The organism is Desulfoprunum benzoelyticum, assembly GCF_014201505.1.
Classification (GTDB): domain Bacteria; phylum Desulfobacterota; class Desulfobulbia; order Desulfobulbales; family Desulfocapsaceae; genus Desulfoprunum; species Desulfoprunum benzoelyticum.
This window is the reverse complement of the sequence record NZ_JACHEO010000017.1, coordinates 1-57,671: the sequence shown is the minus strand read 5'-3', so window position 1 is coordinate 57,671 and position 57,671 is coordinate 1. Positions and strand designations below refer to the sequence as shown.

The window sequence follows — 57,671 nt, the reverse complement described above, 5'->3', positions numbered from 1 at the left end:
ATCTCGATCGGTCATCAATGCACCAGGGCACCGGCAACGGATCGGCTGACACCCCGGCGCTGTTCCGGTCGTCACCCGGCCGCACTCTTTCAACCTGGTCATCACCAGGGCGGCCACGATCGCCGCTACCGGCAGGATGCCACCACGGCCATACCGAGGCCCGGCCTTCATTCCACCGACGACCAGGGCGGCCGGATCTCGATCGGTCATCAATGCACCAGGGCACCGGCAACGGATCGGCTGACACCCCGGCGCTGTTCCGGTCGTCACCCGGCCGCACTCTTTCAACCTGGTCATCACCAGGGCGGCCACGATCGCCGCCACCGGCAGGAAGCCACCACGGCCATACCGAGGCCCGGCCTTCACCCCGCCGACGACCGGGGCGGCCGGATCTCGGTCAAATATGGATGAAGCCAGCTCCGGCAACAGATCCACCGACACCGACCGGACCGACACCGACCGGAGCCACCGGCAGCGGATCGGATGACACCCCGGCGCTGTTCCGACAGGCACCGGCCGCACTCTTTCAACCAGGTCATGACCACGGCGGCCACGATCGCCGCCACCGGCAGGAAGCCACCACGGCCATACCGAGGCCCGGCCTTCACTCCACCGACGACCGGGGCGGCCGGATCTCGATCGGTCATCGATGCACCGGGACCACCGGCAAAGAGAAAAAACCGACAAGGGCGCAGTTGAAGCGCCTTGATTTTTACGATTGACGAACGAATTTCCAGCAGCCCAAGCCAGTGGCCGAACAGAAAGAACTGTTCGGCCTTTTCTTTGCGACGGCGACAACCGACGGCGACAACCGAAAACATTACTCGCGCTGCACACTCCGCTTATTTGCACACGGATACAATATTAAATTAACATTCAATGCCATCAAAAACGGCTTTATTGAAGATGCTGCGCCATGCAAGCACATAATGCACACATTGACAGAACGGGCTGAGGTATACCACCGCGACGGTAGGAAGGCACCACGGCAACACCGAGGCCCGATCTTCACCCCGCCGACGACCAGGGCGGCCGGATCTCGGTCAAAGATGGATGAAGCCAGCTCCGGCAACAGATCCGCCGACACCGACCGGAGCCACCGGCAGCGGATCGGATGACACCCCGGCGCTGTTCCGACAGGCACCGGCCGCACTCTTTCAACCAGGTCATCACCACGGCGGCCACGATCGCCGCCACCGGCAGGAAGCCACCACAGCCATACCGAGGCCCGGCCTTCACTCCACCGACGACCGGGGCGGCCGGATCTCGGTCAAAGATGGATGGAGCCAGCTCCGGCAACAGATCCGCCGACACCGACCGGAGCCACCGGCAGCGGATCGGCTCACACCCCGGCGCTGTTCCGGTCGGCACCCGGCCGCACTCTTTCAACCAGGTCATGACCACGGCGGCCACGATCGCCGCCACCGGCAGGAAGCCACCACGGCCATACCGAGGCCCGGCCTTCACTCCACCGACGACCGGGGCGGCCGGATCTCGGTCAAAGATGGATGGAGCCAGCTCCGGCAACAGATCCGCCGACACCGACCGGAGCCACCGGCAGTGGATCGGCTCACACCCTGGCGCTGTTCCGGTCGGCACCCGGCCGCACTCTTTCAACCAGGTCATCACCAGGGCGGCCACGATCGCCGCCACCGGCAGGAAGCCACCACGGCCATACCGAGGCCCGGCCTTCACCCCGCCGACGACCGGGGCGGCCGAATCTCGGTCAAAGATGGATGAAGCCAGCTCCGGCAACAGATCCGCCGACACCGACCGGACCGACACTGACCGGAGCCACCGGCAGCGGATCGGCTGACACCCTGGCGCTGTTCCGACCATCCGCCCACGGTCTTTTAATCAAGTCGATACACCACAAGGACAGCGAACGACATTGACAACACCCAACCGACCGGATAACCTAAAATTCCTAAACTTAGACGGTGCAGGACCGGCACCATAAAAACAGGTCTTTTTTATTCTACCAATCAAGTTTGCCGTGAGTGTCGGGGAATCCGCGAGGCCCCCGGAGCCGTCTAAGGCTTAGGAGCACTCACGGCATTTTTAATTGGAGGAAATACCATGTTAAAAGCCACTACTTCCACAAGGTCCATAGTCGAAACACCTATTGCCGAAAGGCCGCTCGCTTATTTGTTAGACTATGGCTCAGAACGTCAACATGCCGACCTGTTTGAATCGCTCAGAGGAATGACAAGTCTTTTGCGTGTTATGATTGCTGCAATTGAGGGAGACGAGAATAAATGTTTGTTTGATGATGATGATTTAAGCGAACTCCTTTTTATACTTTACAAGCATGCAGAGCAGGCGACGACAGCAGCCGATTCTTGGAAAGCCTATGAAGAACAAGTCAAAGTTGAGCTAAGTAGGCGAACTGATTAATTTGTCAAGAAAAAAGGATTGAAAGCCACGATCCATCATCAATGCACCAGGGCACCGGCAACGGATCGGCTGGCACCCCGGCGCTGTTCCGACAGGCACCGGCCGCACTCTTTCAACCTGGTCATCACCAGGGCGGCCACGATCGCCGCTACCGGCAGGATGCCACCACGGCCATACCGAGGCCCGGCCTTCATTCCACCGACGACCAGGGCGGCCGGATCTCGATCGGTCATCAATGCACCAGGGCACCGGCAACGGATCGGCTGACACCCCGGCGCTGTTCCGGTCGTCACCCGGCCGCACTCTTTTAACCTGGTCATCACCACGGCGGCCACGATCGCCGCCACCGGCAGGAAGCCACCACGGCCATACCGAGGCCCGGCCTTCACCCCGCCGACGACCAGGGCGGCCGGATCTCGGTCAAAGATGGATGAAGCCAGCTCCGGCAACAGATCCGCCGACACCGACCGGAGCCACCGGCAGCGGATCGGATGACACCCCGGCGCTGTTCCGACAGGCACCGGCCGCACTCTTTCAACCAGGTCATCACCACGGCGGCCACGATCGCCGCCACCGGCAGGAAGCCACCACGGCCATACCGAGGCCCGGCCTTCACTCCACCGACGACCGGGGCGGCCGGATCTCGGTCAAAGATGGATGGAGCCAGCTCCGGCAACAGATCCGCCGACACCGACCGGAGCCACCGGCAGCGGATCGGCTCACACCCCGGCGCTGTTCCGGTCGGCACCCGGCCGCACTCTTTCAACCAGGTCATGACCACGGCGGCCACGATCGCCGCCACCGGCAGGAAGCCACCACGGCCATACCGAGGCCCGGCCTTCACTCCACCGACGACCGGGGCGGCCGGATCTCGATCAAAGATGGATGAAGCCAGCTCGGGCAACAGATCAGCCGGCAGCGACCGGGCTAAAAAAAAATGGGATGATATACGAGAGGGAGACAGGGGAAATTCAACAGCTTGTAGCAGCCTTGAGGATACAGCAGCAGGAGGGACAGCAGCAACATAAAGCGGGTACAAATGCGGGTATTTTCGAATGGCGAATTTTTTTCGTATTACCCAATAATATGATTTTACATCATATATGAAAGTTTATTTGTGTCTTCTCTTCGCACCATTCTAAGTTCCAAAGTCTTCCCCTGAAGTCCATAAAGCCCGCAGCCGTAAAAGGTTTGCGGGCTTTTTCGTTCTCTGCTGTTCTATCACGAAAAAGCACTGTCCTTTGCCCGTTCCTGATTGTCCTAGAAATCGAGGTCCTGTAAACCGGATATCGATACCGGTTACGCCAACACCTCTTTGTTTTTACCGGTAGCAATCCAACCTGATATTACAAACAGCCTTCATGAACAAACGAATCGGTTCCGAACAGACAGCAAAATATTAAGAATACCCTGAATCCGTTGTCAAGTCAACAAACTCAACCACCCTGACGGTTGCGATGAAAAGAGCAACAACATCCTTCAATCTACCCAAAGCACACTGCCGTTTTTTCCTCGGAACCGGTAAAAGCCCAACAGGAGTAGCTAACAGATCTTATCTATGCCTTGACTGGTAAAATAAAAAAACCTATTATTGCTGGAGTCTGCAGACCGCCACTTCTCTCGACTGCCATCGATAGATCTCGCGCAAAGTATTTTATATTTTATTTCAAGGAGTTAAGCATGCTCGAACTCAGAAAGGGTGACGACATCCTGACCACTGTTGGTGCCATCGACTCGATTGACGCAGCCAGGATTTTACTCGACGCAAAACTGGACCAGGCGAACAAAAACAAATTGGCCGTAATCACCAATGAAGAAGCCCTTGTCAAGATTGCCAATGCGATCTCTATCTGCGGCCCCGACAAGGTTTTCATCAACACCGGCAGTGAAGCGGATGTCCAGTGGATTCGAAAGCATGCATTGGAAAAAGGAGAAGAGCGGCCGCTTGCCAAAAAAGGCCACACCATCCATTTCGACCTCCCCGAAGACCAGGCGCGACTGGTCAACCAGACATATTATATCATTAACGAAGGCGAGAAGATGAGTTCTCTTGCCAAATCGATCCTTCGGAATGAGGCCCTTTCCTACGTTCAGCAGTACATGCGGAACATCATGAACGGAATGGTGATGATGGTCGGGTTCTACAGTCGTGGGCCGGTAGGGGCGGCGGCAGCCCAGCCGGCGATTGAGATATCGTCGTCCGCCTATGTCCTGCATTCGGCAGAACTGCTGTACCGGAACTGTTATGCCGACTTTGATGCCGAGGCCGTCCGGGCCGGTCTGTTCTATACCAACCTCCATTCGGAAGGACCGAACAGATCCGAGGATGTACCCAATGCCAGGATCTTCATGGACCGAAGCTGGATGACCACCTATTCGACCTTCTGCACCTATGCCGGCAACACCTTGCTCCTGAAGAAGGGCAATCATCGATTTACCGTCGACTATGTCACCTACTATAAGGTTGAGGATCAGCTGGCTGAACACATGTTCATCACCGGCCTGACCGGTCCCGGCGGCCGCAAGACCTTCTTCGCCGGGGCTGCGCCCTCGGGTTGCGGCAAGACCACGACCGCCATGGTCGGAACCGATTTCATCGGTGACGATCTGGCCCAGTTCTGGATCGCTGATGACGGTACATTGCGGGCCATCAACCCGGAAAAAGGAATCTTCGGCATCGTCGAGGATGTCAATCGGGAAGGCGACCCCTACCTGATGGACTGTCTACGAGGAGATGGAACCGAGGTCATCTGGTCGAATGTACTGGTCGATGCCGATGGTGTCCCTCACTGGGTGGGGCACGGTGAAGAGGTTCCGAAAAACGGCTCCAACTTCATGGGGGAGTGGTACGAAGGAAAAGTCGATCACGAAGGCAACGTAGTGCCCCTGTCGCACAAGAACTCCCGCTGCACGCTTCTGGCCTCGGCTATCGCCAATCATGCCACCCAGGTCGCCGAAGACCCGCAGGGAGCTCCCGTCAAGGTCATCACCTATTCCGGCCGTGATTCCGACACGATGCCGCCGGTATGGGTAGCCAAAAACGCCGACGAAGGCGTCGTCATCGGCGCCTCGATCGTCTCCAAGGCCACGGCGACCGAGGTCGGCGCCACCGGCGTACGACGCCAACCCTGGGCCAATGCCCCGTTTATCCCCGGCGCCCTGGCCGACTATATGGCAGCCCAGTTTCAGTTCTTCAATTCTTCGAAATTCAGTGAAGCCGGAAAGCCGATCATGGCGGGGCTGAACTATTTCCTCACCCATGAAAACCGGCAAGGACCGGGCAAGGGACTGCTCGGGGAGAAAAAGGACGTCAAGGTCTGGCTGGGATGGCTCGAGAGGTTCGCCCACGGGGAAGTCACCGCCATTACCACCCCGATCGGCTATCTGCCACGCTACGATGATCTGAAACCGCTGTTCGCCGGGATCGGCAAAGAATACCCGCAAGAACTGTACAACATGCAGTTCTCCCTTTACCTTGACAAGATCATCGCCAGAATTGACCTGCAACGCGATGCCTACAGCAAGGAAGCGGATATTCCTGCCAAGCTCTTTGAAATATACGCCCGGCAAAAAGACGAATTGAACAAACTGAAAGAGAAGTACGGTTCAGTCGTGCCCATTGACGCCCTGGCATAACCTCTTCTTTTTCCTCTACCCGCCCCGAATGCCGGCTCATCAGGATACCGGCATTCGGGGTGATCTTTCTCGACCCGCCCAGCCGCTGGAATTCTAGCCACATCTTTCCCCTCTACTGGATATTCCGGGACCACCGAGGGTGAGCCGAACAGAGATTTTATTCGGCTATCAGGGAGACCAGAACTTTGTCGACCCGATTGTGATCCATATCAACGACCTCAAAACGACAACTTCCTTGTTCGACAAAATCGCCTTCCGAAGGGATTTTGCCAAGGAGGTAAATGATCAGGCCGCCGGTCGTGATGTAGGCGTTCTTTTTCTCCCCGGGGAAGGTATCATCAATTCTCAGTTGAAGTTTCAGACGCTCCACCGCCACACTGCCGTCGACCAGCCACGATCCGTCTTCCCGTTTCACAAAATCTTTTTCATCAGAAACATCTGACGCGGCCAGATCTCCGACAATGGAGGCTAATACGTCGGTTAACGTTGCTAAGCCCTGCACTTCCCCGTATTCATCAACGACAAGCGCGCACTCCGAGCTGGCCTTCCTCATATTTTCGATCAGTTGCGTTGTCGTCACCCCTTCCCACAGATATAACGGTGGCTGCAGCCAGCGTTCGACGACCAGTCGCTCATGCCCCAGCGCTGCCGTGAGAAGGTCACGGATCCGGAGGATGCCGAGAATCCGATCCAAACCTCCACGGCAAACCACGACCTGAGCGAAGGGGCAATCGGCAAGTTGTTTCAGGATTTCAGCTTCCGGGGTGTCGAGGTCAATCAGGTAGATCTCCTGGCGAGGCGTCATGACAGCTCTGACACTCTGCTCATCGAGGCGAAGGACGTTGGCGACCAGCATTTTTTCACTCTCATGGAATACCCCTGCTTCCGCACCCTGTTTCATCAACAGCCTGATCTCGGCGTTGGTGACCGGCGGTTCCTGTCCGCTATCCTGTCTGAAAATACGCAGCACCAGGTTCGATGATGCCGACAGAAGCCAGATCAAAGGTTGGGTCACGTAGGCCAGCACCTTCATCGGCAGGGCAATGATCATGGCTATCTTCTCCGGCGCCATGAGACCCAGCTGTTTGGGAACGAGTTCTCCAACCACGACGGAACAAAAGGTCAGAGTGACGATGACGACCGCAATTGCGATGCCTCTGGCGTACGGCTGTACCGAGGGGAATCCGCTGAGCCATGACGACAGGGGATCGACCAGGGCTGTTTCGCCGATGGTACCACTGAGAATGCCGACCATCGTTATCCCCACCTGAACCGTAGACAAAAAGGGAACAGGATCAGTCTTCAAGCTCAGCGCCGCCTGGGCCCGACGATTGCCCATATTGGAAAGCTTCTGCAGGCGGAACTTGCGACAGGATATAACGGCAATCTCCGACATCGAAAACAGCCCATTCAACAGGATGAGCATCAGCAGTACGAAAATATCCATAATGAACAATCTCCTCGGCCATCGACAGGGCTGGGCGCAGCTTGGTACACACATCATTTCGAATTTTTCGATTCTACAGCCCTTTTCCGACAAACGCCAACGAGATACCATTCCTCCCGGCAACGCAAACCACGTTTTATCGATGTCGATTTGATTTGCAATCCGGAGGAGGAATACTTATGTTCTATATTCTTTTGAAGATCCCCAGCAATTCCAACAAAAAAGAATAATCCGAGCAAAGGTGTCGTCAATGACGAGGCCTTTTCCGGTCCCAGTTTACCATCAGCCGCGAATTTCAAATCGGGAGAAACCGTTTATGTCCAATCAAGATCAACAGCCACCCTGGGGCAGAAGGAACCGACCGCAGAGCCCCGAGGAGATGGTCGCCCAACTCATCAAAAAACTGCAGGAATTCTTTTCAGACTCGAAAAAACCAACGCCTGAAGGCGGCAATGGCAGCTCTCCCGCCGGCAACCCCATCAACCCGTTCGCCAACATAGGTAAGATCTTCACCGTCATACTGGTGCTGATCCTGCTGCAGGGGGTCTATCTCTCGGTCTTCAAGATCGCCCCGGGAGAAATCGGCGTGGTGCTGCGGCTGGGTCAATACCTGCGAAGCGCGGCGCCAGGGTTGCATTTCAAGATTCCCTATGTCGATACCCTGTACAAGGTCGATACCGAGAGCATCCGGAAGGAGGAATTCGGGTTCCGCACCCGGACGGGAGGCCAGACATCGTTCGAAAGAACCGGGTATGAGGCGGAATCACTCATGCTGACCGCCGACAAAAACGTCATTAATGTGGCATGGATCGTCCAGTACAAGGTCAGCGATCCTTACTCTTTCCTCTTCCAGGTTCGAAATGTCCAGCAGGCGGTCCGCGACGCCTCGGAAAGCGTGACCAGACGAATCGTCGGCAATATGGACTTCGACTATGTTCTCAGCTACCGTGAACTGCTCGCGGCCGAAGTGAAGAAGGAACTGCAGGCCCTGCTCGACAAACTGGGATCCGGTGTCGGCGTAGTCACAGTCCAGTTCCAGGACATCAACCCCCCCGATCCGGTCAAACCAGCGTTCAACGAGGTCAACGAGGCCGATCAGGACATGAAACGGCTGGTCAACGAGGCCCAGGAGACCTATAACCGGGTCATCCCGAAGGCGAGCGGCGACGCCAAAAAGATCATCCAGGAATCGCACGGATATGCTGCAGCCAGAGTCAACAATGCCAAAGGTGAGACTGAGAGGTTCACCGACATTCTCAAGGAATACAAAAATTCCCCCGATGTCACCAGGCAGCGATTATATCTCGAGGCCATGCAGGAGATCCTGCCCAACGTCGACTCGGTCTATATCATCGACAAGGACCAGCAATCGCCACTCCCCCTCCTGAATCTCTCCGGCGCGAAAGGATTAGCCGCCCCGGAAGCGAAACAGCCGCTCAATTAAGAGGAATCCTGTATGAAACATATTCTACGCTTAGCCCTTGCCGGTATCGTTCTGTTCGCGATCATCGTCGTCTACGACGGTGTGTATGTACTCGAAGAAGGAAAACAGGTCGTTGTCACCCAGTTCGGGGCCCCGGTGGGCGACCCGGTCACCAAGGCCGGACTGCATTTCAAGATCCCCTTCATCCAGATCGCCAATTTCTTTGAGAAGAAAATACTGATCTGGGACGGTGAACCCAATCAGATCCCGACGAACGATAAAACCTACATCTTTCTCGATGTCACCGCCCGCTGGCGGATCACCGATGCCTTGAAGTTCATGCAGGCGGTGAAGACGGAGACCAAGGCCCAGTCGCTGCTCGATGATATCATCGGCGGCACAGTGCGTGACATGGTCAACAAGAACGATCTGATCGAGATCATCCGCAGTTCCGACTGGTCGCCGGAATCGATGTCACCGACCACCGACGTCATCGGCACCAAGCCGAAGCAGGGACGCGACAAGATCGCCATCACCGTCCTTGATCAAGCCGCAAAGCTGACCCCACAGTACGGCATTACCCTGATCGATGTCATGATCAAGCGGGTCAACTACATCGACTCCGTCCAGCTCACGGTCTTCAACCGTATGATCTCGGAACGGAAACGTATCGCCGCGGAAAAACGCTCGATGGGGGAGGGGCAGAAAGCCGAAATTCTCGGTCGGGTAGACAAGGAATTGAAGCAGATCATATCGGAGGCCAACCGGGAGGCAACCACCATCCGCGGCAAGGCCGATGCTGAAGCGACCAGAATCTACGGCCAGGCCTACGCCCAGGACCCCGAATTTTATGCCTTCCAGAAGACACTGGAAAGCTATCGGGATATTGTCGGCAAAAACACCTCTCTCGTGCTCTCTTCGGATACCGATCTGTATCAGTACCTGAAGAGCATCACCGGCCAACGGCAGTAATCGCTGCTTCAAGGGAAGAGACAGGGTCGACCGTCTCTTCCCACCCCATCTCTTTTTTTATTTTTGCAGTTGTTTAAAAAATCAGGGTTCCCCTTGATCGAGCCCTGCGCTCATTCCCGGATAAGCTGGGGCCTGGTCGCTGCTGTAACGGATGCGCCCTTTGGCGATCAACAGACGCTGGAACCTTGCGAGTTCCTCGTCGTCCAGAATCTGCTCTACCCCCAGCTGGTCAAAACGACAATTGCAATGATTGAGCTGCCCCATACACCAGGGGCAGACCTCCACCGGACAGCCTAACTGGTGATATTCCCCTTCGAGGGTAAAACAGACCGGGCACTTTTCCTTTCCCAGCGTCACGGCCGAACTGTAATCCGTCAGTTCTCTCAAGGAATTGCATGCCTGGTGAAAGTCCTCCTGCGCCGGGTAACCAAAAATTGCCAGATGTTCCTCGTCAAGATCCGGTCCATTTTCGCTGATAAATACCACCCGCTCTCCGTCCAGCGCATACAGATACTCAAAGCCGTGGGTAATGACGGCCAGCAGTTTCACACCCTGTTGGGAGGCCAACTCGACAATCTTTTCCACCGGTTCTTCCCTCACCTCGGGCAATGAACGGTAGAACTCTCGAAGGAGAAGGAGGGCCGGGATATCATCGCTGTATCGTGCAACCACCTGCATCGCCTCTCCGTAGCTCTCTTCCGCTACCGCATACCGCACGAAAATCTCGATTTCCTCCGCCAATTTCCGGGCTCGACCGCTGTGCTTGACTGCCGCCATACCAATTTATATCCCTTATGTTTTGTTGATACCACAACCAACCAGTCTGCCCCAGTCAGTGTCATTTTGCCAGATTCGGTCCAACCGTACAGTTCACCACCAACGGCACATCCATCTGCAGCGCCTGTTCCATCGCCGCCTTGATCGGCCCGGAACATGCATCCAGATCCGCCGGCGGCAGTTCGAACACCAGTTCGTCGTGAACCTGCAGCAGTAGTCGCGCCGGGAGCCCGTCCTTCCGGATGACCTGATCGACGGCAACCATCGCCAGTTTGATGATATCCGCTGCAGTGCCCTGGATCGGGGTATTGATGGCGGTCCGCTCGGCGAATTCCCGTGTCACCCGATTACTGCTGCCAATATCGGGCAGGTTGCGCCGTCGCCCCAACAGGGTGGTGACATACCCGTCCCGGCGGGCCTGGGCAACAACATCGCCCATGAAGCGTTTTACCCCTTCATAGAGACGAAAATACCGGTCGATAAAGGTCTGCGCCTCCTTGCGGCCGATGTTGAGCTGCTCGGACAGACCGAAACTGCTCATGCCATAAACGATGCCGAAGTTGATGCTCTTTGCCACCCGCCGCATCTCCGGCGTTATCAGCAACGGCGACACCCCGAAGATCTCGGCGGCGGTTCGGGCATGGATATCCTCTCCGGCCCGAAAGGCCCCGATCAGCGCCTTGTCCTGCGAGTAATGGGCCAGAACCCGAAGGTCGATCTGCGAATAATCGGCCGCCAGGAACACCATTCCCTCTGCCGGTACAAAGGCCTGGCGGATCCGGTTGCCGTCCTCGGAACGGATCGGAATGTTCTGCAGATTGGGATTGCTGCTCGACAGCCGCCCGGTGGCGGTAACCGCCTGGTTGAAGGAGGTATGGACCCTGCCGGTCACCGGGTCCTGCAACTGCGCCAATCGCTCGACATAGGTCGACTGGAGTTTGGCCAGGGTACGATAGTCGAGGATGCGGGCCGGTAGATCGTGACGGACCGCCAGTTTTTCGAGGACCTTGACATCAGTCGAGTACCCGGTCTTGGTCTTCCGCCCATAGGGAAGGTGCAGCTCGTCAAAGAGAATCTGCCCCAGTTGACGCGGCGAGTTGATGTTGAATTCCCGGCCGGCAATGGCATGGATCTCCCCCTCGAGGACCGCCAGCTTGGCCGAAAATTCGGCCGACAGCCTCGCCAGGGCATCGGGATTGATGGCGATTCCAATGATCTCCATCTGGGCCAGGATCGGCACCAGGGGCATCTCGACCTCGTAGAAAAGACGCCCCATGCCCATCTCCTGCAGGAGCGGCTCATACTGCCGCCACAGCACCAGGGCGGCATAGACATCCTCGCAACTGTAATCGCAGGCGGCCTGGATATCGACGTAGGCGAAACAATCCGGCCGCTTGTCGCCGCCGGTCACCTGCTCGAACGAGGTCATCCGGATCCCCCGTTCGCTCATCAGATCGTCAAGCTTGAAGGACCGTCCGGTCTCCTCGAGCAGATAGGCCGCGATCAAGGAGTCGTACAGAGGGCCTTTCAAGGTCAGGCCGCCAGACTGGAGCAGAACGGTATAATCGTATTTCAAGTTATGCCCGAGTTTGGGCAGCGTCGAAGACTCGAGAAAAGGTCGCAAGGCCTGAACAACCGTCTCCGGTTTCAGCTGGCGGCTGCACCGCCTGCCATCGGCATCCCGGTGTCCGATCGGGATGTACCAGCTTCGATCGATTTCGCAGCAGAGAGAAATTCCAACCAGCTGAGCGGTTCGGGCATCGAGCGAGGTGGTTTCGGTATCGACACAAAGGATGGTAGCGGCCATCAAGGCCTTCACCATTTTCTTCAAGTCGCTGTCATCGCGGACACAGATGAATCCTTGACGCGGCACCGCCGAGAAAGACTGGATCTCCTTCAGCAGGCTGGTGAATTCCAGTTCCGAATACAGATCCCGGATCTGATCCCCGTCCGGTGCCGCAAAGGCATAGGCGGAAAGCCGTTCAGGTACGGCGACATCGGATTTGAGACGGATGAGGTCACGGGCAAGAAACGCGGATTCCCGGCCTTCAACCAGTTTATCTCTTAGTTTCGGTTGTTTCAGCAGTCCAATGTCTTCGTAGATCTTTTCCAGCGTACCGAATTGGTTTATCAGTTTTTCGGCAGTTTTCGGGCCGATACCGGGAACGCCAGGGATATTGTCGGCACTGTCGCCAATCAGGGCAAAGCAGTCAAGGAGCTGTGCCGGAGTGACATTGTATTTTTTCTTCACCTCGTCGGAATCCATCACCTTGTCCTTCATCGGATCCCACATGGTCACCCGATCGTTGACCAGCTGCAGGAGATCCTTATCACCGGAAACGATGACCACCCTATGACCTTCCCGCTGCAGGCACCTGACGGCCGAGGCGATCAGGTCATCCGCCTCGACACCGACCTGTTCAAGGATAGGAAGATTTGCCGCCGCCACATATTTGCGAATATACGGTATCTGCTCGGCGAGATCGGCCGGCATCGGCGGACGGTTCGCCTTGTAGTCGCGGTAGATCTCATGCCGGAAAACCGGTCCGCGGCTATCAAAGGCGACGGCAACATAGCTGGGAGTCCTTTCCTTGAACAGTCGCCGGAGAATACTGATAAAACCGTAAACGGCATGGGTCGCCAGGCCCCTGCTGTTGGAGAGAGGGCTAAGGGCATGATAGGCGCGATAGATGTACGCGCTGCCATCGATGAGATAAATTTCTTCCTGCACAATAAAGGTCTCCGGTAGAAATAAACATGTGGAATCCGCGGCAAGGCTCTATCTATACTGCATCCACCCTGCTGGCGCACCGGATTTCATCCCTTTGGTGGTTACCCAGAAATCTCACGATGGAAAAAATTCGCAGCGGTGACATCTCACCATTCTGAGGTACTCCACAAAAGCAACGACCGCAGGCGAGACGCCTGCGGTCGCAGAATATACCTCTGTTTTTACATGCTTTTTATACGATCATCGGGTCTGACGCACCCATGAGGCCTGCGGCCCTTTGTCGCCGATAGTTTCACCAAAGACGACACTGTCACCCTCGGACAGTGCCTCCATTGCAATATTTTTCAAAGCGTTCTCATGGAAATATATCTCTCTTTCATCGCTTGCGGTGATAAATCCATATGATTCATGGGGGGAAATCTTCCTGATTATACCGACCTTCTCTCCTTCAAAATCGGCCTCACTCTGTTTGACTGTCTTTCGCTTTTTCCGCAGGATCTCCTTCAAATTGCCGGTCAGTACATCGAAGGCCTCAATCAGCAGGGGGCGTACGCTCTCCCCTCGCCGGACCACGACAACCGTATCATTTGGGACTGTTGCGATCAATTTGATCTCAAACCCTCCTTCCTTGTGATGCGTTGTAGCCTCAATGCTGGCGCGAAGATGAAGGACATAATTCGCATACAGACGGACAATCTTTTCTTTTTCTTCTTCAATCTTGTCCTGCCAGCTTTTTCGCAACTCCACATTCCGGGCCTCGATCTTCAGTTCCATAAAGTTCCTCCGTCAAAAGCTCCAACGATGGCGTTCACCACCGTCACATCCGTGCCTTCAGGCACCTTCCCGGCAGAACCACCTCCTCCCTCCTGGTGCAGCGAGAAGGTGGAGCATTCGCATGCTCACCATGACCTGCCTTTACATTCATTATATTCCCCCCCATCCGATAATCAAGAGAACCACAACTCTTTCTCCCAAACGATCATCCGATGCCGACAAATATTGAAAATACATCTATGGAACATGGATATTGCCCAAGACATCCGGTACAATTGCCCAGAGCAGGCGGGTAAATCATTAAACATGGCGAGAACGATGCAGAAAAAACGAATCGGAGTACTCCTACTCAATATGGGCGGGCCTGAAACACAGGCAGATGTGGCGCCATTCCTGTACAACCTCTTCTCCGACCGCGAGATCATCCGGTTGGGGCCGCCCTGGCTGCAAAAACCGCTGGCGTGGTATATCGCCCGAAAAAGGGCCGGCAAAAGCCGTCAGGCCTACGCCAGTATCGGCGGAGGATCGCCGCAGAAACGGTTGACCATGCACCAGGCCCAGTGTCTACAGGAGAGTTTGCAAACCGAAGGCGCCTATACAGTCGCGGTAGCGATGCGTTACTGGCAGCCGCGTGCCGCCGAAGCCGTCACGACACTGTTGAGCCAGGGTGTCGAGAGGATCATTGCCCTGACCCTGTATCCCCATTACTCCCGGGCGACCACCGGCTCCTCGATTTTAGATTTGAAAACAGAGATGGACCGTCTGTGTCCGGGCATGCCCTGCGATACCATCGAGTCCTGGCCTGACCATCCGCTGTATATCGAAGCCCTTGTGGACAGTATCAACCAGGGTCTGAGCCGTTTCAACGGCCAGGACGTTGAGATCGTCTACAGCGCCCACAGCCTCCCGGTCTCATTCATCAAGGAAGGAGACCCCTATGTTGACGACATTCTCAGGACTCTGGGGACAATCGAGAAACGGACTGGCCGGACGGGCCGCCTATGCTACCAGAGTCGAAGCGGCCCTGTCGAATGGCTGTCGCCATCAACTCCGGAGATGATCGAGACACTGGCCCGGGAAGGAGTAAAAAACATTCTCATGGTTCCGATCAGCTTCGTTTCCGACCATATCGAAACCCTCTATGAAATCGATATACTGTATAAGACCCAGGCAAAAAAACTCGGCGTGCGGCTGCAGTCGAGCCCTGCACTGAACTCACACCCATCTCTTATCGCCTGCCTCAAAGATCTCGTCCTGCAGAGAAGCCGGCAGTAATCGACGTGCCGAACAGGGAGACCGGCACCGATACTTCGTCAGATCTGGAATCGCCGCATGCGGATATTCATCAGGATAGCGAAACCTATCATCGTCGTCAGCAGGGAGGAACCCCCATAGGAAACAAGCGGCAGCGGAATGCCGACAACCGGCAGAAATCCCAGGATCATCAAGATGTTGATAACAGCCTGCCAAAATATCAATATGACAACGCCAAAGGCCAGCAAGACCCCGAAACGATCCCTCGCATTCATCGCGATGTACAATCCCCAGATCAGCAGGAAAAAGTAGACTCCGAGAAAAATCAGACTGCCGACGAAGCCCCACTCCTCACCCCAGACCGCAAAAGCAAAGTCGGTATGTCGTTCGGGGAGGAAGTGGAGATGTCCCTGCGTCCCCTCAAGATACCCCTTACCGAACTTGCCGCCACTGCCCACAGCAATCTTTGACTGCAGGATCTGGTAGCCATTTCCCATCGGATCGTCCTCCGGATGAAGAAATGTCTGTATCCTCTGTTTCTGATAGGGTTTGAGCACCTTTTCCCAGGCAAAGACGGCGAGGGTTACGGCAGCGGTACCGAGAATCATGTAGGTCGATAATTTGAGACGAACGAAGATCGTCATGGACACAAAGATAATGGCGATCATCATCGCCGTACCGAGGTCGGGCTGGAGCAGGATGAGGAGAAACGGGATGCCGGTCAGGACAAGCGGGACAACCAACTGCTTGAGAGAATATCCGTCAATCACTTCCTTTCGGGCGTAATAACTCGCCAGAGTGATGACCATTATCATTTTCGCCGGCTCCGATGGCTGAAGTTTGAAAAAGCCAAGGTTGATCCAACGCTGAGAGCCGTTGGCTTCGTAGCCGACGAAAAAGGCGAAGGCGAGAAGAAGAAGGACAAGAACATACATGGGATAATTCCAGAACAGCAATTCCTGGTAATCAATGCAGACAATCACCAGAAACATGGCAAAGCCAAAAAGCAGAAAAATGGCCTGCTTGATATACGGAGTCGTCGCCAAAGACTTTGGGGGATAGGAGGCGCTATAGAGATTGCTCAGTGCCGCAGCACAGACAACCAGAAGCAGGATCAGCAGGACAAAATCAAAATTTGCCAGCAATCTTCGATCGATACGGAGAATATCCTTCATTTTTTTCTGCATATGTGGGGTCCTCTGCAAACCTCAATCACCGCATTTCCTTGACGATCCCTTCATCCGGCACTGACAGACGATCCCTGAAAAATTCTTTCATGACAGCCGTAGCTATCGGCGCTGCCCCCGATCCCCCATGCAAGCCATGTTCGACGAGAACGGTGACCGCGATCTCGGGGTCCTCCGCCGGGGCAAAGCTGGTAAACCAGGCATGATCACGGAATTTATATGGAATGTCTGCCTCTTTCAAATGTCTATAGGCAGCGACTTTGACTACCTGGGCCGTGCCGGTTTTTCCGGCAACAGTTATCCCGTCGATCTTCGCACCGCGAGCGGTTCCGTGCGGACCATTGACGACTCCGATCAAACCGTCGCGGATAATGGCCAAGTAGGTATCCAGCCCCTTTACCTCTTCAAGAAGTTCGGGCTGGAAAGTCTGCACCACTTTGCCGTCAGGCTCGGTAACCTGTTCGACCAGTTGCGGGCGAAACAGTTTGCCGCCATTGGCCACGGTGGCTGTCATCTGACAGATCTGGAGCGGGCTGGTGAGATTGAAGCCCTGACCGATGGCGGTCGACAGCGTTTCTCCCTCCTGCCACTTTGTCTGGTATCGGGATATTTTCCATTTTTTGGTCGGAGTCAGGCCGCTTTTCTCATGCTCCAATTCAATACCAGTCTTACGCCCCAGCCCTAATTTGCCGGCGTATTCGGCCAAAGTATCAACCCCGACCCTTTGTCCGACCTGATAAAAATAAACGTCACAGGACTCCTCGATCGCCCGTTTCAAGTTAACGGTTCCATGCCCTCCTCTTTTCCAGCATCCATATCGACGATTGCCGAAAAAATAATGGCCGGGGCAATAGATTGGCGTATCCGGCGTGACTACACCGGTTGCAAGACCTGCCAAAGCAGTCACCATCTTGTAAGTCGAACCCGGGGGATAGGTCGCCTGCACCGCCTTGTTGATCAATGGGTGCTTCTCGTTGGTAAGCAAGTCCTGCCACTTCTCATGCGATATACCGCCGACAAAATCGTTGAGGCGGATATGCGGCGTCGAGGCGATAGCCAGAATCCTGCCGGTCTTGACCTCCATGGCCACAACTGCGCCGGCCTTTTCACCGATCTCCATCAGATTTTCAGCCGCCTGCTGCAGGTCCACATCGATTGTCAGCCGGATTTCACGTCCCGGCAACGGCTCATAACTCTTCAACAGTTTGCGCTCGAAACCTCTGGCATCGACCTCAGAATAGCTATTGCCTTTTTCTCCTCTCAGATCGGCCTCTCTGAGCTTTTCGAGGCCCATTTTACCGATGAGATCACCGCCGCGATAGACGGTCTGGTCGGCATTCTCCAACTCGGTCTTGCTGATAGCACCAAGATAACCGATCACATTGGCAGCCAGATCCTGGTAATGAAAAACCCGGACAGGCTGGACTTCAATCCGTATCCCTGAAAACTCCTTGTTGTGATTTTCCAGGTAGGCCAGGGTCTTCCAGTCAATATCCTCCTTCAATCGGATCGGGAGATAGCGAGGGGTCCCTTCGGCTTCCCTGACTCTGCTCCACAGGGTCGAGACTTCATCGTTCAGGATCGGGGCCAGGCGTTTGAGGACATCGTCGAGGTCATGGGAATCCTCCCTCATCAGCACCACATCGAACGATGGCCGGTTGGTGACGATTTCCCGGCCCTTACGATCAAGAATGTGACCACGGGGGGCAACAACCTGGCGAATACGAACTCTGTTGGAGTCGGCCCGGTTCTTGTATTCCTCACCATGGTTGATCTGCAGCGACCAGAGTCTGACGACGATCAGGGAAAAAAAGATCAGCACAACAACGATGGCGCCGCTTACCCGACGCCTCAGGTTATCGAGAGAAGCTGTGTCACGTTCCGTGATTTCATCCGCTTCCTTTGAAAAAAGCTCTTTGAATATCATTCCGGGCTCACGGGATAATCAGCGCTCACGTCCTCCGCTTAAGCGGTCGAGGTTGTGTCTTCCGCTTCTGCAGGAACTCCCCGAGGGCGTTGAGCAGGATAAAACATGGAATCGTCGCCACCAGGAGAATGCCGGTCTCGGCAAACAACTTCCCCCAGGACCATTCCGGCAGCAGTTCAGGCTTTGTGAACAGATACAGTATATACCGAACCAATTGAACAATGAAATAACTGAGTCCGACAAGCGGAATCTGATACGTCGACTCCCTCAGGGGATTGTTGGTGGTCATGGCCTTCAGGCTGATAAAAACGAGAAGAACTTCCAAGGGATAGATGCCAAGATCAATCCCGGTCAGCACGTCCATTATCCATCCAAGGGAGAACACCAGGAGGAGTCCGGGTATCCAGGCAAAACGATATGCCGTATACGCAACCAGGATGTAAATAAAATCAGGACGTCCCAACCATGAGGGCAATGAATGCAGCAGAGTGGTTTCCAGGACAATAAGCAGGATACCGAGAAGGAAAAAACAAAGAGTCAACACTTGCAATCCGTGTCACTCGACCGTCAAGTTCATTTCACGCAGAATTTTCTGCCTGTCGGTCGGGTCGATGAAGACATATTCCAGCTTCTGGAAATCGACGGCAGGCTGCACTTCGATCTCAAGAAACATCCCACGTTCCTTCTCCCGCACCGCCGAGACTGTTCCAAGGGGAATGCCGGCGGCGAATACCCCGCCAATGCCTGCGGTGACGATTTGATCTCCCTCTGCGACATCGGTTTTTTTCAGCACATAGTTGAGAACAAAACCTTTCTCTCCGGCTCCCTTCAATATACCACGAGCTCTGCTTTTCTGCACCATCGCGTCGATGGCACTGCTTGGGGCATTGGCAAGAAGCACCTTGGCGTAGTGCTCTGATACGTGGATAACCTGGCCGACGACACCCTGCGGGGTCAGAACAACCATTCCTTGCTCGATATCATCAGCTTTTCCCCGATCCACCAGGACTGTCTGGAACCAGTAGGCCGGATCCTTGCCGATAACCCTGGCGGAAAGCAATTTGAATTCCTGTTTTTCCTTGAACTCAAGGAGGTTCTGGAGATGCAGGTATGTCCTGTAGGCTTCACGGTAATCACCAAGCTCATTCATATATTTGTCAACGAGCAGACGCAGCCGTTTGTTTTCCGCCCTCACGCTCCATAAGTCAATATAATCACGTGAAAAATCTGAAAATCCGCCGAACGCTTTCGAAACCGCCTTCTGTAAAGGGCTGACAACATCGAGCGTCAACTGATGCACAACGCCGAACCTGCCACCGATCATGGATGCGAACACGAGGAGAGCTACCGTCAATACAGTCGCACCAAGAAGAAGAAGCCTGACGGTTGCTGTCCGGGGATTGCCTTTTTTGCCGTTAGCTCGCTTTCTCACAGATACCAACAAAGAAGGAGCAGCTAAGCCCCGTGAATATTACCCATTGAAGAAACAGCCGATTTTGAATCTCCCTCAGTCCAGCCATTCCGATCAATCAATGGTAACTTCGCGAAGAATATCGAGATTGTCAAGGGCCTTGCCGGTACCAAGCACAACTGACGACAAGGGATCGTCGGCAACAATGATCGGCATTCCTGTTGCTTCTTTCAGAAGTTTATCAAGATTCTTCATCAGGGCGCCACCGCCAGTAAGGACAATTCCCTGGTCAACGATATCAGCCGCCAGTTCAGGGGGAGTAACCTCGAGGGCAATGCGAACCGCTTCGACAATGACTTCGATCTGCTCGGAAATCGCCGACCGGATCTCTTCGGCGTTGATGGTCAAGGTCTTCGGGATACCGGAGACCAAATCGCGCCCTTTGATATCCATCGTCTCGTACGGTTCCTCCGGCATGACATTACCGATGGTGGTTTTGATCAGTTCGGCCGTTCGCTCGCCGATGGCGAGATTGTGTTTGCGTTTGATATATTGAAGAATTGCCTCGTCCATCTTGTCTCCTGCAACCCTGACCGATTTGGCATAAACTATGCCAGCCAGAGAGATCACGGCCACCTCAGTCGTCCCACCGCCGATATCGATGATCATGTTGGCTGTAGGTTCGGTGATCGGCAGATTGGCCCCGATCGCTGCAGCCATCGGTTCCTCGATGAGATAGACTTCTCGCGCACCCGCTGATTCGGCGGATTCACGGACTGCCCGCTTTTCAACCTGGGTTATGCCTGAAGGTACGGAAATCATGATCCGTGGATGGACAAGGGTGCGACGGTTGTGCACCTTGTTGATGAAATAGCGCAGCATCGCCTCGGTGACCTCGAAGTCGGCAATGACACCATCTTTCATTGGGCGGATGGCACTGATGTTTCCGGGAGTTTTGCCGAGCATCATCTTGGCTTCATGGCCGACAGCGAGGACCTTGTTAATCCTCCCGTCCTGTCTGACGGCAACGACGGAAGGCTCTCTGAGCACAATCCCCTTCCCTTTGACATACAAGACGGTATTTGCAGTGCCCAGATCGATTGCCAGATCATTGGACAACCAGCCAAACAAGAAATTAAACGGTGAAAACATATAATCTTCCTCGCTATGAAGAACGTTCTTCTGTGGTATATGGGCAACTGCCCGGCCAGAAAAGCAATACCGGGCTGCAAAAGAAATAGTCACTCGGAATAATTGAAAAATACACTAAATAAGGCTAGTGAGCATACCAAGATTCCTCTGCCTTAGCAACACATATGCATTTTCAGGTCATGAAAATTGGAAAATTAATTGACACATCGATGAAAGGCTGGTACTAATGCCAAACATTTTCGGAAACGAATAATGGGGTTATAGCTCAGCTGGGAGAGCGCTTGAATGGCATTCAAGAGGTCGTCGGTTCGATCCCGACTAGCTCCACCAATTAAAAAAGGGGATTACGCAATTTTTTGTGTAATCCCCTTTTTTTTCAGAGAACATAGAACCGTTACACTTTTTTACTGGCATACACCCTCGTTGGGCAAAAGCTCCTGAGTCATTTATCCTTTCAATACTCCTGTAAATTCAGGATGATAGAGAATTCCTGTCCATAGCTGCTGGAAAGCCAAACAGCGCCCTCCCTGTTCAGTTTTTTTTCAACTCTCAGACTGCTTGGGATTATTCGCCTTTGTCGTTGCAAACATACTCCAACAAAATGTTATCCGCGCTAAAACGATTCCCATGAAAACTCTTGACAATGGAAAAAGTCAGGGGCAGGCTAAAAAGTTGTACTGAAACGATCTGACAGCTATCCGGAATGAACCGTCATATCATTGATAATACAGGATATACTGCAGCTTTTGGGGTTCAAAAGTGATTGCAGAGCAGCAGATCCGGCAATATGTCTGTTCATCGTATCGCCCGGACGTACTTCCAGCCCATTTTACACAGAGGGAGTTATGGCTAAGACAACCACCTTCAGGGTTATAAACAATCGCTTGCTGTTCAAATGCAGCTTCTGCCAAGCCAAGAAAACGATATCCCTTCCCAAGGATATCCATCGAAAAAGCATCCGCTGCCATAAATGCGGGGAACTATCGCACTGTTTCCTAAACCACCGCCTGACACCAAGAGAATCCCAGACCGGCAAGGCCGTAATGGTTTTCAGTGATGGCCGTGAAGTGAATATCGACCTCACCGATGTCTCGCCGAGCGGAGTCGGCTTCGAGATCCCGAGCGGCAGCAGGGGCGTATCACTCGGTCAGGAGGTAAGACTGAAGTGCACCTGGAATTCACGCCTGCTTGATCAGGGGAGATACATTGTCAGAAACATAAAGGGCCGCCGGATAGGCGTAGAATTAGTCGAAAAGAAATATAGTTTTTAATAAATACGGTATTATATCGAAGACAGCACTGAAATATGAACAAGGATCCTGTCCATGAAAAGAGTAGCCATTCTCTGCATTATCGTTTCGATGTTGTCAACAGGATGCGCCAAAGATCCTTTCGGCAGTTTCCTCCAATCGAGACCACAGAAACAGCAGCAACTGACACGGACCGAACTGCATCGTGAAGCGGCAACCTTGAAAAAGGTCATTGCGGAAAATCCTGCCAACCCCTCCGCACATTACTCCTACGGGCGAGTCCTCCTTGCCCTGGATGAGCCCGACCAGGCCGTGGCCCATCTTAACAAAGCAAGTATCCTCACCAGAAACAACATCGATTATCTGCTGTGGCTCGGCGTCGCCTATGGGAAAGGCGGAAATCTGCCTGAGGAGCAGGTCAGCTATTCAAAGGTGCTGCAACTTCACCCGGACCACATCCAGGCCCTCGTCTATCTCGGCAACAGTTATCTCAAGTCGAAGAAATTTCAACCTTCGCTGAACTGCTACAGACGCGCCCTTGTGCTCCAACCCGACAACGAGCAGGCTCTCTACAACCGGGCCATCGTCTACCACCAGTTGCAACGCAGGACCGCGGAACGGCAGGCGTGGAGGCTCTATCTTCAATCACATTCCACAGGAATCCTCGCCGCCAACGCAGTCGAGCATCTCAATCGTCTCAAGAATTTTTCCTATCGCAACCATCGCCTCGGCCACCGCATCGTCACCCTTCCGGCCATAGCATACGCTCCCTCCAGCGCCGACCTGACCCGATCCGACCTGGCCACTCTCGACACGATCGGAGCCATTGCCGTCAATATGAAATCGGGCCCACTCGATATCATCGTTTACCGGAAAAACGACGAGACCCTCGCACGAGCCAGGGCCCTCGCAATCAAACGTTATCTCGAGAGGGAATTTCCACTCCTGGTCGTCGATGACCGTATACGGATCAGCTGGTTCAATGTCCCGGAAAAACGGACCTTCCTCGGCCTTCGCACCACGATCGATGATTCCACGGTGTTCCTTCTTTCTCAAGTACCGGCAAAACCGATCAAATTGAGAAACAGAGACAGGAAAAAGATGATGATTTGAGAACTTTTCCACCTCTCCGATGTGACTTTCCACCCTCACCAATCGTATTTCGGTTAACAGCGTACTCCAACCATCCACCTCAACAGTCTATCCTGGCAGGATGCATCGCACAGACGAAGAGATTGTCGCAGAAGTCCTGACCGGGAGAACACAGCAATACGCAGAGATCGTATCCAGGTATCAAAAGCCTGTGTATAATCTCATGTTCCGGTACACCCGTCATGAACTTGATGCTGCCGATCTCACCCAGGATGTGTTTTTCAAAGCCTTCAACCGGCTGTCGAGCTACCGTCCCGAACGGAGCCTGTTTTCCTGGCTCTATAAGCTGGCAATCAATGTGGCCAACGACTGGAGCCGGGCCAGAACGCGGATACAGACAAAAATACCCTCGAGCGAAACACTGCATACCCCTCACACTGCACATCGTAATCCAGCGATACGTCTTGAGGACCGTGATCAGGAAGAGCTGCTTGAGCAGGCCATGGAGTCGATCCCGGCCGAGACCCGGGAGATCCTGCTCCTGCGCTATCGCCACGAACAGCCGATCAAGGAAGTGGCCGCAATCTTTGGGATAGGCGAGAGCGCCGTCAAAATGCGGATCAAACGGGGATTGGAACAACTGCAGAAAATCATGCAGGAGATAAACACCCATGAACAAGGATTCTTTCGATAGTGAAAAAATCGAAATGCTGCTGCGAAGGCATCCTGAGCACGATGTGCCGCCTGGACTGCAGCAACGGATCATCGCCAGCCTCCCCCTGGGCAACCGACCGGAGGGCATCGCATTCAAACTGAAAAGCTGGTGGGACAGATTGATGCTGCCTGCTCCGATGCCGATGAAGGCCGGAGCTGTTGTGGCGATGATCGCTGCCGCCTTCTGGCTCGGCACCGAAGTGGAATCCAGGCAGAAGACGGGAGAAACCGCCCTCCAGGTCGAATCGACCGGTATGGAAACCGCCGCCGGCAATTCCTGGACTGATAATCGGATCGGCATGGATTCGCTTGAAGATCAGGCCGGTGCGTACGCTATCGATTTTTCCTCCGACGAGACTCTGTCGAGACAAAAGTCGAACAACCTTGACGATTTGTCGGATATTTTCCTCAGCTCTGAGGCGGTTCCGATCGAGGACCGGCAGAATTTCCAGGCTGCAGGTATCCCGCGAATCGACTCGACCCTGTTCCTGCTCAACCTCGCCCACAACCTCGCCGACAGTGGCAATTACCATGGCGCTCTGCACCAATACGAAAAGGTCCTGCGCCTCAACCCGCAGGACCAGACGGCCCTGTACAACCGGGCGACCAGCTATCATCACCTGAACGACCAGGAAGGCGAGCGGCTGGCCTTTCTCAGCTACCTCGATCAATTTCGGTCGGGGCGATGGGCCTACCAGGCGGTCGATCATCTGCAGCGGCTGGGGGTGTTCGATTATCAGACCTGCATGATCGGCGGCCGGAAAGTGGTTGTTAATCAGGCCATCCTGCTCGGATCGTCGCCACCGGCCCGGCAACGCGAACTGGAGCGGCTGGTTCCCTCCCTCCGCCGGCCATTGAGCGGCGAACTGCATCTCGTCGTTTTTTATCAGAACGACCTGCAAAAAAGCAGGACCATCGCCACAGAACTGAAGCAGCAGATCCACTCGATCCTTGGCGAAGATCGGGCACTACCGATCAAGACCAGCTGGTTCGACGAGGCAGCCCCGGTCCAAACCGGCACAGGAGAAAAACGTGAGTTGAAAACAGGGCTATTCCTCTTCACGCAACCGTCAACACAACAGAGGAGCACCATATGAACACACTCAAACGGTATAAGAAATCAGCCATACGGGCGATGTTGGTCTCAGGTGTGATTGTCGGCCTGAGCGCCGGGGCGACGCCGGCACTGGCAGCCGACGAGGTCGTCGATTCGACCGTGGAAAGCAGTTACTATGCCAACCCGGCCCAGGCGGCACATGCGGCCCAGGTTGCCGAACAGTACACCATGAATAACCCTGCAGTACAGAGTGCCGAGCAGGCATTGAACGCTGCCCAGACAGCGGTCGAGGCGTTGCAGGATGAAATCGAAGAGGATGGCATTACAACGTCAGGCGAGGCCTTTTCGCTTGGTATCGCCCAGCAAAATCTTGAAGACGCCGAACTGGCGTATACCGATCTCGTAGCCGAGGTCTCCGGTACCACGGCGGCAGACATCCAATCCATGCGCAGTGCCGGGATGGGATGGGGAGATATCGCCCAGGAACTGGGGGTACACCCTTCCACGCTTGGACGTGGTCATAGCAAGAATCAAGATATCGCGACAGAACCAGAAACCGCGATCGATGTAACCATCGATGATCCGATCGCGGATATCGACACCTATCAAAATCGCAATCAGCATCGGAATCAACATCGGAATCAGACCATCGCAACTCAACCTGTCACCCTCGATCCAGAAACAGAACCCACAGATCCGACCACGACACCCGCCAGGGGTATCGGCGCCGGCGCGACCAGGGGGCAGGGCAAAGGTGACAGGGCCCAGATCCATGAGCCAGGCACCGGCTTGACGTCCGCCGCCACATCGACTGACACCAGCGCCAAAGGCGACAGGGCCCAGATCCACGAGCCAGGCACCGGTCTGACTGCCGCAGCTTCATCCGCCACCTCAAGTACGTCCATCGGCAGCTCAGGGAGCAGCGGGAGCAGTAACGGCAACGGGACTGGTGGAAGTAACGGCAATGGTGGAAGTAATGGCAACGGCAACGGCGGCGGCAACGGCGGTGGAAACGGCGGTGGAAACGGCGGTGGAAACGGCGGCGGCAACGGCGGCGGAAACGGCGGCGGCAACGGCGGCGGAAATGGTAACGGCAATGGCAACAAATGACGAACGAACAGCCCTTACATAGATCGCGGTGATTGTTATATCCTCAATGTCTCTGCGAGACTTCCAACGTGTTTATTTCAGAAATCAATCCCGGGAAGATCAAATTCTCGGGATTGATTCCCCTCCTTACCCCACCAACTCATTTTGTTCCGAACTGAAGCGAATCCTGCCATTCAAAGTCAAGCGAACCACTGGCCATTTGGCCACGGACGATAAACTTGATTGTATTTCCCGGCAATCATGATATCTTTTCTGCGAATTTCATATGGATCCGCTGTCGTTTTCTTGTGCAAACAACAATTATGCAGAACGATCATTGCTAAAATATCATTTTTAGTTTGTTGTACACGACACGGTCAGTGTCCCAAGAGAATTGATTATTTCGACCTTGAAAATATTTTCAAACACCTTCTATCACAATGAGAGCGTGCTTTTCAGAGGAAGGATTTGCCGGCATCATTCGGCGGCGAACCACACCGATGAAAAATCACGGTTCGAGGATTATGTTCCACGATGCTGCAAGATAATTACCTCATGGAAAGCGAAGGAGAATCCCATCGACTCGATGTCAAAATCGATGCGGAGACCATCACCCGTCAGGCCATATGGGCGGGAATCAAACCAGGAATGCGGGTTGCCGATCTTGGTTGCGGTTCGGGAAAGGTCACCTCCCTGCTGTACGATCTGGTCCAACCGGGAGGGACAGTGGTCGGAGTTGACGGTTCAGCCGCTCGACTTGTCTACGCGCAGGAAAAATACGGCAGAAAAGGAATCGATTTCATTCAGGGAAATTTGACACAACCACTCGGTCATCTGGGCCAATTCGATTTCATCTGGGTTCGCTTCGTCCTGGAATACTATCTCTCCAAGAGTTCTTCGATGGTGAAAAATTTTGCCGGATGCTTGAAACCGGGAGGGATCATCTGTCTGGTCGATCTGGATCACAATCCCTTCAATTATTACGGGATTCCCGAACGGCTGGAACATACTCTCAAGAAAATCATGAAGGAAGTGGAAGAAAAAACGGATTTCGATCCCTTCATCGGCAGAAAGCTGTATTCCATCGTCTATGATCTTGGATTTGAAGATATCGATGTCAGAGTGGAAAATTATCGAGTCACATTCGGCAAGGCCAAAGAACTTGAAGTCTTCAACATGTTGAAAAAGATAGAAATCGTTCCCGAAAAGATCAAGTTTCAATTCGACGACTATCAAGGCGGGTATGAAGAGTTTTACCAGGAGACCCTGGCGTTCCTTTCCGACCCGAGGCGATTCGCATACACACCGCTCATCCTGTGCAGGGGTTCGAAAGGAGCCAAGGTGTGATCCTCCCGCGTATCCACCCCGCCGGGTGGATACGCAACGAATTCGCGTCCTTCTCTGTCGGCAGATTTAAAATTGATAGGACGCCGATAGACTCAGACAATGGCTTGCCGCACCGGAAAATTCTCCATTGAGAGTGCTGTTGAGTACAGTCCTATCCTCCTTCCAGGCATGCAGATATGCCGCCCCAACAGACCACTGCTGTCGCCAATTGTACCTGACTCCGAATGACGCGAACCAGGCATCGGAATCCGGGAGATCAAAAGAAAGCGTCTCATCCGGGATCGGATTGCCATCGAAACCGAAACCACCCATCAACGTCAGCCGATCATCCCACAGATACGTGTAGCCAAGCCTGAAGGCGTCGACGTCATCCCAATCCTTCACGACTGGATTATCGAAGGCTGCCGAAAGAACCGGGTGGCCAAGGCTGGCAGGGTAAGAAAAATCCTGAGATTCATTTGCCGACCAGAACGTTCGCTCGTAGACAAATTCAAAGGTCGATTTATCAATGGAATACGAGGCTGCCAGTGCAAGAACCGCCGGCAGAGGAATTGAAACAGAGCCGGGTCCCTGGTAAAATCCAGAGGGGAAGAGTCCGTTGAAATAACTGCTGGAAGAATACAGGACTCCGGAACCGTCCATGTCCAGATCGATTTCCGAACGGTAGGTTGCCGCCAGGGCCAATTTGTCGTTAGGTTTGACCGACAGCGCAAGATTATACCCGTATTCGGTTGTATCTCCGTCCATGTCTCTGCTGATATAGGTATACTCAGGGGTAGCCGGCAACCCTCCCCCGAGTCCGCCTGCAGGAACGGCCACTATGTTCCCGGCACTCCTGACAGTCGCGTCGCTGTAGACAGCCCGCGCGCCAAATGCCAACGAAAACATATCGTTCACTTTATAGGATACGGTGGGGTTTGCTTCTACCACGGTCATAGTGAATTTATTGGCAAACGTGCTCGGAAATGGATCTTCCCATCTCTTGGTCAGTCCGGCAGGAATGACAAAAGCGAGACCAAAACGGAAGTTGTTGTAATCGGGCGAAACCATATGGAGATTTGGCAGAAGGAAATTTTCTTTTTCGGATGTTCCGCTGAAAGCAGGGCTCCTGAAATCCTCATAGGTTATGCTAGGCAGATTGATATAGGAGACGCCTCCCTCCATCTTCACCCCAGGACTCAACCAGGACATGTTTGCTGGATTGTAATAGGCGGCATCGGCATAATTGGCATTCGCTACATAGGCACTGCCGAGAGCCGTTGCGTTGATGGATTGTTCAGGTATGCGGTAACCGGATGCAAAAGCGGCCTCCGTTACAACAAGAATCGCCGTGCCGGCAGTTAAACACATCGTTTTCCCATGCATGTCAACCCCCATGGTCAATTTTTTCAATTGCAGTTTCGGCCAAATTACTATTCTTTTTATCCAAAACATTCCTAATGTTCATGGCAATAGAGGTTGGCATCAAGGGCTTGTTCAATAAGGTATAATTATTCTGAAGAGCCCCTAGATGTGTTATCGCATTATCTGTATAACCGGAAATCAATATGACGTGTATATCAGGTTGATCCTCTTTGATCGCCTCTACTAACTGGGGACCGTTCATACCCGGCATGATGACATCGCTCAAGATCAGATCTATTTTATTTTTTGATAGTTTGCTGAGTTCAAGAGCCTCCGTGGCGCAAGAAGCTGCCAGCGTCGTGTACCCGAGAGGCTGAAGGGTATCGACAATCATTTTGCGGATCGAATCGTCATCGTCAACAACTAAAATGGTTTCATTGCCATGGGCTAATTCCAGACTCTCCTCTATAGTTGTCGCTTCAATTTCCTGTTTGACGATCGGAAAATAAATTTTAAAGCAGGTTCCATGGTTTAACTCACTATAGAGATCGATATGACCGTTATGCTGTTTGACAATGCCGTACACGATAGCCAAGCCCAAACCGGTTCCCTTCCCTACTTCTTTCGTGGTATAAAAAGGTTCGAATATTTTATCTCTTGACTCAGGATCAATTCCTTCACCAGAATCGGTAACACTGAGCATAGAATAATATCCTTCTTTTAGAAATTTCCCTCTTTGAGCATATTTACTATCAATAAAAACATCACTCGTTTCAATAATCAGACTCCCTCCATGGGGCATGGCATCTCGTGCATTGACCACAAGATTCATCAGTATTTGCCCAACTTGACTGGCATCAGCCATGATGCTGCCTATTTTATTCGACAAAAAAGTCTTAATCTGGATATCTTCACCAATGAGTCTGGTGAGCATCTTGGACATGTCCTCTACAATTATATTGAGGTTTGTCACCTTCGTTTCCATTGCCTGTTTCCGACTAAAGATCAGTAATTGCTTTGTGAGACCTGAAGCTTTAAGACCGGCATGATGGATACTCTCAGCCATTTTAAAAATCGGATCCTCAGAATTAAGCTTCAAATTTATCATCTGGCTATAGCCCAAGATTGTGGTCAGGATATTGTTGAAATCGTGCGCAATTCCACCTGCCAGATTGCCGACTGCCTCCATTTTCTGAATCTGGCGTATCTGAGATTCCAGTTTGATATTTTGCAACCGCGACCCAATTTGCAATGCAACACCCATGAGTAAATTCATGTCCCTCTGTACCAGGGGTCGCTTGCTTATAATGTTATCAACGGCAAGAATTCCTAATGATTCTTCTTCATAAATGATCGGACAACAAATCATGGATTTAACCCCCATCTTCAAGGCAAATTCAAGACTGCGTTTAGAAAGATCATCCTTTATTTCATGAATGTCGTTTAACAAAATTGGTATTCTGTCTCTGAACGAAACATAGAAAATTCCCTTTGATCCAGGGTTATCCAAATGAAAGGACAATTTATTTAGAATTTTTTCCTGATCTTCCTGATACCCGAATCCAGCTTTATAATTGAGTCTAGTCCTATCAGGCGTTGCCAACATGATCAAAATTCGGTCATAGTCAAGGCGTCTATGCAATACATTTATAATTTCGGTGAACAACGCTTCAATTTCGCTTTGTCTCGCAAGAGCTTGACCGATTTCGTTAATGAGCATCGAATTCTCATAATTAATATCAATCTGCTCAGTAAGTTCATCGGAAGAGTCTCTCAACAAGATTATGGTTTCCATCAAATTTCTGGTTTCAGCTTTGTTCAGAAACAGATTAATCAACAGAATCGATGTGATAGCACCTGCATACAGGAAGATAAAAGTCGAGTACGTGAAATGTGCCGAATTATTTAAAAACGCAAAAGAGAGAAAAACTGCGCATAAAAGGAAGAATAAGCCTACTGTGACATTCCGAAGTGTTTTTAAAATTGTAACCGGTGACTTAGGCCAAGAAACTATGTAACGACAGGCCTTGCCTCCTTTGAAGATGCATTCAGGGTGGCTTATCTGAGGAGGTTTAAGTTTGAACCATGTTGATGTTGCTTCCCAGTAACCAATTCTATTTTCACATTGAAAAGGTTCTTCTTTCGTTCCAGGATATGGGGTGACGATTATTTCAGCTTTATTAGAACTTAATATTTTAGCTTCATATTTCGAGGACCTTGTTATCGCCCGTGCATATTTACCAAGTATTTCATAGTATTTAACAGGACTGATCAGACTAATAACTGATCTTCCAAGCAAACTTTCTAATTCAGGTGAAGATGCAAAACGACCTGCCTCACGGGCGATTTTTCTATTACCGGTCAACTCCACAAGTTTTTCGTAAAAACGATTTATCTGTCTTTGACTGAAAAAATGTCCTTTATCTTCAATCTGATACAATTCCATCTCAGCATATTTTAGAAGTTCAACTATATTGACATGGCTGTACTTTTGTTTGATAAGTTTTAAATAGACGGAAATACCTCTGCTGCCATACAGAGGTTTATTTTCATCGTAATTATCAAGCATTTTAAATACTTTTAATCTTGAAGATTATTCAAACGCTTAACAATATTTGAATAAAATATATCAGATTTTTTAGGAGTAATTATTCCAAGGAAAACATCTAAACATTCGTTCAAATAATCTAAATTGAGCAAACCAAGGAAATAGGTTTTATCAAATGGCAATTGATGTTTTTCTGCAAAAGATTTGGGATATAACAATACAGGAACAGTCGTGTATTCGTAAAATTGAACAATCTTTTCAATTGCAAAATTGTAAGAGTGTCTATTAAGTTGGCTTTGATCTAAGACAAAGAACTGAATGCAATTTGTCAATTCTGACATATTCAGCCCAAAATCAGATATATTAACAATCAATATCGCCAACAATTCGTCGTCTTTTTTGAGAGAAAAAATTTTCTTTTCTCTTTTCAAACCCGCTTTGACATAATCTTTACAGATTGATTCATCAATCAAATGTGCTTCCGGATCGAGATCAAGGGCTTTAATTAATAGCCCACCAGAAACTTCATCATACCAATTCTGAAATATTTCCAATTCTTCCAGATCGGTTTCGCATAAACTTAAGGATCCTGAATAGGCAGTAGTTGCCATATTATTATGTATATAAAAATAAGCAAACTCATCAATAGAGCTTTTTTTAATATCATTTAAAGCACGTATAGTTGTTTCAAAAACTCGTTTTGCAAAACGATTATCTGGCCTAAAATATATCCCAATATAATTTATCTTTGCCGATGGTAGTGAATGAATTTCATTTATATACTGCATTATATGTTCTATGACGACTAAACCAGCTCTATTTTTTGTTGATTTTACAGCCGCATGATGATGGATAAGCCATGTTTTTTGGTAATACCTGAGCATGGCGACATGGCCGTATATCTTTCCTTTATCTTGATAAATTACATATCGAGATATTTCAGGATTTTCATTATAAAGTTTCTTATAAACAGATAGGAATTTATCTTTTTGTTCTGCAATATGCATGTATTTTGAAGGATAAACAAAACCGGTATCAAAAAAGAAATCCCACAGTGCTTCGAGGTCTATGTTGGTACAGTCAATATAAGAATATCTGTTTTTTGCTTTGTGGATCAAAGATGAGAGTTTGATATGATCTTGCATCTTCATATCAAGAATCACCATCCCACACCTGACTACATCATCTTTGGGTATACGATAAATAACTTGCGCTTTACAGCAAATAGACATGCCATGTATGAGTTCGATTTTCAATTCCGGTATTATCAACCCGGGCAGCAGAATTGAATTTTCACTATCCTCTTCCACAGAAAAGCCAAGAGCTGAAATGTCGTTTAATCCGAGTGATATCTTTTTCTGAATCAATGGATGGTAAAAAACCAAGTTAGGAAGGGGCGAAAGGACCAATCGTTCTGTACGGTGCTCATTAAATTTCTTCTTTCTGATAGTATCTTTTTCAGGCCTGAAAACCAGAATTGACTCATTGGCATGTTTTTCATGCCGAATGATCGTGCATTTTCCGGAGAAGATAAATTCTCCCTTGTGCATCAACACAATGTTGGCTGAATTTTCCGTGTTAATTTCAAGATTAGCTGGAGTTGATTTGGTAAGATACTTGACGGCAAAGGATTCGGCACAAAAATTGATCAGTCTGCCGGTAACCACGACTCCTTCCTGGCTGATCTGAGCTGTGACTTCTTTGCAAAGATGCCTTTTTACAGCACGCAACTGCATCCCATAAGAATATTCAGGCAGTTCAACGATGAGACCATCATCATTGTAGTCGACAAGCTGCGCTTGAACCTCAACCTGGTTCAAACCATCGTTAAAACTGAAGCCCTCCAGATCATACAGCTTCCATTTGCTCTTTATACGGCCTGGATCCGACCACAGGCATTCCAGGAAGGTGTTGTTGCATGTTTGCGGCTTAGCCTTTAGTAGTATGTAATTATTATATTTTTTATGCTTAAATTTAAAAACGACATCACCGTTTTTAAAATTGATCCTATTTAAGGAATTTATAAGGTTGGACCGGAGGATTTTCTTTCGTCTTTTTTCAATGTCATTCACATCCGAACTTCTGTCCAGATTCCAAAGCTTCTTAGACGATGTAATTTCCATGATTTAAAAGGCCTGAGGGTATTGAAGTTGAGACTAACCCCCATGACCAAGAAGTCACAACGAAGCATGAAACTTGAGTATTGAAATCGGAAGTGAGTCATAGCTATCATGCATCCTTTTGAATAAACCCGTTAAATTCAATCAAAAAGGAGGATAGCTATGACTCAGAGACAAGATAACGCAGCGATCGCGATTATTCACCCGGTATGTTGCGGATTGGATGTGCATAAGGAGAAAATATCTGCTTGTCTGATGAAAATTGACGAGCAGGGACGAGAAGCATCGGAGATCAGGGAATTTGCAACGTTTACCGATGAACTCATCAAACTCAGGGAATGGTTGCGGGGAAGCGAGTGCCCGATTGTGGCAATGGAGAGTACGGGTGTCTACTGGCGGCCAGTGCACAATGTTCTTGAGCACCACCTGGAGGTGATTGTGGTCAATGCCCGGCATATCAAGAATGTTCCGGGACGCAAGACCGACATTGCGGACAGCCGATGGTTGGCCAGCCTGCTGAAGCATGGCTTGCTGCGAGGGAGTTTCATTCCGTCAAAGGATATTCGCCAGTGGCGTGAACTGTCCCGCCAGCGGCGTAAGGTTACCGAGTCGCTGAGCGATTACAAGAAGCGCGTACACAAGCTCTTTGAGACGGCCAATATAAAGATTGCCTCGGTGGTCTCGGACCTGTTCGGCAAGACAGGCCGGCGGCTGATCGAGCAGTTATGTGATGAATCTGCCAGCAGCTTTTCCGAACAGGCAGTTGCCGGCTTGGCCTGTGGACGATTACGGGCCAAGGCGGCGGAGTTGTATCGCAGCATCCAGGGATATTTTGAAGGACATCATCGGTTTCAACTATGTTCGTTGATGCGGATCATCACTATCCTGGAAAGCGAGATCGGCATGATTTCCGATCGTCTGCAGTTGCTGATGAAGGATCACGACGAGTTGCTCGGTCGTGTGGCGGCGATTCCCGGAATCGGTGAACGAAGCGCCCAGATGATTATCAGTGAAGTCGGCTACCATCTGGACAGCTTTACCGATGCCGCCTCGTTTGCCAGTTGGGCAGGATTGTGCCCTGGCAACAATGAGAGTGCCGGGAAACGAAGAAGCGGAAGGACGGCGGTACAGAAGCACCCGTTCAAAACGATCATGGTCGAAGTTGCCTGGGCTGCGGTGAAGACCAAGGGGAGTTACTTCAAGGACAAATATCATCGTTTGAAATCACGGCGTGGCGCCAAGAAGGCGATCGTGGCGATCGCGCATCGGCTGGTCAAGGCGCTGTTCCAGATCATCAAGCATGGCGAACGGTATCGGGAACTTGGAGAGGGGTATCTCAAGAGTCGGAAACGCACAAGCCTCCGTGCTTTAAGGCACCAGGCACAAGCCATGGGATTTCAGCTGGTACCGGTAGCAGAATAGTTGTTTTGGGAGAGGGATTTCGGCAGCTGTTGCAATTGTCATGAGGTCGCAAATTGAACTGAAGCGAGAGAGCGCGGGATCTAACATGACCGGCTGGACACCGGCACAACGAATTGTCAGCTCGCAAGAGACTACGGATATAAAACTGAGAGTACCCCATCGTCCAGCCAAGGCAATTGCAGCACTGACGATCATTGAACCGGATCGGTGATCAATGCGAGAACAGGAAATTATCCAACATTGATTCATAGGAAGAGAGAAGTTTCATATAAACAATTCGATTACTGCCTGTTATATAAGCATATTTTCAATTTCGCCCATGCAACTGACAAATCGGCATCGCATATTTATACGAATTCAGTGAGTTATGCCTTTATACATATTTTTTTTTAAATAGTCATCCAGAAGCGACATCTTTTCCTGAAGCCGTATTTTTCTTATGTTTCGACCTTCATAGCGCCGCACTTACTTTATCTGATCGTGGTTTTTGACTGATTATCTGATCTTTGATACGACCAAAATCGGACGCTTTGACCAATTATCCTCTTTCAGCCTTTATTTCTGGCGTTGCAGCGCCATGAAACTTCGATAACAAACCTCGACCATCTGCCATAGAGAACAAACTGAACCGGTGTCCGATAAGGTTGGTACAGAGCGAATCGGTAGAGCCTTGCCAAAAAATGTGCTACGCTCAAACAAAGTTGCATGAACCGAAGCGTATGCCTTGTTGCCCATAGCGACCTTCACAGTACCAGGGGCAAAGAGCAAAAGTTGAGAATTTATACTCCATGAATCTGGTTGGAATCCAATTTTTAAGGACTTGACTGAATGACTCTCAATAAACACCGGCAACAACCCACCTCGCAGTTGATTGCCGTTGTCACAGGCGGGGGACAGGGTATCGGCAGAGGTATCGCTGCCCGGCTTGTGTCAGATGGAATGCACGTGGTGATATTCGACAAGGATCGGGAAGCGATTGAAGAGATCGGGACAGAGTTTGCCTCGGCGGTCACCCCTCTTGCCGGAGATGTCTCCAAAGAGTCGGAGGTCTCCGATCTGATGCAGACAGTCTCGACTGCTTTCGGCAGGCTTGATATTCTGGTCAACAACGCCGGTATCGCCACCCCTAACGCTCCGGCGATTGAAACCCTTACCTTGGACCAGTGGGATCAAGTGATAGCCGCCAACCTTACTGGCACTTTTCTTTGCTGTAAACATGCCGTTCCGCTACTACGGAAAGTCCGTGGCACAATCGTCAATATCGCCTCGACTCGAGCTCTGCAATCGGAGGCGAACACCGAGGCCTACTCTGCAAGCAAAGGTGGTATCGTCGCTTTGACGCACGCCCTGGCCGTCAGCCTTGGCCCGGAAATCAGGGTCAACTGCATCAGCCCGGGATGGATTGCCGTCGATAACTGGCAAAAAAGGTCCCGGTGGGCCAAGCCGCTGTTAACAGTTCAGGATCATACTCAACATCCTGTCGGACGAGTAGGAACACCTGAAGATATAGCCGCTTTAGTTTCCTTCCTGGTCTCCACGGGGGCTGGCTTCATCACTGGCCAGAACTATATTGTGGATGGCGGCATGACCCGCAAAATGATCTACGGCGAATAACGACATCTCCGTTCTCTCAACCATCGGTCTCCGAAAAGTAGATCTCTTCTGCCGATTTCCGTTCAGATCATTTCCTTCCGCTGGTCCGGCCCTCTGTGATCCGGCCATGGAGCGAATTGTGCTTTCGCCCCTCCTTTTCCGAAAGAAGATTGAAATGGGACGGAAAAAGTTTTACGATCGTCGACACTGTAAATCCATTTTAATGCCTGGGCTTACTCGATTCAAACCATCACATTTCAGATTCCACGAGAAGGATTGCTCTATGCGTTCAGTCGTCATCAGCGGGACAGGTCTGTTCACCCCCACTCATATCATTACCAATGACGAGTTGGTCGCCGCCTTCAACTCGTATGCCGATGCCCATAACGACAGACACAAAGGCGCCATAGAGCGCGGCGAAATCGCCGCCGTGCCGCATTCAAGCAGCGAATTCATCGAAAAGGCCTCGGGGATAAAACGGCGCTATGTCATGGTCAAGGACGGAATTCTCGACCCTGAACGAATGATGCCCATAATTCCCAGACGTGATGAAAACGACCAGTCTTTTAGCGCCGGAATGGCCGTTGCCGCAGCCAAAGAGGCCATCGAAAGGGCTGGAAAGCAGCCGGCAGACATAGATCTGGTGTTATGCGGCGCTTCGACGTCGGAACGGCCCTGGCCTGCAGTGGCGGTTGAGATTCAGGCAATACTCGGCTGCTCAGGCTACGCCTTCGATATGACCGTTGCCTGCTCGACTGCCACCTTCGCCATCTCTACCGCGATGGATGCCCTGTTGTCCGGCTCCGCCCGCTGTGCGCTGGTGGTCAACCCTGAATTCGCCTCCCCCCAGATCAACTACCGTGATCGCGACAGCCACTTCATCTTCGGCGATGTCGCCACGGCATGCATCCTCGAACTTGAGGAAACATCGACGGCAACACATCGTTTTCGGATCACCGACCGGCAACTGAAAACGTATTTCTCCAATAATATCAGGACCAGCGTAAACTTCCTCACCAAAGCCGAACCCGACATCACATTGGAGCGATTTTTCGAACGCGATCAATTTTTCGCCCAGCAGGGCCGTAAGGTGTTCAAGGAATTGCTGCCGCTGATCTACACGCTGATAGATGGGCAGTTGCAGAAAGAAAGGATCGACATCGGAGAGATCAAGCGCTTGTGGTTGCACCAGGCCAACATCAACATGAACCTGTTCGTCATCCGCCACCTGCTCGGTCGCGATGCGGGAACCGCTGAGGCGCCGGTCGTTCTCGATGAATATGCCAATACCGCCTCAGCCGGATCGATCATCGCCTTCCACAAATACCATGACGATCTGGCCTCGGGCGATAAGGGCATCATCTGCTCATTCGGCGCCGGATACTCGATTGGCAGTCTGATTGTTGAAAAAGTTTGAGTTTTTCCCCCGCCACACGACAACGCGAAGGGAGAATCCCTATTCTTCCTGCTGCGCCCGCTGCACTGCCCCTTTGACCGACATCGCATATGGCTTGTATCCGCGAAGAAATTCCGGGATAGTGTTTCTGGCATTGCGGGCAGCGGTCATCGTCGGATACTCGCCATAATACACGTACTGTACACCGGGGTTTGATTCTCTCCTTAAAATGTAGAATTTGTCCGCCTGCTCCCGGTATTGTTTTTCGCCCAGCATCGCCTTCAGTTTTTTCTCCGCATCACCAGATGTTATGACCATAAGGCGAACCGTATAGCGATCATCCTTAAGCCCTGACAGCCATGAGGCGCCGGCAGCCACCCGACTGGTGTAGATAGTATCAACGCTCTCGGTCTTCCTTGGTTTTTCCGATGCCAGTACCGCAACCTTCTCCGGTTCCGCCGCCTGAGGGCTCTGTTCGGCCGAAACTGCCGGGCCAGGCTCCAACTCCAACTCTTTCTTCTGCTCAATCGCCCTGATCGTAGTCGGGGCAGCCGGCATATCAAAGACATCAGGCTCCTCTTGCTTCAGGATTTTGACCGGCTGACTGGCAATAGTCTCACGAACTGCAGACTCAAGCTCCTCTTTGTGCTTGATGACCTCCTGAGCCTTGATGGTTTGACGAACTATCGGAGTTTCATCGATTGCAGCCGCAGGCTGATCGGCTTCATCGACAACAGCGGTGACTTCCTGCCGTGCCGGCTGACTCTGCGATACCGAATCGACCGTGGTTGACTCTTCCGCCGCCGTCTCTACAACAGGTTCGAGTCGCCGATTAGTTTCAACAGGCGCAGCCGGCAGCTTTTCCTCTTTCTCCGCCTCCCGTTCGGGAGGGCCTGCAGTCGAAGCTGCCAGCAGTTTCTTTTCCTCTGCTTCAGTTCTGGATTCAGTAGCAGGAGTCTCCGGCGACTGCGGCTTCGACACAACCGCCGGTTCGGCGGAAGTCGAAAATGCCGCTGGTGCCGACTCCACAGTTTCAGGAGCTGGAGTCGAAATCGACTCCTGGTCCCGCTGTTTTTTTTCAGCGATATGGGCAACAGGGGCTTCTTTGTTTTCCTGTTTCTCCGGGCCTTGTTGCTCTATGACCCTGGCGTCGGGCTCAACCCGCTCCGTTGCTCCAGGTTTTGAAAGGACGTTGGAGATCTCGGGGTCCTGAGCCACTTCGACCTGAGGCCCGACCGTTTTCCCCTCCGGACGAAACAGAAAAAAGGCCAGAGCAATGCAGATCGCACCACCTCCCCATACCAGGTACCGCCAATTCAGCGTAAATTTCGATTCTGCGACAGCGGAACGTTGCAATCGTCGACGCGGCTTGTCCTGCCCGACTTTCTTCTCCAGTCCAATATCTTCAACAGAGTCGAGTTTGTCCCCACCTTCGGTTTTAACCAACAACTCATCGGCCAGGCGGTTGATTTCTCCGAAACTACCTTGGCTCGAAGCAAAAATAGCCGCAGCTGCCTTGCGGCTGAAAAGCGATCTTTTCTCCGGCGCTTCGCCATGCATGACGGAAGTGAGATACTCGTACGTCTCATCTTCCGTCAGCGGCTCGAGGGAGAAGTGCCTTTCCTCGGCCGGTTGGAAATTGCACAACGCCAGATTCCTGAAATTATCATGGAGACCGCTGCGACCGGCCATGACCATCTGGACGAAGATTCCGCTTTCGTTGGCCAGGTCGAGCATCTTGCGAACCCGCTCCAAGGTGGCGAGAAAAATACGCTCGGCTTCATCGAAGATAAGCACTACACGGAGGTTGTGGTCATGCAGGTGCGATACGGTGCTCTGCAGCAACTCGGCTCTATTCCTGGGTGCTGGATCAGTGATTAGCCCCAGTTTCCGGACTATCGCCTTTAATACGTCCTCGAACGAATCAACCATCCGAGGGAAATAGACAGTGGTAAAAGCGGAGTTCATCCGGTCCTCAAGCATCCGGCACAATACGGTCTTGCCGCTTCCCTCCTCACCGGTCAGTGTCACAATGGGAATTCCGCCGGTCAGGGCGCTCTCCATCTCATCAAGAACCTTCTGGCGCATCCCGCCGGAGAAAAATTTTTCGGTTCCCGCAGATTCACCGAAGGGAGAATGTTTGATCGATACCTGCTCACTCTCGCGGAGTTCTTGTGTATCCATGAATATCGTTAATGCCTGGAGCCTTTGGATTATTGTGATTGACCATCCCTGCCAAGCGATTTGGACAGGTGCTCACACCTGATCATCGTGCAGGGAATTGTCTGTTGAAAAATTATTGATTATACCATCCCGATGCAGACCGGCGCATCTTTTTCTACCCGAACTCCTTCGCCATTGCCGACAACAGGATATGATAGAGGTTCCCGGACATAAAGTCTCTCGCTCACACCTTTCCATATCTGCCATGTTGACTTTGCCGACAAAGGCAGGTAATACTGCGGAATGCCAGTATTTCGTTTATCCAAACAGGTCCTTTTCCCGCCCCCGGAGCTGGCAGAAGAAAGCGGCCTTGTCGCTGTCGGGGGTGACCTGAGTTCGGAAAGACTGATAGCTGCATATAGCCGCGGGATATTTCCCTGGTACGGTGAAGGCGATCCGATTCTCTGGTGGTTCACCTCGCCTCGCCTGGTCCTCTTCCCATCCGAGTTGCGGGTTTCGCGACGACTGGCCCGATACCTGCGAACTACTGGAATTCGCGTCACTGTTGATGCGGCGTTCTCCGAAGTTATCGGCATGTGCGCCGATATCCGGACCGACACCCGACGGGAAACCTGGATTTCGACAGAAATGCAACAGGCCTATGTTCGACTGCACGATCTCGGTTATGCTCACTCCGTCGAATGCTGGAGCGATGGCGGCCTGGTCGGAGGGTTGTATGGGGTGGCGCTGGACCGGGTCTTCTTTGGGGAATCGATGTTCTCAACAATCAGCAATGCCTCGAAGATCGGCCTGATTCACCTGGTCGCCCGCCTCCGGAAACGGTCCTTTCAATTGATCGATTGCCAGATGACCACTCAGCATCTGCTGCGACTCGGCGCCCGGGAAATCACCGGTGAAAGATTCAGCGATCTGCTGCGCCGATATATTCAATCAACAGCCCCAGACGGTAACTGGAACAATGACACGAAAAAAAACTCATGACCGATGCGCCGGATGCGGCCAGACCAAGGATCTTTTGCCGCTTGCCACCAGGATGCTCTGCCAGGGATGCTGCGATCTCATCACCGGTGTCATCGATAATCCCGGCGCCCTGGAGCGTTTGCTGAAGCTGGCAGAAACGAAATCCGACGCCCGTCAGGCTGATGGGAACCAGCCTGCAGCGGAAACGAAGGCACGGGAATTGCCCGACGTTCTTGATGCAGTCCGCTACCGGACAACCGACAGGGATCGCAACACCTGGTATGTGTCCGTCAGCGAGCTTGATGGCCACCCGGTCGAGATATTTGCCTCGACGGCCTTCGATCGCGACCAGCATCTGCAGTCCCGCATTTCGAACCTGACCACGATCACTCGGCTTATTTCCCTCATTCTCCGTCACATCTTTCTGGGTGAGCCCCTGACCCTGGACAAGACGCTGACCCAGTTGAACCGGAGTTCACGACAGAAGAACGATCTTCCTGAGATGCTGGCCCAGGTGCTCAGCAACTATACCAGGAAACAGAATCTGAATGCAGAAAAGGATGTCGACTCGCCGTAGAAAAACCGGATTCCGAAGGATTGGCTAGCTTTCGAGATAGAACTCAAACGGAATAGCCGACCTCACGAAAATTCGGAGGACACGCGAGAGGACATGGAGATCGGGGACGGAAAAGTTCATTTCCCATGAAGGGTGCAGGGATGAATAGCTGGATAGAACTTTCAGGTTGACGAGTTCCATCTCTTCCGGCAGGGCACTCACCACATCCATCACCTCCTGCCGAGAAGCCTTGAGAAGGTAAAGGACCTGCTGTTTGACAACCGGGGTTTCCCTCAACTTCCAGGTAATATTGACCGCATCTTCACGCTGGAACTTGATCTCATGAAGTCGGATGCATTTTTTGTGATGGACGGACAGCCCCTTTTCCGTCAGCAAGGCGCAGTTATCCTTCGCCGTCGGATTCGGTTTGCAGCAGGATGAAAGCTTGACCGACACCGGGTCAAGCGTCGTCAGTTCAATCCGGTTAAAGGCCCCGGTCGGAGTGACCAGCGGGGAGATTCCGCCAAACAGATCTTCCTTGATCCGGTCGATCACCTCCCGCAGTCGCAACCTCCCCTCGCCGATGCGGATATAGATATCCTCAACATTTTCGGCGGGAAGTTTCCCCAACAGGCTCTGAAAGCCATCACCGGCAAGGATATCGAACGGAATCCCATACCGCAGCATCTCCTGGCGCAGGAGAGAGTAACCAACTTCCTGTGACACCTTCCTTCGCCGAAGTCGGAAGCTCTTCGCCAACTCGGCGCGGCTCCGGGGAGTCTTGCAGTCGTTGAGGATCATGGGGTCGAAGTGGACCGGGGTATCGGCACGAATAATCCTCACCATATCTCCGTCATGCAGGATATGATCAGGCGGGACCCGCTTGTTTCTGATCATCGCGCCGAGACATGTGCTACCGATCTGGGTATGAACCCGGAAGGCAAAATCGAGCACGGTCGATCTGAACGGCAGGCAGACCAGGTCTCCATCTGGAGTGTAGGTATATATTTCCTTCTTGCCGCTGGCGGCAATGACATCCCGATACGAGACGAAATCCTCTGAACCCAACACATCGAACATCTCTTGGATTTCCCTGATAAACTGCCCCTGTTTTCCCGATTTGGAGGTCCAGTTGCGAATCAACCCGCGCTGAGCCCGGTGGGCCATTTCCCTCGTGCGGATCTTGAACAGAAATTTTTGTCCCTTGATGATGGCCCGGGCATGCAATCCCTGATATCCAGTGGGTTTCGGGTTGGCGATAAAATCCCGGATGGTCCGTGGGATAGGCTGGAATGCCTGGCTGACAACACCGAGAGCCTGGTAGCAGGACATCGTATCCTCAACGACGATCAGGATTTCCATCGGCGTGTCGATCCGCTTGAGCAGCAACCGGTTGCTCATGTCGTAGTAGGCCCACAGTTCCTTGACTCTGACCGTCACCTCACAGACGACATGGTATTCCTGAGCCTGTCGCTGCAGTTCCGCAACGATCTCGCCGCCTATCGGATCCTTCGTCAACTGCCGGATATGCCCTTTGAGTTTGGCCCCCTGCTTCGGGAACTTATAGGAAAGGGCCAGGTTGTACATCTCACGCTTCAGATTGAACAGGCCGAAGATCGTGGCGAGCGGGGCATAGATATCGATGGTCTCATCGGCTATGCGCTGCCGTTTTCTCTCCGGCAGAGCCTTGAGGGTGCGGAGGTTGTGCAGTCGATCGGCAAGTTTGACCAGCATGACTTCAGGCCTGAGCGCTGCTCCGGAAAAGATCTTGCGATGGGTACGGCGGTGATCCAACTGGCTGTCGCCGGAAACATGCGTTACCTTCGTGCAGCCCTCAACGATGGCCTGGACATAGGCCCCGAATTTCTGCCCGACCACCTCGGCAGTGACCTCTTCAACATCCTCGACGGTATCGTGGAGAAGAGCGGCAGCAAGGATCTCGGGGTGGAGGATATCCATCTCCTCAGCCAGGATTTTCGCTACTGAGCAGGGATGATAGATGTAGGCATCGCCGGACTTACGCCACTGGTCAAAATGCGCCGACGTAGCGAAATCAAGGGCTTCCCAGAAAACCGATGCATCGACGGACCCGGCGAGCAACGTCTGCATCTGTTTTCGATACGCCTCAAGATCGAAGGGGATGCGTCGCATATTCTCCTGATTCGACTTGGAAAAGCAAAACAGGACAAGGGGCATTCAGTCCCTTGTCCATCTTATTTCTTTGCCTGTCTTCCGTGCCTTATGCTACACTGAACACAGATGCAAAGCAGGATATTGTCATAATCCTGCATCAGTCTAACAAAAAACAAATAGCGGGGGAATCAAAAATACCGATGGCCAGGAAAAGATCCCCCAGCAAGACAGGTTCCCAGAGGCCTCGATTCAAGGAGCGGAGAAAGTCAACCGAATCTCCCGTAACGATCGACAGCGATGTTCTCGCCTTTCTGTATCAGCACGGCGCTCCGGCAACATTTAACGACCTGATGGTCGGGTCAGGGTATGCTCAGGCGGGAAAAACCGATCTGGAAACCGCAATTGAACGCCTGATCGCCGACAACCTCGTCAGAAAGAGCGGCAAACGAGAATACACCCTCTGCAAGCATGCGCCTCTTTATGAAGCCGTGCTTGAACAGAACCCCCGAGGATTCGGATTCGGGGCGCATTGCACGAGCACTGTTGACGCCCCGGCTCTCAAACGGGATCCCTTTATTTCCGCATCCCGGATGAGGTTGGCCCGACAAGGGGACCGGATACTGATCCGGGTCCACCGAACACGCAACGACGAACGGCCGGAGGCCTCGGTCATCAAGATTCTGGCCCGGGGAACCGAGCGGATCGCAGGTTTTTTCGTCCGGGACAAGACCGGTGGTCATGTCGTTCCCGAAGATATACGCTTTCCATTTACAGTCTCCGTTGATATCGGCAAGTTCCCTGATCTCCGCGACGGCGAAGTCATCATCGTCAAAATAGACGAGAGCGACGAATCATACAGAAACGTCAGGGGGGAGATACTCGAAGTCCTCGGTCCAGCAGACAATATTGATGTCCAGATGCGACTGGTGATCGAAAAATTCAGACTTCCGCATGTTTTCAGCGAGCAGACGGAGGAGGAAACAGCCGCGCTGACGGCCGAAATCGCCCCGGAACATGGCAGGGAAGATCTGCGCGATATCCTGCACGTGACAATCGACGGGGAAACGGCCAAGGATTTCGACGACGCCGTCGCTGTGATCAAAACAAAGAACGGCTACCGGCTCTATGTCTCAATCGCCGATGTCAGTCATTTCGTTCCAACCGGATCGGCCATCGATCACGATGCCTACGAGAGGGGGACATCCATCTATTTTCCCGGCAGGGTTATTCCCATGCTGCCGGAAAAACTCTCCAACAATCTCTGTAGTTTGATGCCCGACCAGGACCGGCTTGCCCTGACCGCCATCCTCAGTTTCGATCGCCAGGGCACGCTGAAGGACAAACGTCTGGTGCGGTCGATCATCCGCAGCCGGCAACGGTTTACCTACACAACCGTGCGGAAGATATTAGTCGATCAGGATAAGGAGACCAGAAACACCTATAAACCATTTCTTACGCCGCTCAAATGGGCTGGAGAGCTGGCAAAGGCCCTGCGCCAGAAACGGCGGGACCGTGGCGCCCTCGGCTTCACTCTACCGGAAGCGGACATCGAACTCGAAGAGGACGGACGGATCAAGGCGATCAGGAGGGCGGAACACAATTTCGCCCATCAGGTCATCGAGGAGTTCATGCTGGCGGCCAATGAAGCGGTGGCCGCCACCTTCACCGAGCAACAAAGGAAAAGCCTCTATCGCATTCATGAACTGCCGGATCCGGACAAGGTCGAGGAATTCAGCATATTCGCCAAGACCCTCGGACTCCAGTTGCCAAAAGTCGAAAACAGCCCGCACTGGTTCGCCAGGGTACTCGACCTGTGCAGCGGCAGTCCGAAGGAATATATCGTCAACAATCTCCTCTTGAGGACCATGCAGCAGGCACGGTACTCCCCTGACAACGCCGGCCACTTCGGTCTCGCCGCCACCGACTATACCCATTTCACTTCGCCGATCAGGAGGTATCCCGACCTGATGGTCCACCGTGAGGTATGCCGGATGATCAATCTGCAGCACGACGGAGAGACGTCCCACCGGAAACATTTCGCCCTCAAGGAGGCCGGTGATTATCTATCGACCCGAGAACGGATCGCCATCAGCGCCGAACGCGAAATTACCGACCGGCTGAAACTGATCTTCATGGAAAAGCATATCGGAGAAACTTTTGATGCAGTGATCTCAGGCGTCACCGACACTCTTTTATTTGTCGAGCTGCTGCAACTGTTTGTCAATGGCGCCGTCGCCGTCGAGGATATCGAAGGCGAGCATTTTTTTCATGACCCCCGTCATCACCGTCTCACAGGTGAACTCAGTCGGAAGGTTTATCAGATCGGCAACCTCGTGCGAGTGATCTTGATCGATGTCGACAGATCGCGGAAACGAATCAGCTTCAAACTGGCTTCTGACAAGGAGGAAATCCAAGGATAGAACAGAACAGTCCGTTACAGCTGATAAAAACAAAAACATTGCCGCTGCATTTCCAACTTGACGAAGGCGGCTATTTCTCATAAATAATCTGGATACGATCGATAGTTAATTTTATCCCCACCATAAGGGAGAGTGCTCGATATGGAAGAGAAAAACCTGATCGATTTTTTTTTCAGCAGTCCTTTTGCCCAGGGTCTGGCCCTTGGTCTTGTATTCTGCATCATCATCTATATCCGCGGCTTTCTGCGGCGGCGCGAACTGACGAAGGAGGTCGCCCGCCTGCGGTCTCATCTGCATACCAAGCTCGAAATCGATTCCGCCGACAATGAACGACGGAAAATTGAGATGAACTCCCTCCGGCAGGAACGCGACAACCTGAGAATTACAGTGCAATCCCTGAACCAGAAACCGGGGCGGAAAGAGATCCGCCAGTACTTTATCTGCCAGACAGCTCTCGATATCATGTTTGAGAAAGCGCCTGGGTTCGCCCCTGCCTGGCAGATCACTCTCAAGGAAGCCGAGAGCCTTTTCGAGAAATCGGAACGGGGAGTCGTACCCCTGCTCAAGCGCCTGATGCCGACAACCCCAGACAAGCAGGCGGAAGAATACGAAAAAATCAGCAGGCTCAGCATCGCCGATACTGTCAACAAATAGCGGTATCGCGATCCAGGGTTTTTTTGTCCGTCACCGTTTCGTCACAGAGGATATCCGGGTACGGCGTCATAACCAGTAGCATGGGTCAAACGACAGCTCACAACTTAAATAAAATTAAATTATATCAATATCTTTATTATCTTTAGACCCCATCATTGAGTTGGGGATTTTACGGATATTTTCAGAATTTTTATGCATATCGACCCCTCATTACTCGACCATTTCGCCATCGTCCTCGTCAATCCCAAATTTGCCGAAAATATCGGAGCCGCCGCCCGTATCGCATATAACATGGGACTCTCCCGTCTCATCCTCGTTCGCGACAGCCCTCCCGATTACGAGACTATGGCTAAAATGGCCACCCACAAGGCGGTCCATCTCATCGACACCATGGAACGACACGCCACCCTGGAGCAAGCCCTGGCGCCTTTCTCCATCGTCATTGGAACGACAGCCCGACGGGGGCGCCAGCGTCTTCTCGAAAAAAACCCTCGAACAGTCGTCGAAGAACTGCTGCCGCAGATTGCCTCCAACCAGATCGCCTTTGTCTTCGGCCCTGAAAACTACGGCCTGTCCAACGACGACCTCAAATACTGCCAGATGACCTCCGCCATCCCTACCGCCGATTTTTCTTCTCTGAATCTGGCCCAGGCGGTGGCCATTCACTGCTATGAACTGTATTACGGCATCATCCATACTCAAAAGGACATGAAACCAGCGCCCCAGTTCGCTTCGACCTTCGAACTGGAGGGGATGTACAGCCATATCGAGACCGTTCTTCTGCGGATCAATTTTCTCCACGAGAAAAGCCACACCTACTGGATGAACAATATCCGCCAGCTCCTCAACCGGATACGCCTGACATCCAAAGACACCAATATCATCAGGGGCGTATGCCGACAGTTTCTCTGGCATCAATCCCTTACCGACGTCAAGCCATCACAGGAAGACAACCCCACATGACCAGGCCACTGCCAAATCTCGAGAACATCCCTTCGAACAAGTTTTATCCTCCCCACATTGATGTTTCACGGTCTCTGCTCCGGACGGGACTCCTCACCACACGTCTGAACGACGCCCTTGCATCCAACAAGCTCATCGTCATCGAAGCACAGGCCGGCCAGGGGAAGAGCGTCCTGGTCGCCCAGTTCCTGACCTATCACCGCCTCAACCATATCTGGTACCAGATCGGATCCGAGGATGCCGACCCCTTCTGCGTACTCTCCTCCCTTCTCTTCAATCTCAACGAAAAATATCCGGAATTGGCCGGAACCGAACTCGAATCAATTCTCTACAACGGCAAACTGGGGTCTCTTGATCTCCAGAGATGTGCCAATCTGCTGCTCCATGAGTTTGCCACACGTCTCCCCCACAATCTCTATATCGTCTTTGACGATACCCATCTCCTCACCGACAACCACCTGACCAACACTCTGATCGATTACCTCATCGACACCTCACCGCCAAAGTTGAGGTTTGTTTTGACCAGTCGATTTCCGCTGCACTTGAAGTGCAGGGTCCTGCGAAACAACAATTCAATCTGCCGTCTGAGGACAGGGGACCTCGCCTTCACTGGAAAAGAGATTGAAGAGTACTTGACCTCCGTCCTGAAGAGAAAGCCTGACAAAAAACGTGTCGAAGACATACTTCGCGTTACCGGCGGATGGATCATGGGCGTCGTCCTCGCCGGCCACGCCAGCGACGGCTGGGACAAATTACCGTCGGAGACCGCCGTCTCCGGCTCAATGTCACCTGTCGAACAACAGTATTTATTTGATTTCTTTCGAGATGAGATTTTCGCCCAGATCCCGAAAGATCTGCATGACGCCCTCCTGAAACTCTCCTGCCTTTCCGACATTCCTCTCCAGCTTGCACGGATCATTTCCAGGAGAGAGGACATTGACTCCATTCTTGCGGATCTGGTTGTCCGCAACCTCTTCATATACTACCAGGAAGGACATCTGCAGACCTTCCGCCTGCACGGGCTTTTCCAGGAATTCCTGCAACAGCAGGCAACAATCCGGATCGCACCTGACGAATTGAGGAGAGTCCGGATCAGCGAAGCCGAATATTATCTCTACCAGGGAATAGTGGACAAAGCGATTCTCTGCTACATTCATGCCGGTGATTTTCCCGCAATCGAATCGGTGCTGATCGAAAGAGGGACCGATCTCCTCCAACGGAACACTATGTTCAGCATCCTCTCAGCCCTCGAATCAATCCCCGAGGCCACGATCCATCGCCATAGCTGGATCGCACTCTATGTCGGTCTACTGCGCTTCGATCTCATCCCGCACACCACCCTGCCTTTCTTTGAGTCGGCGCAAACCACATTCTCCCGCACCGGTGAAGAGAAGGGAGAAATCATGAGCCTGGCGATGACCACCTACTACCACATTATCGTGTCAGGCAACTATCGCGCCGGCGCCGCCTTCCTGCCGCGCTTGAACGAACTCCTGCTGAAAAAGACGACAACACTTCCCCGGCCAGTCAGGAATTTGGCGGCCCGCAGCCTGGCTTTCGGTTTTTTCCTCTTTGCAGGGGACACAAAAAAAGCCCGCTCCTGCCTTGCATTGCAGGGTTCGCAGGAAGGGAGACGGCAGCAGTCAGCGATTGCCGGAGGCAGGTTTATCCGCGGATATATCGAAATGTTCAGCGGCAGCCATGCCGTATGCATGAAGGAAGCAGAGGCCTGTTATGCCCTCCTCAGTCACCCACTCGTGGCCATGTCCGACAAACTGTTTATCCGAACGCTGCTCCTCTGCCGTCTGTCAATGATCGGAGATCAACTCAATTTCTCGGCAGAACTCAAGGCTATTGAACGGATGTTCACCCCTAAGGTGCTGGAACGAACATTTGCGGCACTCCACTTTCATGCCTGGGAGAGCAGCAATCTCTTCGCACTGGGCAGGACCGCCGAAGCCATGGATATCCTTCATCGGGGGATGGCGATCGCTGTACAGAAAACGACACCGTATATGCAGAGTCAGATCCTTCAATGGAAGGCTTTCGGCCACGCCCTGCTTGGCCAGAGAGATGAGGCATTGGCCGCCATTAAGCTGTCCATCCATCTGCACAATGAGTCAGGAGGTTCACTCCACCACACCTTCAACGCGATAATGGCCGGCACGGTCTACTCCCGTCTCGGTATGGCAGATGAGGCGGAATCCTGCTTCGAACAAGGTCTGGAGGGAGCCAAATGTATACCCTCCCATTATTTTCTCATCTGCGTGTATCTCAATCGAAGCCACCACAAACTTGTCACCAGGGGACCGGAACCGGCGCTCGATGACCTCAGGACCGGCCTGGTACTGATGCGGATGCACCAAGTCGAGCATTTCTGGACCTGGGAACCGGCTATGATGACCCTACTCTTGTCACTTGCGGTGGAAAACGATATCGAAAAGGATTTTGTCACCGCCCTGGCGCAGAAGACACTCGATATCTCAGTAAACGATTCCGGGGACCTGATGCCCCAACTTCACTTCTTCCTGCTCGACCATTTCCATATCAGCCTTGGCGGCCGTACTATTTTTCAGGCCAGCAACTTTTCACCATCGCAGCGCGAATTGCTGAGCATCCTGCTTACCACCAAAGGACAGCAGATAAACCAGGAACAAGTCCAGCTTGCCATCTGGCCCGACTCCCCTCCGATCAATGCCAGAAGAAGCTTCGACACCCTTCTGACTCGCCTGCGAAACCGGATTGATCCAGCCCTGCCGCACTCTGCCAAGCTGTATCTGGTTTTAAAGAAGGGAATACTCGAACTCGCCCATTCCCAGACAGATGCGTTGCAATTCATCGCCGCGGCCCGGGCCGGCCTGCGCCATGCCCGGGCCAGGGAACGGTGGCAGGCCGGCAACGCCTTCCGAACGGCCTTCAGCCTGCTCAACGGATTGTGGCCCGAAGACACCTTCTGCAGCGAGAAAGCGGTGGCCTTGAATGATCAGATCATCAGCACCCTGATCGAAGCGACCATCTCCTGGGCTGCCATAATGGTCAGAGCCGGAGAGACCGAGGAAGCTATGTCCCTCGTTGAACGGTCTGTGAACATCTATTTTTACGATGAGCGATTGGTCAGCCTGCTCTATGCCCTGTACCGGGACAGCAGCAACCATCTCAAGGCCGGGAATACCCTCGAACGTTACAAATCGGTTTTAAAGAGAAACAAATACACTGATGAAGAAATCGATGATCTGCAGGACGAAATTATCTCGTTTTCCCTCAAAAAATTAGTCGACCTGACGGCCTGAGCAGTTTTCGTCCGGAAACTATGGAGTATCTCCGGCCATACCGTTCAACCCTCTAAGCGGACATCGATCGCACAGGGGGGTTGTCTTTTTGCAGAAATGCTTGCCAGCCATGACGATCAGGGCATGAAACTCGTTGTACAGGGCAGCATCTCGAGGGAGACGACCCTCGAACTCCTCCTGGATACTGTCATAATCGCTCTCTTCCGCGACCAGACCATGGCGGGAGAATATCCGATGGGTGTAGGCATCGATCACAAAGACCGGATGCCCACCGGCGTAGAGAAGGATCGAATCGGCCGTCTCCGGGCCGATCCCCTGAACTGAAAGCAGGTTCTCACGGGCCATTGCCGTCTGGTCGGCTAGCAATCCGTCGAGGTTACCGTCGTATCTGTCACGGATCATCGCCAGGAGGTTCTTCAACCGCCTGGTCTTGATATTGTAGTATCCGGACGGTCTGACGTACTCCGCCAGCACCTCCGCAGGCAATTCGAGAAGACTATAAAAATCCAGCACCCCGGCATCCTTGAGGTTGACGATCGCCTTCCTGACATTCTCCCAGTTGGTGTTCTGGGTCAGGATTGCGCCGACCACGATCTCAATTGGCGTCTCTCCCGGCCACCATCCCTGGCCGCCAAAGTGTTGAAACAGCCGGGTATATGCTTCGACAAATGCATTACGGCCACCCACGTTCGGACTCTCCCTAAGAGATTGGCATTTCAATGCCACTATCACCTAGACAGATGCCGATTTCACGGGCCGTCAGGACCTTATCGTCATCAAGGTTGACCTTCTTCCGGGCCATTATTGCCTCGGCGATCGGCACAGCGATCATCCGTGAGTTGCTGAGAGCCACCATGTGGTCGAAGGTCCTCTGCTCGATCATGCGAACGGCGGCGGCACCAAAGCGCAAGGCCAGCAGGCGGTCGAATGTCGTCGGCGTCCCACCGCGCTGCAGATGGCCAAGTACCAGCGATCGGGTATCTTTGTCGGTCCGCTTGCGTATTTCGTTGGCTACCCATTCGCCGACTCCTCCAAGGATCACCTCTTCCCGGCCAAGTTCACCGCTCCCCCTGTTGAAGGCCTTGCCGTCAGATGTCACTGCCCCTTCGGCGACGACAACAATGGCATAATGCTTATCATGGAGGGCGTTGTCGGCAATCTTGTCACAAACCTGCTCTATATCAAAGGGAATCTCCGGGATGAGAATGACATCGGCCCCGCCGGAAATACCGGAATACAGCGCAATCCATCCGGAATCACGTCCCATGACCTCGACCACCATCACCCGGTCGTGGGACTTTGCCGTCGAATGGAGTTTGTCGATGGCATCGGTCGCCGTGGCCACGGCCGTATCGAAACCGAAAGTGCGACTGGTGGCCATCAGATCGTTGTCGATGGTTTTCGGCACGCCGATGACCGGCATCCCCTTCTGGGCAAAACGGTGCGCGATCTCAAGGCTGCCGTCGCCGCCGATGGCAATATGGCAATCGAATTTCATACGATTGAAATTTCGAAGAATCTTGTCCGAGATATCGACAATCTGGATCTCGCCGGCGAGGTTTTCAACCGGTTTTGAGAACGGATTGCCCTTGTTGGTCGACCCGAGGATAGTGCCACCGGTAGCGTAGATCCCCTCGACATCTTTCAAGGTAAGGCGAATCATCTCATCAACATTCATCAATCCGCCATAGCCGCTGCGGCTGCCGTATACTTCCCAACCACGTCTGTAACAGGAATGGACTACTGCATATATCACCGCGTTAAGGCCGGGAGCGTCGCCTCCACCGGTGGAAATCACGATCTTTTTCATACTGTTCTCCGGGTTGTAATCCGTCGATGGATTTGATGCCGATTGGTCGGCTTGGGTTATGCCGGGCTTCTTCCATTCAGCTTCATTAAATGGCCCGACTATCAACTCTATTGTTGTTTTCTCTTTGTAATGATTAGGACTTTATCATTCCATATTTTGGCAAGGCAAGGAAAAACAGCATATTCCAACCGCTTTCCCTTGCCATCGCCGGCAAATTCCTTTATCGATGAAAATTGAGTCATAAGAAATTTTCGCGGAGTGGTCAATTGACTTCTTTTCGGGCTGGTCTTACTATGTCGTAAACGAACCGCTTCCCCGCGGAAGCACTCATGACAACCGCAGACAATCCCTTTAGCCATAGAAGATAAGGAGGCTTTTACATGTCTGAATTCAGCGTTACAACAATGGCAGTAGAAAAACTCAAGGAGTACATGGAGCAGAACAATATAGATTCTGCACTTCGTATCGCACTGATGCAGGGCGGCTGATCCGGCCCCTCCCTGGGATTGGCTCTGGATGAGCCAAAGACAAACGACAAGGTGTACGAAAACAACTCCCTCAAATTCCTGGTCGAAGAAGGTCTTCTTCGTACGTGTGGCTCGATCAAGGTAGATTTCATCGATGCCGGACCTCGTTCCGGTTTCGGCATTACCTCTGCGAACCCCATCGGGGGCGGCGGATGCAGCTCGGGATCATGTGGATCCGGTAGTTGCGGCTGATATTTTTCTGAAATACGAGTGCTTGTTGCCGGATAAAGATTAATCCGGTGTTTTCAGGCAAAATCAGAGATTCAAGAGGGCGGATCTTTTTCACGAGATCCGCCCTTTCTCTTTTCAGATCAATCACTTCTTCAAAACCCTCTCCTTGACTGGTCGAGCATCAATCCTTAGCTTATCTGTACCTTTGAAACCGCAAGTACACACTTTGCATCTCAACAGGATACTGTATCGGAGGAGTATATGCAGTTTGACAAGTTCACCCTGAAATCCCAGGAAGCAATCCAGGCGGCGCAGCAACTGGCACAGGATAATTCCAACCAGGAAATCCATCCCGCCCATCTCGTCAAGGCCATCCTGGTCCAGCCGAACGGCTCTGTCGTTCCGGTGTTACAGAAGATGGGGATCGATCCTTCGCTCGTCCTCATGGGCGCCAACCGGCTGATCGAACAGATCCCCCGGGTATCAGGAAGCGGCGCTGGACAGGTCTATGCTTCGCCGGAACTGAAGAGAATCCTCGATTCGTCCTTTGCCATCGCCAGTCAGATGCAGGACGCCTATGTCAGCCAGGAGCACCTCTTTCTGGCCCTCATCCGTGACCAGAAAAGCAGTGCCGCGGCAACACTCGCCCAGAGTGGTATCGACGAAAGGAGATTCCTCGAGGCGTTGCAGACCATCCGCGGCGAGCATCGAGTAACCGATCAGTATCCCGAGGAAAAATACCAGGCACTTGAAAAATACGGCCGCAACCTTACCGACATCGCCAAGCGCGGCAAGCTTGATCCGGTGATCGGCCGTGATGAGGAAATTCGTCGAATCATCCAGGTCCTGTCACGCCGCACCAAGAACAATCCGGTACTGATCGGCGAGCCCGGAGTCGGCAAGACCGCCATTGTCGAGGGACTGGCACAGAGAATCGTCAACGGCGACATCCCGGCTACACTGAAGAACAAACAGGTCATCACCCTCGATCTCGGGGCCCTCGTCGCCGGTGCCAAATACCGCGGCGAATTCGAGGACCGGCTCAAGGCTGTCCTCAAAGAGGTGGAAAAACGCGCCGGGGAGATCATCCTCTTCATCGACGAGATCCACACTCTGGTAGGGGCCGGAGCCGCCGAAGGATCAATGGATGCCTCCAACATGTTGAAGCCGGCTCTGGCACGTGGCGAACTGCATTGTGTCGGGGCAACCACCCTCGATGAGTACCGGAAGTATATCGAGAAGGATAGCGCCCTCGAACGCCGATTCCAACCAGTCCTGGTGGTCGAACCGAGCGTCGAGGACACCATCGCCATCCTGCGCGGGATCAAGGAGAAGTACGAGGTCCATCACGGTGTCCGGATCCAGGATGCCGCCACCGTCGCCGCCGTCATCCTCTCTAATCGCTACATCACCGACCGTTTTCTTCCCGACAAGGCCATCGACCTGATCGACGAGGCCGCATCGAAACTGCGCATAGAGATCGATTCGATGCCGCTGGAAATAGATGAGCTCGAACGTCACAAAATCAAACTCGAGATTGAACAGGAGGCTTTGAAAAAGGAAACCGACAAGGCCTCCCAGGAACGGCTCGATGAGCTGAGAAAAAAACTGGCCGAGCTCAACGAGCGACTGGTGGCGATGCGGGGCCAGTGGACTCTCGAAAGGGATACCATCCAGAGCATCCGCAAGATCAAGGAAACCATGGAGGCGGCCCAGGTCGAGGAACAACGGGCGGAAAGGGCCGGCGACCTGAGCAAGGTCGCAGAAATCCGCTACGGACGGATCGTCCAGTTACAGAGGGATCTGGAAGACGCCAACAACAAACTTCAAGACATACAGGCCAATCACAGGATGCTGAAGGAAGAGGTCGGCGCCGAAGATGTCGCGAGCGTTGTCGCCAAATGGACCGGAATCCCCGTAGACCGCCTGCTCGAAGGGGAAAAGGACAAACTCATCCATGCCGAAACAAACCTGAAAAAACGGGTCATCGGCCAGGATGCGGCCATTGTTTCCGTTGCCAATGCCGTGCGCCGCGCCCGGGCCGGGCTGCAGGACCCCGACCGTCCCCTCGGCTCCTTTCTCTTTCTCGGCCCGACCGGTGTCGGCAAGACCGAATTGGCCAGAGCACTTGCCGATTTCCTGTTCGACAGCGACCAGGCAATGATCCGCATCGATATGTCGGAATTCATGGAAAAGCACTCTGTCGCCAGGCTGATCGGCGCTCCGCCTGGTTATGTCGGGTATGATGAGGGCGGATATCTCACCGAAGCCGTCCGCCGGCGTCCCTATGCCGTCATTCTTTTAGACGAGATTGAAAAGGCGCATCCCGATGTCTTCAACGTGTTGCTTCAGGTTCTCGACGACGGCCGGATGACCGATGGCAAAGGTCGAACCGTCGACTTCAAGAACACCATCCTGATCATGACCTCCAACCTCGGTAGCCATCTGATCATGAAAATGGCGGAGGGCCATGCCTCATTTGAAGAAATACGGATACAGATCGAGGAAATCCTCCACAACGAGTTCAAACCCGAGTTCCTCAACCGGATCGACGAAACGATTATTTTCCATAGTCTCGGCAAGGAAGAGATGCTCCGCATCGTCGACATCCAACTGAACAGGCTCAATGAACGTCTGCAGGAACGTAATATCACCCTGCATATCCGCCAAAGCGCCAGGCAGTTTCTCGTCGATACCGGTTACAACCCGGTCTTCGGAGCCCGGCCGCTGAAAAGGGCGATCCAGCGCCACCTCGAAGATCCTCTTGCCATGGACATCCTCGAAGGGAGATACACGGAGAACGATCACATCCTCGTCGAGGCCGGCAGCAGCGGCATCACCTTTTCCAAACAGCAGAAATCCTGAGCCAACATCGGGTATTAGAGCCCCACCACATTGGGAGAAAAGTCGACAAATTTCCACTTTTCTCCCAATCCGATTGCCCGTGCTCTCTCCTGCAGGTATCATGGCGTCTGATTACACTTCGAATCAGTGAAACGAGAGGAAGAAATGACAAACAATCATTGCAGCGTGACCATGGCCCATATGATGCTTCCCCAGCATGCCAATCCTGCCGGCAACGTCCACGGCGGCGACATTATGAAATTCATTGATGATGCCGCCGGGGTGGTCGCCGCAAAGCATGCCCGCACCAATACAGTGACCGCGTCGATCGATCGGCTTGACTTCCATAGACCTGTGTTCATCGGCAACCTTCTCATTGTCAAGGCTTCTCTGAACGCCACCGGCCGGACCTCCATGGAGATTGGGGTCCGGGTCGAGGCGGAAAACCTCCGGAGTGGCGAGGTAAAGCATATCGCCTCCGCATACCTGACTTTTGTATCTTTGAATGCAGATGGCCGGCCGACACCGGTTCCTCCCTATACCCCCATCACTGAAGAAGGCATCCGCAGGGCACGGGAGGCCATGCACAGGAAGGAATGCCATTTGCAGGTCCAATCAAAGACACTCACCAAAGATGACGAAACAAGCTGAAGATATTACAATAAACTATGAAGAAGACGGGGTTCTCCTCGTCAAGGAACTCGACAAGGAGCTTCTTTCCAAAGGGGCGTGGACGACTATTCTCTTCCGCTACCAGAACTGGGACAAGAGCAAGGGCGAATTTACGAAAGACATGTACACGATCCGTCGCTACCAGAAGCGCCAGGGTGAATATATCCCGAAGTCGAAGTTCAATATCTCGAGCAGTGAACAAGCAGAGAAAATCATTACAACTCTGCAGAAATGGGTGGATTCTGGAAGATGAGAAGAGACGGATATCGTTATGCAGTGAAAAGGGTTTGTTCAGCATGACCAAAGAATTTCAACAATCAATGAAAATCGATCTTGACATGGTCCAGGAGATACAGTAGTTTGCCGCGGTCTTTGGGTGACGGGACGTGTTGAATGAAGCGCGTGTGGTTGCGAAGAGGCGTGGCGG

45 protein-coding genes and 1 tRNA gene (1 of these 46 running past the window's edge) are annotated in these 57,671 nt (G+C 52.6%); 25 read left to right on the top strand and 21 right to left on the bottom strand.

Going from position 1 to position 57,671, the window contains the following annotated elements; translation table 11 throughout:
• The 3 genes from HNQ81_RS13270 to HNQ81_RS13260 all read right to left on the bottom strand — a co-directional run.
• Positions 1-426: the start of a hypothetical protein gene (locus HNQ81_RS13270; RefSeq protein ID WP_183351790.1), read on the bottom strand. It extends 447 nt beyond the left edge of the window; 426 of the gene's 873 nt are visible here — the first part of the coding sequence; the start codon lies at positions 424-426; its stop codon lies off the left edge, out of view.
• Positions 363-821: a hypothetical protein gene (locus tag HNQ81_RS13265; protein ID WP_183351789.1), complete on the bottom strand. Its 459-nt coding sequence runs from the start codon at positions 819-821 to the stop codon at positions 363-365. The genes HNQ81_RS13270 and HNQ81_RS13265 overlap by 64 nt, the downstream gene beginning before the upstream one ends.
• A 187-nt stretch (positions 822-1,008) precedes the next feature.
• Positions 1,009-1,770: a hypothetical protein gene (locus HNQ81_RS13260; protein WP_183351788.1), complete on the bottom strand. Its 762-nt coding sequence runs from the start codon at positions 1,768-1,770 to the stop codon at positions 1,009-1,011.
• Between the two features lie 309 nt (positions 1,771-2,079).
• On the opposite strand from HNQ81_RS13260, the gene HNQ81_RS13255 reads away from it, so the two are divergent.
• Positions 2,080-2,397 carry a hypothetical protein gene (locus HNQ81_RS13255; RefSeq protein WP_183351787.1) on the top strand — a complete coding sequence of 106 codons (318 nt, stop codon included), beginning with the start codon at positions 2,080-2,082 and terminating at the stop codon, positions 2,395-2,397.
• 38 nt (positions 2,398-2,435) lie between these two features.
• On the opposite strand, the gene HNQ81_RS13250 is transcribed toward HNQ81_RS13255, so the two are convergent.
• Together HNQ81_RS13250 and HNQ81_RS13245 are read right to left on the bottom strand one after the other, a co-directional pair.
• Positions 2,436-2,786, bottom strand: a complete 351-nt coding sequence (locus HNQ81_RS13250; protein WP_183351786.1) for a hypothetical protein — start codon at positions 2,784-2,786, stop codon at positions 2,436-2,438.
• Complete coding sequence (locus HNQ81_RS13245) at positions 2,783-3,301, bottom strand: hypothetical protein (protein ID WP_183351785.1); 519 nt, start codon at positions 3,299-3,301, stop codon at positions 2,783-2,785. The genes HNQ81_RS13250 and HNQ81_RS13245 overlap by 4 nt, the downstream gene beginning before the upstream one ends.
• A 776-nt stretch (positions 3,302-4,077) precedes the next feature.
• Between HNQ81_RS13245 and HNQ81_RS13240 the strand changes: the two genes are divergently transcribed.
• Complete coding sequence (locus HNQ81_RS13240) at positions 4,078-6,033, top strand: phosphoenolpyruvate carboxykinase (GTP) (protein ID WP_183351784.1); 1,956 nt, start codon at positions 4,078-4,080, stop codon at positions 6,031-6,033.
• A gap of 157 nt (positions 6,034-6,190) precedes the next feature.
• Here HNQ81_RS13240 and HNQ81_RS13235 read toward each other — a convergent pair whose 3' ends face one another.
• The gene (locus HNQ81_RS13235) at positions 6,191-7,480 is read right to left on the bottom strand and encodes a hemolysin family protein (protein ID WP_183351783.1); all 1,290 of its coding nucleotides are present in this window, start codon (positions 7,478-7,480) and stop codon (positions 6,191-6,193) included.
• Positions 7,481-7,796: 316 nt separating this feature from the next.
• On the opposite strand from HNQ81_RS13235, the gene hflK reads away from it, so the two are divergent.
• Both hflK and hflC read left to right on the top strand, forming a co-directional pair.
• Positions 7,797-8,924, top strand: a complete 1,128-nt coding sequence (hflK, locus tag HNQ81_RS13230; protein WP_183351782.1) for an FtsH protease activity modulator HflK — start codon at positions 7,797-7,799, stop codon at positions 8,922-8,924.
• A 12-nt stretch (positions 8,925-8,936) separates the two neighbouring features.
• A complete protein-coding gene (gene hflC, locus HNQ81_RS13225; protein WP_183351781.1) occupies positions 8,937-9,875 on the top strand; it encodes a protease modulator HflC in 939 nt (312 codons plus the stop codon).
• A gap of 81 nt (positions 9,876-9,956) precedes the next feature.
• Here the strand turns inward: hflC and HNQ81_RS13220 are convergent, their stop codons facing one another.
• The 3 genes from HNQ81_RS13220 to HNQ81_RS13210 form a co-directional block, all read right to left on the bottom strand.
• Positions 9,957-10,616, bottom strand: coding sequence for an RING finger protein (locus HNQ81_RS13220; RefSeq protein ID WP_183351780.1), 660 nt, complete (start codon positions 10,614-10,616; stop codon positions 9,957-9,959).
• Positions 10,617-10,713: 97 nt separating this feature from the next.
• The gene (gene polA, locus HNQ81_RS13215; protein WP_183351779.1) at positions 10,714-13,383 is read right to left on the bottom strand and encodes a DNA polymerase I; all 2,670 of its coding nucleotides are present in this window, start codon (positions 13,381-13,383) and stop codon (positions 10,714-10,716) included.
• Positions 13,384-13,623: 240 nt separating this feature from the next.
• Positions 13,624-14,157: a cold-shock protein gene (locus HNQ81_RS13210; RefSeq protein ID WP_183351778.1), complete on the bottom strand. Its 534-nt coding sequence runs from the start codon at positions 14,155-14,157 to the stop codon at positions 13,624-13,626.
• 318 nt (positions 14,158-14,475) lie between these two features.
• Between HNQ81_RS13210 and hemH the strand changes: the two genes are divergently transcribed.
• The gene (gene hemH, locus HNQ81_RS13205; protein WP_183351777.1) at positions 14,476-15,432 is read left to right on the top strand and encodes a ferrochelatase; all 957 of its coding nucleotides are present in this window, start codon (positions 14,476-14,478) and stop codon (positions 15,430-15,432) included.
• A 38-nt stretch (positions 15,433-15,470) separates the two neighbouring features.
• On the opposite strand, the gene rodA is transcribed toward hemH, so the two are convergent.
• The 5 genes from rodA to HNQ81_RS13180 form a co-directional block, all read right to left on the bottom strand.
• Complete coding sequence (gene rodA / locus HNQ81_RS13200) at positions 15,471-16,598, bottom strand: rod shape-determining protein RodA (protein WP_221270880.1); 1,128 nt, start codon at positions 16,596-16,598, stop codon at positions 15,471-15,473.
• Between the two features lie 25 nt (positions 16,599-16,623).
• Positions 16,624-18,525: a penicillin-binding protein 2 gene (gene mrdA / locus HNQ81_RS13195; protein ID WP_183351776.1), complete on the bottom strand. Its 1,902-nt coding sequence runs from the start codon at positions 18,523-18,525 to the stop codon at positions 16,624-16,626.
• 25 nt (positions 18,526-18,550) lie between these two features.
• Positions 18,551-18,889, bottom strand: coding sequence for a hypothetical protein (locus HNQ81_RS13190; protein ID WP_183351775.1), 339 nt, complete (start codon positions 18,887-18,889; stop codon positions 18,551-18,553).
• 192 nt (positions 18,890-19,081) lie between these two features.
• Positions 19,082-19,957, bottom strand: coding sequence for a rod shape-determining protein MreC (gene mreC, locus HNQ81_RS13185; protein ID WP_183351774.1), 876 nt, complete (start codon positions 19,955-19,957; stop codon positions 19,082-19,084).
• A gap of 93 nt (positions 19,958-20,050) precedes the next feature.
• Positions 20,051-21,088 (bottom strand): rod shape-determining protein, encoded by a 1,038-nt coding sequence (locus tag HNQ81_RS13180; RefSeq protein WP_183351773.1) that lies wholly within the window; start codon positions 21,086-21,088, stop codon positions 20,051-20,053.
• 254 nt (positions 21,089-21,342) lie between these two features.
• Between HNQ81_RS13180 and HNQ81_RS13175 the strand changes: the two genes are divergently transcribed.
• The 7 genes from HNQ81_RS13175 to HNQ81_RS13145 all read left to right on the top strand — a co-directional run bounded on the left by HNQ81_RS13175 (position 21,343) and on the right by HNQ81_RS13145 (position 27,637).
• Positions 21,343-21,418: transfer RNA gene (locus tag HNQ81_RS13175), tRNA-Ala, on the top strand.
• A gap of 515 nt (positions 21,419-21,933) precedes the next feature.
• The gene (locus HNQ81_RS13170; RefSeq protein ID WP_183351772.1) at positions 21,934-22,359 is read left to right on the top strand and encodes a hypothetical protein; all 426 of its coding nucleotides are present in this window, start codon (positions 21,934-21,936) and stop codon (positions 22,357-22,359) included.
• Between the two features lie 54 nt (positions 22,360-22,413).
• The gene (locus tag HNQ81_RS13165) at positions 22,414-23,451 is read left to right on the top strand and encodes a tetratricopeptide repeat protein (RefSeq protein ID WP_183351771.1); all 1,038 of its coding nucleotides are present in this window, start codon (positions 22,414-22,416) and stop codon (positions 23,449-23,451) included.
• A 100-nt stretch (positions 23,452-23,551) separates the two neighbouring features.
• Positions 23,552-24,124 carry an RNA polymerase sigma factor gene (locus HNQ81_RS13160; RefSeq protein ID WP_275888844.1) on the top strand — a complete coding sequence of 191 codons (573 nt, stop codon included), beginning with the start codon at positions 23,552-23,554 and terminating at the stop codon, positions 24,122-24,124.
• Complete coding sequence (locus tag HNQ81_RS13155; protein WP_183351769.1) at positions 24,102-25,241, top strand: tetratricopeptide repeat protein; 1,140 nt, start codon at positions 24,102-24,104, stop codon at positions 25,239-25,241. Before HNQ81_RS13160 ends, HNQ81_RS13155 begins: the two co-directional genes overlap by 23 nt.
• On the top strand, positions 25,238-26,311 hold the full coding sequence (locus HNQ81_RS13150; RefSeq protein ID WP_183351768.1) for a helix-turn-helix domain-containing protein: 1,074 nt from the start codon (positions 25,238-25,240) through the stop codon (positions 26,309-26,311). The genes HNQ81_RS13155 and HNQ81_RS13150 overlap by 4 nt, the downstream gene beginning before the upstream one ends.
• Before the next feature lie 534 nt (positions 26,312-26,845).
• The gene (locus tag HNQ81_RS13145; protein ID WP_221270879.1) at positions 26,846-27,637 is read left to right on the top strand and encodes a class I SAM-dependent methyltransferase; all 792 of its coding nucleotides are present in this window, start codon (positions 26,846-26,848) and stop codon (positions 27,635-27,637) included.
• 66 nt (positions 27,638-27,703) lie between these two features.
• Here HNQ81_RS13145 and HNQ81_RS13140 read toward each other — a convergent pair whose 3' ends face one another.
• The 3 genes from HNQ81_RS13140 to HNQ81_RS13130 are packed head-to-tail and all read right to left on the bottom strand — an operon-like array spanning position 27,704 to position 33,601.
• Positions 27,704-29,029, bottom strand: coding sequence for an OmpP1/FadL family transporter (locus tag HNQ81_RS13140; RefSeq protein ID WP_240191758.1), 1,326 nt, complete (start codon positions 29,027-29,029; stop codon positions 27,704-27,706).
• The gene (locus HNQ81_RS13135) at positions 29,004-31,550 is read right to left on the bottom strand and encodes a hybrid sensor histidine kinase/response regulator (protein ID WP_183351766.1); all 2,547 of its coding nucleotides are present in this window, start codon (positions 31,548-31,550) and stop codon (positions 29,004-29,006) included. Before HNQ81_RS13135 ends, HNQ81_RS13140 begins: the two co-directional genes overlap by 26 nt.
• Positions 31,551-31,561: 11 nt before the next feature.
• A complete protein-coding gene (locus tag HNQ81_RS13130; protein WP_183351765.1) occupies positions 31,562-33,601 on the bottom strand; it encodes a hypothetical protein in 2,040 nt (679 codons plus the stop codon).
• 210 nt (positions 33,602-33,811) lie between these two features.
• On the opposite strand from HNQ81_RS13130, the gene HNQ81_RS13125 reads away from it, so the two are divergent.
• The 3 genes from HNQ81_RS13125 to HNQ81_RS13115 all read left to right on the top strand — a co-directional run bounded on the left by HNQ81_RS13125 (position 33,812) and on the right by HNQ81_RS13115 (position 38,081).
• Positions 33,812-35,071, top strand: a complete 1,260-nt coding sequence (locus HNQ81_RS13125; RefSeq protein WP_183351764.1) for an IS110 family RNA-guided transposase — start codon at positions 33,812-33,814, stop codon at positions 35,069-35,071.
• An 828-nt stretch (positions 35,072-35,899) separates the two neighbouring features.
• Positions 35,900-36,685 (top strand): SDR family oxidoreductase, encoded by a 786-nt coding sequence (locus HNQ81_RS13120; RefSeq protein ID WP_183351763.1) that lies wholly within the window; start codon positions 35,900-35,902, stop codon positions 36,683-36,685.
• 262 nt (positions 36,686-36,947) lie between these two features.
• Positions 36,948-38,081 carry a beta-ketoacyl-ACP synthase III gene (locus HNQ81_RS13115; protein ID WP_183351762.1) on the top strand — a complete coding sequence of 378 codons (1,134 nt, stop codon included), beginning with the start codon at positions 36,948-36,950 and terminating at the stop codon, positions 38,079-38,081.
• A 39-nt stretch (positions 38,082-38,120) separates the two neighbouring features.
• On the opposite strand, the gene HNQ81_RS13110 is transcribed toward HNQ81_RS13115, so the two are convergent.
• Positions 38,121-40,244 carry an AAA family ATPase gene (locus HNQ81_RS13110; RefSeq protein ID WP_183351761.1) on the bottom strand — a complete coding sequence of 708 codons (2,124 nt, stop codon included), beginning with the start codon at positions 40,242-40,244 and terminating at the stop codon, positions 38,121-38,123.
• Between the two features lie 282 nt (positions 40,245-40,526).
• Between HNQ81_RS13110 and aat the strand changes: the two genes are divergently transcribed.
• Positions 40,527-41,225 carry a leucyl/phenylalanyl-tRNA--protein transferase gene (gene aat, locus HNQ81_RS13105; RefSeq protein ID WP_183351760.1) on the top strand — a complete coding sequence of 233 codons (699 nt, stop codon included), beginning with the start codon at positions 40,527-40,529 and terminating at the stop codon, positions 41,223-41,225.
• Positions 41,203-41,781, top strand: coding sequence for a TSCPD domain-containing protein (locus HNQ81_RS13100; RefSeq protein ID WP_183351759.1), 579 nt, complete (start codon positions 41,203-41,205; stop codon positions 41,779-41,781). Before aat ends, HNQ81_RS13100 begins: the two co-directional genes overlap by 23 nt.
• 24 nt (positions 41,782-41,805) lie before the next feature.
• Here HNQ81_RS13100 and HNQ81_RS13095 read toward each other — a convergent pair whose 3' ends face one another.
• Entirely contained in the window at positions 41,806-43,911 is a 2,106-nt protein-coding gene (locus HNQ81_RS13095) for a RelA/SpoT family protein (protein WP_183351758.1), read from the bottom strand.
• Here HNQ81_RS13095 and rnr point away from each other — a divergent pair.
• From rnr to HNQ81_RS13075, 4 genes are all read left to right on the top strand, one after another.
• Positions 43,836-46,313, top strand: a complete 2,478-nt coding sequence (gene rnr, locus HNQ81_RS13090; protein WP_337833456.1) for a ribonuclease R — start codon at positions 43,836-43,838, stop codon at positions 46,311-46,313. The genes HNQ81_RS13095 and rnr overlap by 76 nt on opposite strands.
• A 141-nt stretch (positions 46,314-46,454) precedes the next feature.
• Positions 46,455-46,967 (top strand): hypothetical protein, encoded by a 513-nt coding sequence (locus HNQ81_RS13085; protein WP_183351756.1) that lies wholly within the window; start codon positions 46,455-46,457, stop codon positions 46,965-46,967.
• Between the two features lie 192 nt (positions 46,968-47,159).
• Positions 47,160-47,930 (top strand): RNA methyltransferase, encoded by a 771-nt coding sequence (locus tag HNQ81_RS13080; protein ID WP_183351755.1) that lies wholly within the window; start codon positions 47,160-47,162, stop codon positions 47,928-47,930.
• Positions 47,927-51,220 carry an AfsR/SARP family transcriptional regulator gene (locus HNQ81_RS13075; protein WP_183351754.1) on the top strand — a complete coding sequence of 1,098 codons (3,294 nt, stop codon included), beginning with the start codon at positions 47,927-47,929 and terminating at the stop codon, positions 51,218-51,220. Before HNQ81_RS13080 ends, HNQ81_RS13075 begins: the two co-directional genes overlap by 4 nt.
• Positions 51,221-51,238: 18 nt before the next feature.
• On the opposite strand, the gene HNQ81_RS13070 is transcribed toward HNQ81_RS13075, so the two are convergent.
• Together HNQ81_RS13070 and HNQ81_RS13065 are read right to left on the bottom strand one after the other, a co-directional pair.
• Entirely contained in the window at positions 51,239-51,907 is a 669-nt protein-coding gene (locus tag HNQ81_RS13070) for an endonuclease III domain-containing protein (protein ID WP_337833455.1), read from the bottom strand.
• A 13-nt stretch (positions 51,908-51,920) separates the two neighbouring features.
• On the bottom strand, positions 51,921-53,030 hold the full coding sequence (locus HNQ81_RS13065; protein ID WP_183351753.1) for a 6-phosphofructokinase: 1,110 nt from the start codon (positions 53,028-53,030) through the stop codon (positions 51,921-51,923).
• Between the two features lie 380 nt (positions 53,031-53,410).
• Between HNQ81_RS13065 and HNQ81_RS17955 the strand changes: the two genes are divergently transcribed.
• The 4 genes from HNQ81_RS17955 (at position 53,411) to HNQ81_RS13045 (ending at position 57,497) form a co-directional block, all read left to right on the top strand.
• Positions 53,411-53,749: an IscA/HesB family protein gene (locus tag HNQ81_RS17955; protein ID WP_337833454.1), complete on the top strand. Its 339-nt coding sequence runs from the start codon at positions 53,411-53,413 to the stop codon at positions 53,747-53,749.
• A 240-nt stretch (positions 53,750-53,989) separates the two neighbouring features.
• On the top strand, positions 53,990-56,593 hold the full coding sequence (gene clpB, locus HNQ81_RS13055; protein ID WP_183351751.1) for an ATP-dependent chaperone ClpB: 2,604 nt from the start codon (positions 53,990-53,992) through the stop codon (positions 56,591-56,593).
• Between the two features lie 171 nt (positions 56,594-56,764).
• Positions 56,765-57,223, top strand: coding sequence for an acyl-CoA thioesterase (locus tag HNQ81_RS13050; protein WP_244960482.1), 459 nt, complete (start codon positions 56,765-56,767; stop codon positions 57,221-57,223).
• The gene (locus HNQ81_RS13045; protein WP_183351750.1) at positions 57,207-57,497 is read left to right on the top strand and encodes a hypothetical protein; all 291 of its coding nucleotides are present in this window, start codon (positions 57,207-57,209) and stop codon (positions 57,495-57,497) included. The genes HNQ81_RS13050 and HNQ81_RS13045 overlap by 17 nt, the downstream gene beginning before the upstream one ends.
• Positions 57,498-57,671: the final 174 nt, after the last annotated feature.

Coding starts and splice junctions, on each gene's coding strand:
- HNQ81_RS13265 (WP_183351789.1), bottom strand. CDS start 821: ATGTTTTCGGTTGTCGCCGTCGGTTGTCGCCGTCGCAAAGAAAAGGCC.
- HNQ81_RS13255 (WP_183351787.1), top strand. CDS start 2,080: ATGTTAAAAGCCACTACTTCCACAAGGTCCATAGTCGAAACACCTATT.
- HNQ81_RS13240 (WP_183351784.1), top strand. CDS start 4,078: ATGCTCGAACTCAGAAAGGGTGACGACATCCTGACCACTGTTGGTGCC.
- HNQ81_RS13235 (WP_183351783.1), bottom strand. CDS start 7,480: ATGGATATTTTCGTACTGCTGATGCTCATCCTGTTGAATGGGCTGTTT.
- hflK (WP_183351782.1), top strand. CDS start 7,797: ATGTCCAATCAAGATCAACAGCCACCCTGGGGCAGAAGGAACCGACCG.
- hflC (WP_183351781.1), top strand. CDS start 8,937: ATGAAACATATTCTACGCTTAGCCCTTGCCGGTATCGTTCTGTTCGCG.
- HNQ81_RS13210 (WP_183351778.1), bottom strand. CDS start 14,157: ATGGAACTGAAGATCGAGGCCCGGAATGTGGAGTTGCGAAAAAGCTGG.
- hemH (WP_183351777.1), top strand. CDS start 14,476: ATGCAGAAAAAACGAATCGGAGTACTCCTACTCAATATGGGCGGGCCT.
- rodA (WP_221270880.1), bottom strand. CDS start 16,598: ATGCAGAAAAAAATGAAGGATATTCTCCGTATCGATCGAAGATTGCTG.
- mrdA (WP_183351776.1), bottom strand. CDS start 18,525: ATGATATTCAAAGAGCTTTTTTCAAAGGAAGCGGATGAAATCACGGAA.
- HNQ81_RS13190 (WP_183351775.1), bottom strand. CDS start 18,889: ATGGACGTGCTGACCGGGATTGATCTTGGCATCTATCCCTTGGAAGTT.
- HNQ81_RS13180 (WP_183351773.1), bottom strand. CDS start 21,088: ATGTTTTCACCGTTTAATTTCTTGTTTGGCTGGTTGTCCAATGATCTG.
- HNQ81_RS13170 (WP_183351772.1), top strand. CDS start 21,934: ATGGCTAAGACAACCACCTTCAGGGTTATAAACAATCGCTTGCTGTTC.
- HNQ81_RS13165 (WP_183351771.1), top strand. CDS start 22,414: ATGAAAAGAGTAGCCATTCTCTGCATTATCGTTTCGATGTTGTCAACA.
- HNQ81_RS13160 (WP_275888844.1), top strand. CDS start 23,552: ATGCATCGCACAGACGAAGAGATTGTCGCAGAAGTCCTGACCGGGAGA.
- HNQ81_RS13155 (WP_183351769.1), top strand. CDS start 24,102: ATGAACAAGGATTCTTTCGATAGTGAAAAAATCGAAATGCTGCTGCGA.
- HNQ81_RS13150 (WP_183351768.1), top strand. CDS start 25,238: ATGAACACACTCAAACGGTATAAGAAATCAGCCATACGGGCGATGTTG.
- HNQ81_RS13145 (WP_221270879.1), top strand. CDS start 26,846: ATGGAAAGCGAAGGAGAATCCCATCGACTCGATGTCAAAATCGATGCG.
- HNQ81_RS13135 (WP_183351766.1), bottom strand. CDS start 31,550: ATGCTTGATAATTACGATGAAAATAAACCTCTGTATGGCAGCAGAGGT.
- HNQ81_RS13125 (WP_183351764.1), top strand. CDS start 33,812: ATGACTCAGAGACAAGATAACGCAGCGATCGCGATTATTCACCCGGTA.
- HNQ81_RS13120 (WP_183351763.1), top strand. CDS start 35,900: ATGACTCTCAATAAACACCGGCAACAACCCACCTCGCAGTTGATTGCC.
- HNQ81_RS13115 (WP_183351762.1), top strand. CDS start 36,948: ATGCGTTCAGTCGTCATCAGCGGGACAGGTCTGTTCACCCCCACTCAT.
- HNQ81_RS13110 (WP_183351761.1), bottom strand. CDS start 40,244: ATGGATACACAAGAACTCCGCGAGAGTGAGCAGGTATCGATCAAACAT.
- aat (WP_183351760.1), top strand. CDS start 40,527: ATGCCAGTATTTCGTTTATCCAAACAGGTCCTTTTCCCGCCCCCGGAG.
- HNQ81_RS13100 (WP_183351759.1), top strand. CDS start 41,203: ATGACACGAAAAAAAACTCATGACCGATGCGCCGGATGCGGCCAGACC.
- rnr (WP_337833456.1), top strand. CDS start 43,836: ATGCATCGACGGACCCGGCGAGCAACGTCTGCATCTGTTTTCGATACG.
- HNQ81_RS13095 (WP_183351758.1), bottom strand. CDS start 43,911: ATGCGACGCATCCCCTTCGATCTTGAGGCGTATCGAAAACAGATGCAG.
- HNQ81_RS13085 (WP_183351756.1), top strand. CDS start 46,455: ATGGAAGAGAAAAACCTGATCGATTTTTTTTTCAGCAGTCCTTTTGCC.
- HNQ81_RS13080 (WP_183351755.1), top strand. CDS start 47,160: ATGCATATCGACCCCTCATTACTCGACCATTTCGCCATCGTCCTCGTC.
- HNQ81_RS13075 (WP_183351754.1), top strand. CDS start 47,927: ATGACCAGGCCACTGCCAAATCTCGAGAACATCCCTTCGAACAAGTTT.
- HNQ81_RS13065 (WP_183351753.1), bottom strand. CDS start 53,030: ATGAAAAAGATCGTGATTTCCACCGGTGGAGGCGACGCTCCCGGCCTT.
- clpB (WP_183351751.1), top strand. CDS start 53,990: ATGCAGTTTGACAAGTTCACCCTGAAATCCCAGGAAGCAATCCAGGCG.
- HNQ81_RS13050 (WP_244960482.1), top strand. CDS start 56,765: ATGGCCCATATGATGCTTCCCCAGCATGCCAATCCTGCCGGCAACGTC.
- HNQ81_RS13045 (WP_183351750.1), top strand. CDS start 57,207: ATGACGAAACAAGCTGAAGATATTACAATAAACTATGAAGAAGACGGG.